This window comes from Agrobacterium tumefaciens, assembly GCF_009649785.1.
GTDB classification, from domain to species: domain Bacteria; phylum Pseudomonadota; class Alphaproteobacteria; order Rhizobiales; family Rhizobiaceae; genus Agrobacterium; species Agrobacterium tumefaciens.
Genome location: NZ_WJOK01000034.1, coordinates 1 through 49,529, shown reverse-complemented (window position 1 = coordinate 49,529; position 49,529 = coordinate 1). Strand labels below are relative to the sequence as shown.

The following is a 49,529-nucleotide window of genomic DNA, read 5'->3' as shown; positions in this document are numbered from 1 at the left end:
GAAGCGCAAGCTTCCCAGCTTCTCGAAACAACACTCATGTGAAAACATGAACTGTGTTGCGTTTTGCCGACCTGGTGGTTATCGCGGGGCGGCTGCACCCGTTCCCATTCCGAACACGGCCGTGAAACGCCCCAGCGCCAATGGTACTCCGTCTCAAGACGCGGGAGAGTAGGTCGCTGCCAGGTCTGCAAAACGCAACAAATATCTTCTCAAGCAAACTCTTCGGCCCAGCCGATACAAAGGGCCGCTCAAAGCGGCCTTTTTGCATTGCGGAACATGAAAACATAAGGAAAACGCAGCGTGCGTCCCTTAAAGGAGACAAATCGCCTTCGGCAATTTGCTCCGGAACTATACATCACAGCGTCCCTGTGATGCAGTCGCGATAAATCCCATAGGGATTTACGCTGGTCGCGATAAATCCAATAGGGATTTACGCTGGTCGCGATAAATCCAATAGGGATTTACGCTGGTCGCGATAAATCCAATAGGGATTTACGCTGGTAACGCGGGGTGGAGCAGCCCGGTAGCTCGTCAGGCTCATAACCTGAAGGCCGCAGGTTCAAATCCTGCCCCCGCAACCAATATCTTCAAGACTATCAACAACAAAGCCCTCCCATCCCGGAGGGCACCTTGCGTTTAGGGCCTTGGATACCGCAAATGACTTGCTGGCGGTATAGCCACGTGGGGCTCTGGTAGCGTGCAGCTAGGCCTGTATCCTGCTCCCGGAGCACTCTGCAACTATCTAACGATTGGTTCTGAAGATCACGTTCTGTTTTGGCGTATCCCAGTGAAAAACGAGGGCGCAAATCCAGAGTTGCTCGCGCCAATTCAAACCCCCTTAGTTTAGCTTTTCTAAACAAAAACGCATCTGTGGCGGGATTGTCTCTCTTTGTTGACGCGCAAATAATGAGATTTGTCAGAGGGATAAATTGAGGTGGGGCCTTGGGGCTGCAAATTGGTGAAGACCAAATTGCCAGCGAGTTTTTGAGGAAGTTCTGCCTCCCGCGAAACCCTTTGATCGTCTGCAGGTTGACGCAAGCCTTGAGCGATCTCACGGGGAGAGCTCTCGAGGCGATCTGCGGATTTCCGGATATTGCAATCATCAGGACAAGCAAATCATGACGACCCGCCTGGATCCACGTTTTCGCCCGTTCGAGGTAAAGCGCAAGGTGCGCGAGAGTGCCACGATCACGTCATTTTACCTCACGCCTCTCGATCCTGCGGATTGGTGTACTTTTGAGGCGGGCCAGTTTCTGACGATCCAGATACCGCATCCCGAAGGCAAAGAACCGCTTGTCCGGAATTACACGGTTTCGTCAGGACCAAATGAGATCGGGGTCTATCGTATTACCGTGAAACGGGAGGCCGCTTTAGCGCCCGATATGGCCGATGGTCTTGTTTCGTGCTGGCTCCATGACGCCGTAGAAGAGGGTGCGGTCATCCATATTGACAGGCCGCGTGGTGCCTTCAAACTCGACAAGGCCAGTCAGCGACCGGTTATTCTCTTGTCCGGTGGCGTCGGGCTGACACCTACGATATCCATGTTGAAGGTCTTGGTTGCGGAAAGCGATCGGCCCGTCTGGTTCGTCCATGCCTGCGACGGGGCTGCTACCCATGCGCTGCGTGAAGAAGTACGGGTGCTCGCTGAACAGCGCAGCAACGTCCATATTCATTACTGTTATCGTTTTCCGACCGACGAGGATGCTAAAGCCGGGCTGTTCCATTCCGCCGGTTTCATCACGCGGGAGACCTTGCAGTCGTTTCTGCCGCTGGACGATTACGAAGTCTATATGTGCGGACCACCGCCGTTCATGCAGGCGATGTATGACCTGCTCCTCTCCCTCGGCTTGGAGAAAAGCAAGATTGCCTACGAGTTTTTCGGGCCTGCCTCCCTGCTTTCGCCATCGCAGCCGAAGAAGGAAGCAAACCTCAGCCTCACTGTTGCTCCGGTGGCGTCAGAGCCTGAGTACTCAGGCATCGAGATCGTTCTTGGAAAGTCAAATGCCAGATTCGAGTGGGATTCAGCCTCGAAATCCATCCTGAGCTTTCTGGAGAGCCGGGGTATTGAGCCAGCATTCTCCTGTCGCGCGGGTGTCTGCGGCAGCTGTGTCCAGGACCTTGTGTCCGGCGACGTGGAATATGTGGAAGAGCCGCTGGATGACGTGCCATCCGGGCAGGTTCTCCTCTGTTGTTCCAAGCCCGTGAGTTCAGTCGTACTCGACCTCTGAAACCAGATTCCAGCGTTTATCCAAATCAGCGAGATCAACCCCATGGCCGATACACTCAGACTCAACCCGCACGTTGCTGAACTCCCGCCTTATAATGCTGGAATGAATATCGCCGTTGCGCGAAGCAAGACGGGTTTGACCGATATTGCGGCCCTTGCCAGCAATGAGAATCCATATGGTTGCTCGCCGAAGGTAACCGCTGCGCTGGCCAGTCTCGACCCTTCACGCTATGCGGATCCTGCCTGTGTGATCTTGCGTGATGCGCTTAGTCGAAAGATCGGCGTTGCCGGAAACCGGATTGTGATTGGAAACGGCTCGGAAGAGATGATTGCTGCCGTTTGTCGCGCGGTCCTGCGTCCGGATGCTACCGTGGTCGCGATGCTACCTGGTTTCGGCCTTCACGAAATCGAACCCAAAGCAAATGGTGCGAAAATCATCAAGATACCGATGACGAAGGATCTTCGGTTCGATCTTGAGGCGATGACGACCGCATTGCGCGAAAAGCCATCGATATTCTTCATCTCCTCGCCTTCCAATCCCGTGGGCCCGGCGTTGCGACTGGATCAGCTCTCAGCCCTCATTGCAGCTGTCCCGAAAGAGACGTTGCTTGTTTTCGACGAAGCCTATTTCGAATTCTGCGACGGGAATACGCCAGATGGGCTTAAGACACTGGCTGACAGCGCTATCTCCTGGGTCGTGCTCAGAACCTTCTCGAAGGCCTACGGGCTGGCTGGGTTGCGCGTCGGATATGCCGTGGCTTCCGATGAGCGGCTGGCACAGGCCATGTCATCTGCAAAGACACCGTTCAACGTCAATGCAGCCGCGCAATTGGCCGCAGTTGCCGCGCTCGATGACGAAAACTGGATGCGGGTTTCAGTCGAAAGCGTCATCAAGGAGCGCAGGCGCATGGCTGCGGCAATCGCCTCGCTTGATCTTTTCGTTCCGGACTCTCAGACGAATTTTCTCTTCATCGATGTTGGTTGCGACAGTTCGATCGCTTTCGATCATTTCCTGTCCCATGGCGTCATCGTCAAACCCTGGAAAGAACCGGAGTTCGCCAGCTTCATTCGTGTGACCGTCGGGCTTCCTGCGGAAAACGACCGTTTTCTCGAAGCGTTACGCTCACTCAAAGATAAGCTTCCTGAGGCAAAAGTCGCGTCATGATCGAACACAATACCGCCTCAACACGGGATTTGTCCGCCGCGTTTCTTAATGAAATCGACCAGATTATCGGCCTGTCGAACCTGAAACGCGGTGATGCCGTTGCCAATCTCGATTATGGCGTAACGCCTGCGAATTTCGGTGCGGATGCGGTTGCTTTCCCTTCATCTCCGCACGAGGTTGCGTCGATCATAAAAACTGCGGTTGCCCATGGTATATCGGTTGTACCGCAGGGTGGCCGAACCGGGCTTGTTGGCGGGGGTGTGTCCGTCCCCGGTCAAATCGTGGTGTCCACCGCCCGGCTGAACCGGATCGTGGAAATCTATCCAGATGAGCGGGTTGCCGTTGTGGAGGCGGGCGTTACGCTTCAAGCGTTGCAGGCGGCCGCATCGGAGCATCGTCTCGAGCCAGGCATCGACTTGCCATCGCGTGGTTCTGCCACGATTGGCGGAATGGTCTCGACCAATGCCGGCGGGATTTCTGCCTTTCGATATGGGGTGATGCGACATTGCGTGCTCGGGCTGGAAGTCGTATTGCCTGATGGCTCGATATATTCCGACCTGACACGCGTGGTGAAGAACGCCGCAGGATACGATCTCAAGCATCTCTTCATCGGGGCCGAGGGTACGCTTGGTATTGTGACCAGGGTTGCCATCAAGCTAGAGCCGGTTCCCGCAGCAACCGCAACCGCACTTTTTGGGCTTCCCTCCGTTGAAGCGGCTCTTGATGCAACCAGGCTGGGATTGACCGTGAGGTATGGCCACATGCGTGCGGCGGAAGCGATCTGGAATTCGTTTTTCTCCCTGACGGCGGGCGAGCACCTTTGGTCGGCGCCAGATTATGCCCCTGACTATCCTGTCAACCTCATCATGTCTCTGGGCGGCGGTGACGAGGAACAGCTTCAGATGGAGCTCGGCCGGATTTACGAGGAGCTGTATGAAACCTATCCGAACATGTCCGCTGTCGTCGCAACATCGAAGGCGCAGGAAGCAGAGTTGTGGCGTCTGAGGGAGGACACGGACCTTATCTATCGCAGATACCCGGCTGCGCCGTCCTTTGACGTCTCCGTCCCCTTGTCGCAGATCGGAGAATATGTGGCTCGCTGCGTACCGGAGCTTCGGTCAATCGATCCTCTCCTCGATCCCTACCTCTTCGGCCACATTGCCGATGGCAATCTTCACATTGTTCTCAATGCAGCCGGGGCAGCTCTGACGCCCGCCAAGATTGCTGCCATCGAATCCGTTCTCTACCGCGACCTGACGCAATCGGGTGGTTCGTTCTCGGCGGAACATGGGATAGGCTCCAAACGCATTCATGCGTTGCGGAAGACAGCGAACCCGGTAAAATTTGCCTTGATGACGCGGATCAAGGCCGCAATCGATGGCGGATGCACTCTTAACCCCGGCAAAGTCACCGGCTGACATGACAACGCCGCGCTCTTTAGGCGCGCGGCGCGGACACGACATAGGCGGCTACGGTTCAGTTCGCCAGAACGCCATTTTTTTGGCTGTCCAGGCGGCGATATAGTCCATAAATTCGCGTGACAGGCAGTCGTAAGGTTCGAGACTACTGGCCTTCAGCGCGCTTCGTGACGCATCAGATGTGCCTCAAGCATGCGGATGAGCATGACGAGGGTGAGGTTGATGACGAGGTAGATGGCACCCGCCAAGGCGAAAACCTCGAAAATCGCGAATGTCTGGCTCATCAGGCGCTTTGCATATCCCGTGATCTCGAGAACCGTGATTGTCGAGGCAAGGCTCGTACCCTTGACGACGAGGATCAGCTCATTGCCGTAAGCCGGCAGAGCCTGGCGAATGGCGAGCGGGAATTCGATCCGGCGGAAACGCATAAATGGTGACATTCCCGTGGCTTTGGCCGCTTCCTTGAGACCCGCGGGAACCGATAATAATCCGCCTCGCAGAATCTCCGATGTATAGGCGGCCGTGTTGAGCGCCATCGCCATGACCGCGCAGCGCGCACCATCACTAATCACCCACCACGTTATGGCATTGCCTTTGATAAAGCCAATTTGGCCAAGCCCGTAGTAAAACAGGAACAGCTGTACAAGCAGCGGTGTACCGCGAAAGACCATGCTGTAATATTTTGCAAACCCGGCAAGGAAACGGTTTTCGGACAGCCGCATGAGCGCAAGACCAAGGCCGAGATTGAAACCGATCGCGACAGATATCGCGGTTATGGTCGCCGTTGTGGAAAGCCCTTTCAAGAGGAAAGGCATCGATGTTTTCAGGAATTCGATATCCATCGCGTTACTTCCTCGCCCTTAGTCTCACCAGGCGTTCGACCCTGTCGAATCCAGCCTGGCTTATGATGGTGATCGCGAAATACACGACGGCTGCGATAAGAAAGAAAATCAGGGGATTGCGGGTGCTACCGGCGCCAACCGAGGCGGCGCGCATCAGTTCCTGTAGCCCGACAACCGATACCAGTGCCGTGTCCTTGATGGTTGTCTGCCAGACATTGTTCATACCGGGGATGGCAATGCGTAGCATTTGCGGGATGATGATGCGCCTGAAGATGCGGCGCCCGGGAATCCCCAGTGCGCGCGCAGCTTCTATGTGTCCCGTCGGGATGGAAGCCAATGCTCCCCTGATAACCTCGGTCGAGTAGGCGCCTGAAATCGTACCGATGGCAATGATGGCAATGATGAAGGCATATCCGCTGTCCGCAAGGGCAGCATATCCGAAAGCTGTGGCAACCTGTGTCACGAATTGCACGGAAGAAAAGAACAGCAGATAGATGATAAGCAGTTCAGGCACCCCCCGCACGAGAGAGGTATAGGCGTCTACCACAAGTGTCAGCGGGAATATCCGCGCCCACTTGGTGACCCCGCACAAGGTTCCGATCAACGCACCGACAAGCATGCTGACCGTACCGACGGCAATCGTTATTGCGGCCCCCTGCAGAATGGCTCTTATCCAACCACCCTGCCAAACTAGGATCAGACTAGACTCCATTGGATTTGCCTTGGTTTTGCTGCGCACTCCCTTGCCTTTTTGGCAGCAGGCATCGTCAGCGTCTTCGACCGTGCGCACCCTGTCAGGTTGCGATTGAGTGGTTGCCCCGCACTTTTGGGAAGAGCGGGGCAGGCGTCTTAGTTGCAGGGTCTGGAGATATCCATCTTGAACCACTTCTGGCTCGCTTTGCCGATCGAACCATCCGCGACGAGCTCGCACAGTGCCTTGTCGATCTTCGTCTTCAGCTCGGTGTTCTCCTTGGCAATACCGACGCCGATCCCTTCGCCGAGGGTGGAATCGAATTTGCTCTGAACTTTCACGTCGACAAACTGAAAGTCCTTGCCTTCGGGCTTGGCGAGAAAATCCTGAAGTGCAGAGGCGTCTGCAAATGCTGCCTCAACGCGGCCGCTTGCGAGATCGATCTGCATATTGTCGAGCGTGTCGTAGGTTTTGAGATTGGCATTCGGCACCCGCTTTTCGATGAAATGGGCGTGCGTCGTGCCGGTTTGAACGCCGATCGTCTTGCCGTCCAAGCCCTTCAACAAAGTGTCGATATCCTTGATGCCGGCGAGATCGGACGTCTTGGGAACGAGGAACATGTTTGCCAGCTCAGCATATCCGACCGAAAAATTGATTTCCTTTTTTCGATCCTGGGTAATCGACATCCCGGAGATGATGACGTCGAAGCGCTTCGCCTTGAGGGCAGGGATCAGGCCATCAAAGGCCTGCACGACGAACCGGCACTTCACGGCGAGCTTCGTGCAGAGCAGGTTGCCGACATCGGCGTCGAAGCCGGTTACATTGCCGGCAGCATCGGCCATGCTCCATGGTGGATAGGCACCTTCGGTGCCGATCGACAATTCGCCTTCGGCAGCGTGCGCCGTGCTGACGCCTGCAAGAAGCAGGGCGAGTGACAGGACTTTCAGATTCATATGCGAATTCCCCTATTTGGTTATTTGTTGGGTTTGATTTGCCGGACACAGCGCCGGCACAGCGGATCACGTCATAACGTTCGCGACAGAAACTGACGCAGGCGTTCCGATCGCGGATTGGTGAACAATTCCGCCGGGGTACTCTCTTCCTCCACCTTTCCTTTGTGTAAGAAGAGAATCTTGTGAGATACCTCGCGCGCGAACTGCATTTCATGCGTCACGAGGATCATGGTATTGCCCTCTTCTGCCAGCTGACGGATCACGCGCAGGACCTCTCCCACAAGTTCGGGGTCGAGAGCGGATGTCGGTTCGTCACAGAGGATGACTTTTGGCCGCATGGCCAGTGTTCTTGCGATGGCCGCACGTTGCTGCTGGCCGCCGGAGAGCTGCCCGGGATATTGGGCATGCTTTTCCGACAGTCCCACTTTCTTCAACAACTGATGGGCATGGTCGATTGCATCCTGGCGACGCTCGCCAAGAACATGGACGGGAGCCTCGATGATGTTCTCAAGCACGGACATGTGGGGCCAGAGATTGAAGTTCTGGAATACCATTCCCACGCGGGCGCGAATTCTTTCGACCTGGCGCATGTCTGCTGGCTGCGAACGGCCATTCGCTCCGCCCTTCATTCGTATTTCCTCGCCATCAACGACGATCGTTCCACTGCTGGGCTGTTCGAGCAGGTTTATACAGCGCAAAAACGTGCTCTTGCCGGAACCTGACGAGCCGATCATCGAAACGACTTCACCGGGATCGGCACTCAGCCCCACGCCCGACAGGACTTCGTGCGTGCCGAAGCTTTTGTGGAGATCATGAACTTCAACGGCTGGCCGTTCATGGCGTTTGGTATTGAGAGGCACGGCCGGTGGCCAGTCGCTCACCAAAGCCGGAGCGGGTGCGCCCTTTGAAGCCGGGGGAGTAACCGAGGCAAGTGCGGTCAGCGCGCGGTCGAAATATCGCAAGCTTGTCCCAAGACAGTTCTGCTGCCATTCGGGATCGTCAGGAATGAACGCCGTTCTCAGCGTCTTCTTGATTTTCTGCCCAAGCGGAGATTCGATATTCCCGAAAAGATGCAGCCAGTTATCCGCCTGCACGGCGTCCATCACCACCGGGCCTTCAAGGGTTCCGCATTCGATTACCAGCGGCAATACGCGGCTCTCCGGCAAGGATTTGCAGACCGCTGCTGAAACGTAGCCCGTGGCCGTTGCCGCAATGCCGGTATCGGTCGTTACGCCATTGCCGGTCATCACGACCGCAAGTGCGTGCCCATAGGTTTTCCTGCCCCATTCCAGACCGGCATGGTCCTCTTCCGCCACGGATAGCAGTGCGGGATATCCGTAAGGGCCTGCACCGGTGTGAAGATCGAAGACGACGACATCCGACGCGCCACTGACGAAAGTGCTCAAGATATCGTTGAGGGTGCGGTTCGACCATGTCGGGCCGTTGCCGCCATAAAACAGTCCGTCTGGAAAGTCGTATTGGCCTGCTTCGATAATCGCGGCGATCCCGGCGTGACCATTTAAAGCGGCCTTGGCATCTCTCAGCAGTTGATCGGCACGGTCACGATCGGGCCCATCCCACTCGGCGCAGACAAATGCATTATGGAGTGGGGCGTATCGTTCGTTTCGTGGAACGGCTCTCTTCCAGTCAACGAAGTTTCGGTTGAGATCGACATTGTCCTCGTTGACCCGTCGGCTCCATGCTGTTCCCCACGGGTTGATCAGATGGATCATCACCACAGCCGTATCGGGAGGAAGCGGTAAAGGGTTATTTGCGGCAAGCCATTCAGCCTGGCAAGCCGATCCGAATTGCCCCTCAACTCCGTGCGTGCCGGACAGGATGACGAGTTTTTTTGACGCGTTGCGTTCGCCCAGATATGCAACATCCGTGAAAAGGTGCTCTCCACCTGGGCCATGCAATGGATGCTTATATTCGAACAACGCAGCATTCGACCGGCGCGCGGCGGAAAGAAAACGTTGCCGCAGCACATTATAGTCCACTGAATAGAGCTCAGGCTGCCTGATGTGGCGCATCAAGGATACTCCCGATTTGTGGCGGGCGTCGGCTTTTGCCGATCACCAGCTATGTTCCCGGTTATTATTTTTTTGCCATCTCCGCCTGACCCATTTGAGCAGGCGAAGACCATATCGTTAGTCATTCTGGCGCAGGCGCTTACTCCGCGGCAGCGACGACATTCATGGTCTCGCTATCGATCATCTGTGAAAGCTTGCGTCTGAACCGCAGCGGTCCGACATCGATCTTCAGATCGAGGTTTGGAGTCTTCTTGTTCGCGATCCCGTGGTGGACCGCCTCTAGCACGACACGGTCTTCCTCGAATGCGCCGCGTACGGATGTTGCGAAGCGCGCTGAAACTTCCGGGTCGTCGGGCGCGAAATTTCGCATCTGAAACCAGTAATACTTCGTGCGGTTCTCATCGACTGGCGTCATGAAATTGTAGCTGTCCATCAAGAACGTATTGGCCGGCAATTCGCGGCCTTCGCCACCGGAGCCTGATGGTGCAAAGATGGCCTTGATGATGGCATTGCTGGGGTAGCGAACCTCGTAATGCTGTTTTCGATCGCATTTCCCCTCAAATTGCAGGAACGGTGCGTAGAAGGGGGCCGGATCTGAATCCAGCATCCAGCGCCAGACGACGACGCCATCGCTTTTCACCGTTGTTTCCAATGGCGTTTCTTCGCAGGCGGAACTGGCGAACGAGCTCTGATGTACCCATGCGACGTGGGATGGGTCCAGCAGATTGTCCGTCATGTAGAGGTAATTGCAGTTGATCGTCATCGACTCGCCGCGATTGACGCCCCAGGACGGATCACCGAAATGTTCGACATGGAAAATCTCTGCAGGATCGGCTTTCGCGGCCTCACCCATCCAGACCCAGACGAGCCCGTAACGTTCCTCCACCGGGTAGGAGCGGACGCAGGCCACATGTGGAATACGCTCTGCACCCGGCACGCGGGTGCAGGCGCCGGAACAGTCGAAGGTCAGTCCGTGATAGCCGCATTCGACGTCGTCGCCCTTGATACGCCCCATGGACAAGGGGAGCTTGCGATGGGGACAGGCATCTTCGAGCGCTGCAAGCTTGCCATTCTGAAGACGATAAAGAACGATATTTTCGCCGAGCATCGTTACGGGTGTCAGGTCTCGTCCGATTTCGTGATCCCAGGTGGCGACGTACCAAGCATTCTTGAGAAACATTTTCTTCCCCCGTTCTCGCTTTAATCGGAACAGTATTTTCCTTGTTGCGATGCGGGACAAGCGGATTTTCGTTGCGTTTTTGTTTAGAAAAACTTAACAAAAAGCAGAACTGGAGATACTCTATTGGCTATGCCCCCACTCCATGCCCTGCAAGCTTTCGAAGCCGTAGGAAGGTGCGGTACGATGAGCACGGCTGCCAAAGAACTGGGCGTAACACCCAGTGCCATCAGCCAACAGGTGCGCAAGCTTGAGAACCATCTCGGCGTTACGCTCCTCGAACGTATCGGACGCCGTGTGGAACTGACGTCGTGGGGTGTTCTTCTTCACAAGGAAGTCGCCAAAGGCTTCAGCCAGCTCAATCATTCCGTCGATGTTCTCGAACGGGCGCGGAGCCAGACCGGCATCGTGCTGACTGCGCTCAGCTCGGTGGTGAACAAGTGGATCGGCCGCAAGATCTTCGAGTGGCAGGCTCTCTATCCGGAAGCCAATGTCCGTATCATCGGCAAGGATGACGAACCCAGCCTGTCGGGCGGCCAGAGCGATTTCCGCATAACCTATGGAAAGCGGGCAGAGGTGCACGCGCATTTCGTGCCGCTTTATACGGATTGGGTGGTTCCCGCATGTTCGCCGCGTTTGCTCGGGGGACGGACATTATCGGCGCCCGCCGACCTTCTCAAATTCCCTTTGCTCAATATCGAGTGGGAAGCCCATTACAGCCGTCCGCCACAATGGAGCGAGTGGGCGCAGCTGGTTGGCGCGACCGTGAATGAAAAACTCTCGAGCCTGTTTTTCGCGCTGTCGAGCAACGCAATCGACGCTGCGGTCAACGGACACGGCTTCGTGCTGGCTCAGGTCTCGATGATCGAGGACGAGTTGCAGGCCGGTACTCTTGTTGTTCCTTTCGACATCCGCCTTCCGCTTCCCGAGAGCTACTATCTGGCATGGGATCGTTCCGTTTTCGATAAGCCCTACGGAAGAGAATTTCACATGTGGGTGATGGGGATCGCGAAAAAGCAGTCTGTCGCATCGTCTCCGAACCGCAGTGCGTGACTAAGGGCCTACCGCTCGGGATATCACCTTCTGATGTGTTGATATTCTCCGCGCCAGTACAGAAGTGGCCGGGCATCGTCATGTGTCGTTATCGACCGGACGAGGCCGACCAGGATCACATGGGATCGATGGATGATCGCGTCTTCGAGTTCGCAGTCCAGACTTGCCAGAGCGCCATCCAGCGCAAGGCCGCCTGACGCCATCGTGTGCCAGACGGCGCCATCGTAGCGGCTGGCACCCTTAAGGCCATTAAAGCCCGAGAATGAGTGGGCGACGTTTTCCTGACCTTCAGCGACGACGTTGACGCAAAACCGTCTGGCTTTCTCGACGATTTCCCAGGACGAGGATCCGCGATTGAGTGCGACCATCACAGTCGGGCCATCCGCAGAAAGTGCTGTGACGGATGTTGCGGTGAAGCCGGTTCGTGTTTCACCCGTGCCTGTCGTGATGACGCAAACGGCACCCGCCAGATTCCGCATGGAGGATTTGAAGAGGTCAGCTCCCGGAGACGGCACCTGCATTTTTATCTGGTCCACCATGATCGGCTCCTTCAGATGCGCTCTTTATCGCCTTTGGCGGCCGTGTAACGGTTGGCAGGCATCGAAAGCCCCAGGTTCTCGCGCAGCGTCGATCCTTCATATTCCTCACGAAACAGTCCGCGCCGCCGCAACTCCGGCAAGACAAGGCGGACGAAATCTTCCAGGCTTGCGGGAAGTGTCGGGAACATAAGAATAAAACCGTCGGCGGCACGGGTTTCGAACCACTCTTCCATGTAGTCTGCGATCTGTTTTGGTGTCCCGGTTATTCCGTTTCCGGTGTGGCGTTCTGCGTAGTGGCGGATCAATTGTCCCACTGTCTGTCCTTGCTTGACGAACTCGACGAGCTGGTCAAACATCTTGCGCGAGCCTTTCGGCTCGGCGGGCAGCCGGTCCATCGGAAATGGTTGATCGAGGGGGACGCCACGAAGGTCGGCTTCGAGGAACTCCGAAAGCATCAACCGACCCACGTCCGGATGAAGGCTGTCGATGAGAAAATCGACTTTTGCCTTTGCCTCCGCCTCGGTCTCCCCGACATTGACGACAATTCCCGGCATGACCTTGAGATCTTCGAGATCGCGACCGAATGCCGGCATACGTCCTTTGACGTTCTGGTAGAAAGCCCTGTTGCTCTCGATGTTGGATGCTAGGCTGAAGACGATTTCAGACGTCCGTGCAGCAAGGTTCATTCCGGCCTCGGAGCCGCCGGCCTGAGCAATAACAGGCCGCCCCTGCTCGGAAGGCGCAATGTTGAGGGGGCCGCGCACCTGAAAATGCTTGCCGACATGATTGAGGGTATGGTGCTTGGCCTTGTCATAATAAACGCCGCTTTCGCGATCAAGCAGCAAGGCATCGCGTTCAAAGCTGTCCCATAGGCCGAACACTACGTCGATGAATTCCTGCGCGCGCTCGTAACGGACGGCGTGAGGATCGAGACCCTGACGATTGAAGTTGTAGCCGGTCTCGTCATGATCGGAGGTGACGACATTCCAGCAGGCGCGTCCCCGGCTCAGCTGATCGATAGACGCGAAAATCCGGGCGACATTGAAGGGTTCATAATAGCTCGTCGATACCGTCGAGACCAGGCCCAGTCTTTCCGTCATCACCGAAAGTGCCGAGATGAGAGAAAGCGGTTCGAACCGGTTCTGCTTGGTCGGGCTGCGCGCCAGGGCGTCGGGGTCACCAACGGCAGCCGCAGCGGAATCGGCGAGGAACATGAAATCGAATTTGGCAGCTTCAGAAATTCTGGCCACATTCAACATGTGGCTGAAGTCGGTTGCTGCCGTTACCTTGCTTGCCGGGTGCCGCCATGCGGCTGCATGGAAGCCGAACGTGTAAACAAAGGTTCCGAGCTTGATCTTGTCCTGCCGTTTCAACATCGTTCCCTCTTTTGCCTGATACCAATTCTCGTCTCAGGCTATTCGAGGATCAACGCTGCAACAATCGGCCGAAATCTTCTCCGTAGGTTAGAAATACTAACAAGGATTAGTGGCGCGTCTGCGCATCAGCCCGAGAGGCTGCGGCGCCACGCAACAGGATCACATTCCCGTTGGAAGGCCTGATGATGGCGCTTCACTATAAGTATTCATAAGTCACACTTAAGTCGCTGTTAACCAACATCTGGTCAATTTATTCATATAAGAAGTTGTCTTCGCAGGCGAATTTCGCGCAGGCGCTTCATTTTTATGACCACATGACGCGGTCGTCTTTTCCCAAAAAAATGTTTCCAGATCCGTTGAATTCGCTCGGTGAAAGCCGAGGAGTTCGCGCGTCTATTCGCCCGCAATCCAATGATAGCGAGGACAAGTGCAAATCGTATTGGTCGATGACAGCAAGTCGATTCTTGTTGCCCTGAAAGCGACGGTCCGCGGGCTTCCGGATGTCGGCACCATCGTGGGCTTCACCGATCCCACGGAGGCGTTGGAATTCTGCCGCAACAATGCGGTCGATCTGCTTGTGGTGGATTATACGATGCCGAAATATAACGGCATACAGCTCCTCAAGGCACTGAATACGTATGAGCATTTTGCTCATGTGCCTGTCATCATGATCACATCGGAAAGAGGCCGGCCTGTCCTTATCGAAGCGATAGAGAGCGGTGTCACGGAATTCATCCACAAGCCCTTTGACCCGGTGGAGCTGAAGGCGCGGGTGCGCAACCTTCTCGCCTTGCGCAAGGCGCAGCGCGATCTTGCCGGACAGGCGCGCAGCCTTGTGGATGAGGTGCGCAAGGCCACCCGGCAACTCGCGGCCCGCGAAGAGGAAATCATCTGGCGCCTGGCGCGGGCCATCGAATTCCGCGACGGCCACACCGGCGACCATATTTCCCGCGTCGCGCAAATCAGCATGCTGATGGCAAAGGATATCGGCCTCGATGACGAGCATTGCCGCATGATCTATCTCGCGGCACCCTTGCACGATGTCGGCAAGATCGGAATTTCCGACAGCGTGCTGCTGAAGCCGGGTCGCCTGACGCCTGATGAGATTACCGAAATGCGAAAACATGTCGGTATCGGTGTGCAGATTCTCGAAAACGGTTCATCCGACCTGCTGCGCATAGCCGAGGCGATTGCAGGTGGCCATCACGAAAAATGGGATGGAACGGGATATCCGCACGGCTTGTCGGGCGACGGCATTCCGCTGGAAGCCCGTATCGTCGCCATTGCGGACGTCTTTGAGGCTCTCTGCTCCGAGCGTCCTTACAAGAAGGCGTGGTCGACCGAAGAGGCCTATGCGCATGTTGTCGCGCAGAGCGGCAGCCATTTCGATCCCGCCTGCGTCGCGGCGTTCCAGCGCCAATGGACGCTGATTGAGAGGCTCATGACGGGTCACGACGTTCTGGAGATCGAAGTGCCGAGCCTCGAAACACCGGAAGAACAACCGATCAGGGCGGATGGCGGCATGCACACCGAAGCCGTTCGGGAGACTCCCCATGTTTGATGAAACCACGAACGACACACTGAAGATGCCGCAAGCGCTTTCCATACGGTCGATTGCGTCGGCACACGGTCTTCTTCTCGACCGTCTCAAAGACACCGACAGGCTGGTGGTCGAGGTGCCCAAGGATGCGGATGCGGATTTGAGCTTCGTGCAGCTGATGGAAGCCTCGCGCAATTTCGCGGCGCAGAACAACAAGACGATAACATTGAAAGAGCCGGCTGACGGTCAGGTTTTGCAGACATTGCGGCGGGGCGGTTTCCTGTCGCGGATGGATGAAGCCTCCCGCCAGTTCTGGTTGCATGGAAAGGACATATCATGAGCGCACATATTTTAACGGTCGACGATTCCGCCAGCATTCGCATGACGACTAAGATCGCCCTCACAGGCGCGGGCTACCAGATTACCGAGGCCGTTGATGGGCAGGACGGTCTTGCCAAGGCGAAGGCCGCGAATTTTGACCTCATCGTCACTGATCTCAACATGCCGAACATGAATGGTCTCGAGATGATTGAGGCGCTTCGGCAATCTCCGGCTCATACCGGCATTCCGATCATCTTTTTGACGACGGAATCCGATGCGGACATGAAGGCGCGCGCCAAGGCCGCCGGTGCCACCGGCTGGCTGACCAAGCCCTTCGATGCCGAACATCTGGTCAAGATCGTCAGAAAGGTCCTCGGAAAATGACGACGCTGGACCCTATTCAGGTTTTCAGAACGGAGGCTGCGGAGCTTTTCGAGCAAATCGAGGGGGGCCTTCTCGATCTGCTTCACGATTTGACCGATCAGGATCAGATCGACGCCGTTTTCCGCGGACTGCATACATTGAAGGGGTCCGGGGCAATGTTCGGGTTCGAGGCGCTTGCCGCTTTCACCCACCATTGCGAAACCGCCTTTGACCGGGTGCGCAAGGGCGAGGTTCCGGCAACCAGCGAACTGGTCGCAGCCGTTCTTGAAGCGCAGGATCATATGCAGGCGCTGGTCGACAATCCGCACGGTGTGCAGGGTGATGTTGGAGAGCAGCTGCTCGCCAAGCTTCGTGCGGCAGTCGGCACTCGTGGCGATGGCGGTGTCCTGACACATGTTCCGGCGCAGAATCTCGCCAGGAAGCCGGCAAAGGCAAAAGCCGCCACCTGGGAAATCCGGTTCCGGTTGCCCGTCAATGCCATGGCAAACGGAACCAATCCCCTTGGTCTTCTCGATGAGCTGGCCGAACTCGGCGATTGTGAAATCGTTGCCGACACCTCGACGGTGCCGTCTCTCGACGCCCTCAATCCGAGCGATCTCCATCTAGGCTGGACAGTCCGGCTGACGACCGAGCAGCCGCAATCGGCAATCGACGACGTTTTCATCTTCGTGATGGATGACATGGAGATCGATATCCGCGCAATCGAAGCGGTTGTCGAAGAAGAGCTCCCCGTTTCCGAGATCCTGCCGGAAGCCAGAAAGGTCGCCGCCGATCCGAAGGGCGGCAAGGCGGCCGAAAACGTACGGGTGCCTGCTGAAAGACTTGACGAGTTGATGGATCGGGTCGGTGAACTCGTCATTGCCCAGTCCCGCCTTTCGCAGCTGGCGGGTAGCAGCGTCGATATTCTTTTGCGCTCTGTTTCGGAGGATGTCGAACGTCTTTCCGGAGAACTTCGCGATACGATGATGGTCCTGCGAATGGTGCCGATCGCCCAGCTTTTTGGTCGGTTCCGCCGTCTGATCCATGACCTGGCGCGGGAAACGGGCAAACAGATCGAGCTGGAGACCGAGGGCGAAGGCACAGAGGTCGACAAGGCGGTGATCGAACGCCTGGCTGATCCACTTGTGCACCTTGTCCGTAACTCCTGCGACCATGGACTCGAAAAAAGCGATGAGCGTGTGGCGGCCGGCAAACCGGCGACGGGGCGGATCACCCTCATTGCCCGCCAGTCGGGCGGTGATGTGACGATCACCATCCGTGACGATGGCCGTGGCATTGATCGCCAGCGCGTCCGGGCAAAAGCTGAGGCTTCCGGCCTTTTGGCTCCGAACGCGCAGGTCAGCGATCAGGAACTGCTGCAGATGATCTTCCAGCCGGGCTTTTCGACAGCCTCTGAAGTTACCAGTCTTTCCGGCCGTGGTGTCGGCATGGATGTGGTGAAAAAGAGTGTCGAGGCCCTTCGCGGCACGATCAGCGTTACCAGCACGCCGGGCGCGGGTTCGGAAGTTTCGCTGGCGATCCCGTTGACTCTGGCCATCATCGACGGCCTGCTGGTGCGGGTCGGCAATGGTTGCTACGTCATTCCGCTGCCGGCGGTGGAGGAATGCCTCGAACTGTCGCCTGACGACGATATTCGTTCGCGGGGCCGGTCCTTCATTTCACTGCGCGAGAGCCTCGTTCCCTTCATTCGCCTGCGCGAATTGTTCAACACCGGAACCAAGCCGGATCAGTTCCAGAAGATCGTCGTCATTTCCACCGGCTCCGAGCGGGTCGGGCTTGTGGTTGACCAGATCATCGGTGACCACCAGACGGTCATCAAGGCCATGTCGAAACTGCACCATGACGTCGCGACATTCTCAGGCGCGACCATCCTCGGTGACGGCAATGTCGCCCTTATCCTCGATGTCGCACATTTGGTGATGGCGGGGCAACAGCAGGAGGCGCGATTGCGGGCCGCGGGATGAACCAGTCTCTCTTGAAGCAGACGGACGAATTTTGGGGCGTGTCCGACGCCGTGGAAGTTCTGACCTTCAACATCGCGGGCGAGACCTTCGCCATAGAGGCGGTGAAGGTTCGGGAAATTCTGGATCTTCTGCCCGAAACCGCCGTTCCCGGTGCTAAAGCCTTCGTGGCGAGTGTTATCAACTTCCGGGGCAAGGTCATCCCTCTGGCTGATATCCGTCTTGCATTCGGCATGGAAGCCACCGAGCGAACCATTGATAGCCGTATCGTCGTCATAGAACTGCCGTTCGATGGCGAGCCAGCATTGATCGGCATCAGGACCGATAAGGTCAACGAGGTGACCACGTTCAGCCGGGCAGCCAGCGAACCGCCGCCGAGCGTCGGCATGCGGTGGCGGGCGGATTACATCCATTGCCTCATCAAACGCGGCAGCGAGTTCGTCATTCTTCCAAATCTGACAGCAATTTTCACGGGGCATCGCGAGTCCGGACCGGTTTCGTCCAGCGCGCGTGGCAACGTCATCGAACTTTCCAAGGAGCATTGAGATGCGATTTACAATCAAGATGAAGCTGGCGGTTGCCTTCGGCTTTCTGATCCTGATGCTTGCCGGAACGGCCGGCTACGGCATCTACAGCCTCGGTATCGCCAAGAATGCCATGGACGATGTGGTCGACGGTACTGTCGTGCGCCTCGACAAGGTTCACCAGATGAACGCACTGGCGCTGGCAACCGTCCGGTCGCAGAAGAATATCATCCTTGCTGCTTCGCCGGAGGAAACCCAGCTTTTCAAGGCGGCCGGTAACGAAACTCGCGACCAGTTGACGGCCATGCTGAATGATATGGCAGCCACCGCCAGCGCCGAGACGCGTGCGTTCTGGACGGATCTGCAGGCCATCACCAAGGCTTTCGAGGCCAGTGATGATCACGTCCGGGAACTGGTTGCGCAGGGCAATACGTCGCTCGCCGCGTCGTACTCGTCCGGCAAGGGCCGTGACGCTGCCAATGCCCTGACAGGGAAACTGGGCGAGGGCGTCAAGATGAACCGCGACCGTCTTGAAGAATCGAAGCAATTGGCGGCTGATGACTATGAGCAGACCCGCACCCTGCTGGTCAGTGCATCGGTCGTTGCCGTACTAATCGCCATCGCGACAGCATTCTGGATCGCGCTCGGCATCAGCAGCGGATTGCGCAAGATCATGACCGTGGCGGAGGCGGTTGCGATCGGCGATCTCGATCAGAATGTCGAGATCAAGACCAATGACGAGATCAAGGATCTCGTTGCGCGCATCAACACGATGACGGGCAATCTGCGCAATACCGCAGGCATTGCCGACCGGATTGCCGATGGCGATCTTACCGTCATGCCGAAACCCCTGTCCGACAGGGATACTCTCGGCCTTGCGCTGGAACGGATGGTTGAGCGCCTGCGTGGCATTGTCGCCGATGCGCTTTCCGCTTCCGACAATGTGTCCTCCGGCAGCCAGGAACTGTCGGCCAGCTCCGAACAGCTGAGCCAGGGCGCGACCGAGCAGGCATCGTCTGCCGAAGAGGCTTCGGCCTCGATGGAAGAGATGGCTGCCAACATCAAGCAGAATGCCGACAATGCCGCGCAGACGGAAAAGATCGCGCGTCAGTCGTCCAAGGACGCCGAAGCCAGCGGTGAAGCCGTCAACCGCGCCGTGGTCGCCATGCGCACCATCGCCGAGAAGATTTCCATCGTGCAGGAAATTGCCCGCCAGACCGATCTTTTGGCGCTGAACGCCGCCGTTGAGGCGGCGCGCGCTGGAGAACACGGCAAGGGTTTTGCTGTCGTGGCATCGGAAGTGCGCAAGCTCGCCGAACGCAGCCAGGCTGCTGCCAGCGAGATCAGCTCGCTTTCCGGCGAGACCGTGCAGGTGGCAACCGAAGCGGGCGACATGCTTAACCGTCTGGTGCCGGACATTCGCAAGACCGCCGAGCTGGTCGCCGAAATCTCCGCCGCCTGCCGTGAGCAGGATATCGGCGCCTCCCAGATCAACGAGGCAATCCAGCAGCTTGACAAGGTGACGCAGCAGAACTCCGGCGCTTCGGAGGAAATGTCTGCGACTTCGGAAGAGCTGGCCGCACAGGCCGAAGAGTTGCAGAGCAGTATCGCCTTCTTCAAGGTGGATGCCTCAAGCGTCTCGTCGCGCCCCGCACAGGCTGCACATCGGCCTGCCGCAAAGCCTGCTGCGACGCGTTCGGCGATGAAGCCGGCCCCCGTTCGCAAACCGCAGACGGGCAACACCGTCAGCGCCCAGCAAGCCCGCGTCAAAGGTTTCGCACTGGATATGTCCATGGGCGGTCCCGATGCTGACGACGCGGATTTCCGCGAAAGCGCCTGACCATGACCAGCACATCTTCAGAAGGCCAGTTCGTGACATTCAGCCTCGGTGAGGAGGTCTTTGCGGTATCCGTCGCGGTCGTCCGTGAAATCCTCGACTATGAGGACACGTTCAAGATTCCGCATAGTCCTGAATATCTGCTGGGTCTGAGAGATGTGCGCGGGCAGGGTGTGCCCATCATCGATCTGCGGCTGCGGCTCGGAATGAGCCGCAGCGTGCGGACACCCCATACCCGCGTGCTGGTGCTGGATATTCCGTTCCCATCCCGCACGCTGGCGATAGGTCTTGTGGCGGACAAGGTGTTCGAGGTGACGCCGTTCCGTCGCGACCAGATGGAAACCGCACCCGATATCGGCGTTCACTGGAACTCCGACTACATTGCAGGTGTGGTTCGCCGCGAAGGTGATTTCGTCGTCATCATCGATCTTGCAAAGCTTTTCTCGAACGAAGAAAACGCCATTGCCCGGCAGGGCGGCACACCGGTTCAGGCGGCATGAGGAGAGCCCTTTCCGTGGATGCCTCCATTGCTGCCAGCTCCGCGCATGATGGCCTGAGTCAGCGGGATTTCCGGCTGCTCGCCGAATACATCTACAATTACAGCGGCATAAAGATGCCGGACAGCAAGCGCACCATGCTGGAAGGGCGTCTGCGAAAGCGCCTTCGCGCCACGGGGCATGCCACCTTCGCTCAATATTGCAATTTCCTCTTCCGCGAAGACGGGCTGGAAGAGGAAGCGATCTACCTGATTGACGTGGTGACGACCAACAAGACGGATTTTTTCCGTGAGCCGAACCATTTCGACTACATGGAGAAATTCGCTTTGCCTGCACTTGCGGGTGAAGGCCATGGGCGCATCCGTGCCTGGAGTTCCGCCTGTTCGACGGGTGCGGAACCCTATACCATGGCGATGGTGCTGGCCGAAGCGGCCGAGAAACAGGTCATCAACAATTTCAGCATCCTTGCGACCGACCTTTCCACTGATGTGCTCAGGAAAGCCCATAGCGGTATCTATGCCCGTGAACTGCTCGAACCGGTTCCGGCCGACATGATGCGCAAATATGTCATGCGGTCGGTCGATGCCGGACGACGGGAGGTTCGTATCGTGCCGCGGCTGCGTTCCAAGATCGGTTTTGCCCGCCTCAACCTCATGGACCCGACCTACCAGATCGGCGATGCGGTGCACCTTCTCTTCTGCCGTAACGTTCTCATCTACTTTGATAAAAAAACGCAGGTGCACGTCTTGACCCAATTGTGCAAGCGCCTGGTGCCGGGCGGTTACCTTTTCATCGGTCATTCCGAAACGATAACCGGTATCGACCTGCCCCTGCGGCAGGTCGCCAATACCGTTTTCAAGAAGCAATAGCGGCAGAGAGCCATGTCGAAAAAAATCCGCGTTCTCATCGTCGACGATTCCGCCAGCGTCCGGCAGACCCTAACGGAGGTTCTCGAAAGCGATCCCGGCATTGAGGTGATCGGGGCCGCTGCCGATCCGTTTGTTGCGGCCAAGCGCATTCAGGAAGAAATTCCCGATGTCCTCACGCTTGATGTGGAAATGCCGCGCATGGACGGCATCACCTTCCTGCGCAAGATCATGTCGCAGAAACCGATCCCTGTAGTCATGTGCTCGTCGCTGACCGAGGCCGGATCGGAAACCCTGCTTCAGGCACTGGAGGCGGGGGCGGTCGACATCATCCTCAAGCCGAGGATAGGCGCTGCGGATCATCTGGCGGAGCAGGCCACGCGTATCTGCGAGGTCGTCAAAAGTGCGGCGCACGCCCGCGTCGGCAATGCGCGGGCGGTGCTGCGTTCGGCTGCCGCAAGCGGTCCGCAGGCCAAGCTGACCGCCGATGCCGTGCTGCCGCCGCCTTCGGGCAAGGCCATGGCGCGCACCACTGAAATGGTGGTCTGTGTCGGTGCATCCACCGGCGGCACGGAAGCGTTGCGCGCAATGCTGATGAAGCTGCCGGCCAATTCACCCGGCATCGTGATCGTTCAGCATATGCCGGAAAAATTTACCGCCGCATTTGCAAAACGCCTGAACAGTCTCTGCGATGTCGAGATCAAGGAGGCCGAGGACGGCGATCCGGTGCTGCGCGGCCATGTGCTGATTGCGCCGGGCGACAGGCATATGCTGCTGGAGCGGCAGGGTGCACGTTATCGCGTTTCGGTCCGCACCGGGCCACTGGTTTCGCGACACCGGCCTTCGGTGGACGTTCTGTTTCGTTCTTCCGCGCGTGCCGCCGGTGCCAACGCCATGGGCATCATCATGACAGGCATGGGTGATGATGGCGCACGCGGCATGCTGGAAATGCATCAGGCCGGCGCCTTCACGGTGGCGCAGGACGAAGCATCCTCTGTTGTCTTCGGCATGCCGAAGGAAGCGATCGCCCATGGCGGTGTCGACAAGGTTCTGCCACTCGACAGGATCGCGCTGGAAATTCAGGCAGAAGACCGCCGCCGCTGATGGCGCGACCCTTTTTTACCCGGCATTAACCAAACTCGCCAATGATGGCGGTAACACCATGCGACAGGTGCGTTCCGCGAGGCATGACCGTCTCCGCCCAGTTTTCCGGATCATGCCATGCCAGTTATCACCTTCGCGAATACCAAGGGCGGCGCCGGGAAAACCACGGCGGTTCTTCTCCTGGCGTCCGAACTGGCGCGGCGCGGATCACGGGTTTGCGTCATCGATACCGATCCACAGCGCTGGATTTCCCGCTGGCGTGAAAAGGCCGATGCGCGTGTCGATTTTTCAGTCATCACCTATGTGACGGCGGCGACGTTACAGCAGCATGTCATCGACAGCCGCCGTGCGTTCGATCAGGTGATCATCGACCTGCCCGGTGCGCAATCGCCCCTGCTCGCGACTGCGATCGGTCTCTCCAACCATGTGCTGATACCCGTTCAGGGCAGCACCATGGATGCGCAGGGCGGGGCGCAGGTGCTGGAGCTGCTGCGTTATCTCGATGAAAAGGCGAATATCCGGATCGACCATTCCGTCGTGCTGACCCGCGTCAATCCGCTGGTCACGACCCGCGCGCTTCTGGCTGCACGGGAACTGCTGGCGCAAAGGAATGTACGTGTTCTCGATACGCCGATTTTCGAACGTTCTGCGTTTCGCGATATGTTCGAATTCGATGGATGCCTGCATATGATGAAAGCCGGCCATGTCAGCAATCTCGACAAGGCTCTGCAGAATGCGGAAGCTTTTGCCGCCGAGGTTCTCCGTCTCCTTGAGGCCTCCAACAAGAAAAGCCCTGGCAAACTGATGCAGGCGGCCTGACGCCGGGAACCCGGCGCAGTAAAAGCGCCCCATCGATCCCGTTTAGATCGAATACGCTCTAGAAAAGCGCGTCGGCAAAGAGATCGTCGTCATCTTCGACGGTGGCGGGTGCTTTCTGCCCGGGCGCAAGATCGACCGGCAAGTAGCGAAGATGCACGTCGCGCTCCTGCGCCATCGTGTAGATCTTGTAGATGCGTGCCGAAAACGGCTGGATTTTCTCTGCGAAGCCGGAAATGTCTCCGGCGCCGCCGGCGGCCAGCCCGCTTGCCACGTGATGGCATTCTTTCAGGACATCGCCGAGTTCGCTTTCGAAATCGAGCTTGATCACGGCGGCACTGATGCGGCTGAAAACGGCCTGACCTTCCGTGGCGAGATCCTGAAGACCGGTTTCCATCTGACCCTTGGCGTGGCTTATGGCTTCCAGTGCTTCGTTCAATGGTTCCCGCAGATCACCGGCGCTCCGGTTCTCAGCCTTCTTCAGATTTGTAATGACGCTTTCGATCCGGTGGAGATCGGCAACGATCGAATCCGCCGGGCTTTCCAGCTTGTCGGCAAAGACCCGCAGCTCGCCGCTGACGACATTGACCGACCGGCCTTCGTCGCCCAGTTTCGAGCAGCGCAGGTTTGAGTTCAGCGCCATATAATGGATTTCAGTCTTGATCGAGCGCAGCACTTCAATGCCGTGCAACAGGTCCTGTGCGGTACCGGTAACGGAAGCGACGACCGCATTGGCATCCGCCATGCCTTCCTGAACGCGCCCGGCCAGATCGCACGCCTTTGCTATGTCCTTCTCAAGCAGCTGCAACGCGCTGCCGCCATCATTGGCAGCATCTTCCACCAGGGTGTCGCGCAGTGAAAGAATGGTTGCGGCATCGTCGGCGAAACTTGAGATGCCTGCAAAAATCTTGCGGCAATCCTGCTGGAAGGTGGTTGCCATCTCGTCGATCTGGGCGCTGACCATCTCGAAAACGGTGTCGTAAAGAGCGTCCATTTCGGCGGAATTTAACGCCAGCGCCTCTTCGGAATTCAGATAATCGCTGAACAGGGCGAGTGTCGTCTGCACATGTTCGACACGTTGGCGGGTAATGTCGCCGATCTGGAGGGAGGACAGCGTTGCCGCTATCTTGCCCTGCACGCCCTGCGCGACGGATTTCACCTTGGCCGCCATGGCCGTCATGGCGCGATGCTGTTCGCCGATGCGACCGGAATTTGTCTTCAAACCTCCGACGATGCCGGGGATCGTTGCTTCGAAATCGGCGCCGATGACGGATGAGACGTCGCGCGCTCTGGCAAGCTGCTTGTCCATGAGATCGAGATATTGCGCGAATTTGCCGACTTCAGTACCGCCGAAATGGATGCGTTCGCGGATTTCCTCGGCAAAGGAGGAAAATTCGGCGATGCCTGCGCCGGTGATCTTTACCGTGACCGCAAAGGTTTTCAGGTAACGGATCGTCTCGCGGATATCATCGACATGGCCGTTTGCAGACTTGCAAAGGGAACTCATTTCAACGAAGGCGGCCTGTCGCAACTGTTCGGTTTCCGGCAGGCGGACCATATCCTCAATGGTCTTTTGCATGTTGGCCATTGCCGCATCCGCGGTATCGCCGTCCATCGAACCCGTCATGCGGTCCAATATGGTGATGAGCTGGTTCAGGATGTCCATGACTGAAACGAGCACGGAGCCGCCTTCGAGAAAGGTCTTCTCGATACGAGACTGTGCGGTTGCAAGGCGCGCGGTCAGGTACGCTTGCGGATCACTGGCTTCAGCTTTTGGTTGATTTTTCACGACGGTACTGTTTCCCATACTCGGATGGCGTGATCCTAGAGAGCAGGAAGAAACGGACAGTGAATATTCTGAGTTGATCGGGAGTTAACAACTCAATTGGTTGACGAATTCCTCTCCCCCTGGAAGGCCTTCTCGGGGCTTATCGAATCTGGCCGTGGTCGGCGCCTACTGGAAAAGTCAGTTGTACCCTTGCGCCATCGCCCGGCATTGAGCTGATATGCGCCTCGCCGCCGCTCTGCCGGACGAAGCCGTAGACCATTGCAAGGCCGAGGCCTGCCCCGCCGTGTTCCTGCCGAGTGGTGAAATAGGGCTCGAAGGCCTTGTCCACCGCCTCGGGCGTCATGCCCATCCCCTCGTCGGTGACGGCGATCACAAGTGCATCCTTCTCGGAAGCGGCGCTGATCGAGATCAGGCCACCATCGGGCATGGCCGCTGCCGCATTCAGGCAAAGGTTGAGGATGGACTGCTCGAGGAGGGCAGGGTCTAGCGCAATCGAGGGAAGATCCTCGTCAATCTCCAGCGCAATCCGGCATTTCGGGCCGACTGCAATCTCAAGGATATCGGCCATGCCGCGCAGCAGGTTTGCGACGTTGATGCAGCTCGGATGAATGGGCTGCTGGCTGCCGATGGTCAGCATGCTGCTGGCCAGAGAACGGCCGCGATCCGCCGCCTTGCGGATACGGGCGATGTGGCGTTTCTGGCGATCGTTGAAACCAGTTTCGCGCTCCAGCAGGCCGAGGCTGCCGGTGATGATGCCGATCATGTTGCCCACTTCATGACTGACCTGATGGGTCATGCGCATGATGCCATCAAGCCTCTGGGCTTTTGCGGCCTCCGCCTCCTGACGATCGAGAGAAGTTACATCCCGGGCGAGCAGCACGATACCGCCATCCGGCTGGCGTGACATCGATACTTCGATCACTCGTTGATCTCCAGTGCGATGGCGCACGACTGCCCGGTCCATCAACTCGCCTCGGCCGCTCTCGAAAGGGAACAGTGCGGGATCGATCTCCGGTATCGGTTCGACAAAACGGCGAAGCGGCAGCTTACGCGACGAGCCAGAACGACCGACAAGTTCTATGATCCGGCGGTTCATGGTGATCGGCCGACCGGTCGGATCGAACAGCGCTATTCCCTCATTCATGTTGCGGAAGGTCGAGCGGATGGTTCGGGCCGCCGCTTCCGCCGTGCGCCGCAGGCGGGAGACACGATCGACGCTGTCATGGAAAGCCCGGAAAGCATCGAGCAGGCGGATCAGTTCCGTCTCCGATCCGGTATAGGATGGCGGGCCGACATCCTTTTCACCCTTGGCGAGCGCGTTCATGCCGTTGGAAAGCGTCGCGATCCCGCGTGAGACACGCATCACCGATCGAATCGAGAATGTTGCCATGACCAGAACCAGAAGCGAAGCGACTGCGACGATGACCAATAGGCGGCTCAGAGCGTCCGAGGTCGAGATCAGGTCCTCGTTGAGGCTGCGGGCAACCGCATCGCTCTGGGTTTCGGTGACATGGGACAGATCGCGCGACACAATGTGAAGCCGCGACACCGAGGCGCGGATCGCAAACATTTCCAAGAGGTAACGGCTCTGCGCTTCAAAGACCCGCTCATAGGGTTGCAGCTCGGCCACGGGGAGCCGCTCTCCGGGATAACCTTCCTGGCGCGCGGTGGTTTCGGCAACATAGCGGCGGCGCAGTTCACCAAGCTGGAAGAGGCTGTCGGATGCGGATGCGGCCTGCACGATGCCGTTCATCCGCCGGCGCAGTTCGGGATCGGTGATGCCGCGACCCGTGGCAATTTCGCCAAGCGCGGCTGCCGCTTCCGCCTTGTGGCCCTGCGCCGCATCGGCATCCTTTGCCAGATCCAGCGTCTGTGTTCTGATCAATTCAAGGAGTTCGACGATGCGCTCGTTGGCAAAGCCGCGGGCGACCCGATCACCGTTGCCTGGCCCTGTCATCTCCAGCAGGATATCGACCTGCTGGACCACGGACCGGCTTTCGCTGGAGACGCGATAGGGCGAGGCGGCATTCATCAGGAAAGGTGCGCTCGAGACGAGGTCGGAGACCTGCCGCGAAACCAGCGATGCCTTGGCAAGGCTGGAAAAGGCCTGCAGGCCGTAGGCGGCCATTTCATCGCGGGCGCGTTGCAGGCCGTAGATGGCGATGGCGGATAGGCTGAAGACGAGGATGCAGATGAAGACGATCGCAAAGGGCAGGCGAAAGGCGATCGAGGAAAGGAAGGAGCGGCTGATCACGGAGAAAGCTCGCCCTCGTCGGTGTGGAGCACATAACCCCTGCCGCGCCGCGTCTTGATGTGACGCGGCAGATCGGGGTTTCGCTCGATCTTGCGCCTCAGCCGCAGCACCAGCACATCGACGTTTCTATCGATATAGCGGTCGCTTTCCGAGCCCAGCCTGTCGAGGATCTGGGAGCGACTGACGGGCTGGTTGGGCGTTTCGGCCAGAATTTCCAGAAGTGCGAATTCGGCACTTGTCAGCGTTCTGCTGCGATCGGTCAGGCAGACCGCCTGTCGGGCATTGAGATCAATCGCCCAGTCGCTGAGGAGCAATGCTGCCCGGCCGTGGTCGCGCTCGCTGTCCTTTTCCTGCTTTAAGGAGGGGATCGTCCGGCGCAGAACGGCCTTGATCCGTGCCGTGAGTTCGATCGGTTCGAAGGGTTTGACGACATAATCGTCGGCCGCTGTTTCCAGGCCGAGAACCCGGTCGGCGGCGCTGCCGGCAGCCGTTACCATGACGATGCCGATATCGACCTTGCTGCGTAGTCTCTGGGCAAAGGTGCGGCCGGAGGTGCCGGGCAAGTTGTGGTCCACGAGCACCAGCTGCATCACGTCCTTCGCCAATATCTCGTCCGCTTCCTCGGCGGAGCGCGCGCAGGTGGGCAGCCAGCCCTCGGCCTCGACGAGGTCCGAGATAAGCTCTGCCATATCCGGATCGTCCTCGACGATCAGAATGCGAACCTTCTGATTAAGCACTGCGTATTCCTCCCGCCATCATCATAGGCGCGGCAGACGCGATCTTCAAAGCCTAGCTGGTTATCCGCCCTGTCATATTTGTAATATCTGTAATCTTGTTCGGAAAGATTGGTAACCATTCTTCGATTGCGGTGCGGTCAGGATGTGACATGCTAATGGCGGAGATTGGAACGGGGAGGTTCCAAGCAGGGAGGCTCAGTTGAGAGCATTGACCGCACTTGCGGCGAGCATGGCCTTCGGCGCAGGGCATGGCATGGCCGCGACGAAGTTGAACGTCCTGTGCGGCGTCGACGAGGCTTGGTGCGTGACCATGCAGCGGGCTTTCGAAGCGCGGATGGGGGTCGAGATTTCGATGGTTCGCAAGAGCACCGGCGAAATCCTCGATCAGATTCGTGCCGAACGCGCCCATCCGACTGTCGACGTCTGGTGGGGCGGTACAGGCGACACTCATTTGCAGGCGGGTTCGGAAGGCCTTCTGGAAGAGTATCAGCCCGCCCATCAGCAGGATCTGCTGCCATGGGCGCAGAATTTCAATGCGATGTCGGGATCGAAATCGGCCGGAATCTATGCCGGTGCGCTCGGTTTTGCCTATAATTCGGAACTGCTTGCCAAGAACAATCTGCCGGCCCCGACATGCTGGAAGGATCTGGCGAAGGAGATTTATCGCGGCCATATCCAGACCGGCAACCCGAACTATTCGGGCACGGCCTTCACCATGCTTGCCACGCTTGTCCAGCTCTTTGGCGAGGAGGAGGCTTTCAGTTTCATGGGCAAGCTTAACCAGAATGTGGTGAGTTACACCAAGGTCGGCTCGGCGCCCGTAAAGGCGGCGGCGCGGGGGGAGGTTCTAATCGGGATTTCCTTCATGCATGACGCCGTGACACAGAAGATCGAAGGCTTTCCGCTGGTGATCGTCGCCCCTTGCGAGGGAACCGGTTACGAGATCGGTGCGGTCAGCATAGTCAAGGGCAACCACAACGATGCGCTGGCGCAGGCCTTCGTTGAATTCGCGCTGACCCCGGAAGGACAGGCGACCGGGGCAAAGGCGGGGCAGAACCAGGTGCCATCCAACGCCCGGGCGACATTGCCGCTGACGGCGCCCGATATATCGATGATCAAGATGGTGGATTACGACTTCGCCACCTTTGGCCAACCCGAAGAGCGAAGTCGATTGTTAAGCCGCTTCGACAACGAAATTCACCCGAGCCAGTAGGGGTCAGCAATCCAAGACCGAAAATACAGACAGCGTGGCAGCACAAGATGCCGCGACCGGCAGCGCCATGTTTGTGGACTGCCGAACCATTCAGACGCAAGCTACAGGAGGATAACCATGCGACTGACGATACTTTCCACATTGCTTTTTGCCGGTACGGCACTCGGCACCACATCGGTGCAGGCGGCAGGCGAGCTTAACCTGATATGCTCTGCCGATGTCGTCATCTGCGAACAGATGAAGGGCGATTTCGAAAAGTCGCATGACATCAAGGTCAATATGGTTCGCCTGTCTTCCGGCGAAACTTATGCCAAGGTGCGTGCGGAAGCCCGCAACCCGAAGACCGATATCTGGTGGGCCGGCACCGGCGATCCGCACATGCAGGCGGCCTCCGAAAACCTGACGCTCGAATACAAGTCGCCGATGCTGGATCAGCTGCAGGACTGGGCCGTCAAACAGGCGGAAAGCACCGGTTACAGAACCGTCGGCGTTTATGCCGGCGCGCTGGGCTGGGGTTACAACACCGAAATCTTCAAATCCAAGGGTTACAAGGAGCCGAAGTGCTGGGCCGATCTGCTGGCACCGGAACTGAAGGGCGAAATCCAGATCGCCAATCCCAACTCTTCGGGCACAGCCTATACGGCGCTTGCCTCGCTCGTGCAGATCATGGGCGAAGACCAGGCGATCGATTATCTGAAGAAGCTCAACGCCAACATCTCGCAATATACCAAGTCCGGCTCCGCGCCGGTGAAGGCGGCAGCGCGTGGCGAGACGGCACTCGGCATCGTCTTCATGCATGATGCCGTGGCGCAGACAGCGGAAGGTTTCCCCGTCAAGTCCATCGCACCCTGCGAAGGTACCGGCTACGAAATTGGCTCCATGTCGATCATCAAGGGTGCCCGCAACCTCGAAAATGCCAAGACCTGGTACGACTGGGCGCTGAAGCCAGAGGTCCAGTCACGCATGAAGGACGCCAAGTCCTTCCAGCTTCCATCCAACAAGACCGCGGAAGTGCCGAAGGAAGCGCCGAAGTTCGAGGACATCAAGCTCATCGACTACGACTTCAAGACCTATGGCGACCCGGCCAAGCGCAAGGCGCTGCTGGAACGCTGGGACCGCGAGGTCGGTGCAGTCGCAAACTGATCTGAACTCCGGCGATCGGCATCCCGGCTTTTGAAAGCCGGGATGCCCGCCGTTCTTTCATCGGCATGAAATAAGCGAGGTCGGCCATGACACGTGGCAATCGCAGGCTGAACATTGTCCTGGCGCTCGGGGCTTTTGCCCTGGTTTTTCTTCCCTGGTATCGCATTGAAGGCGGCTTCTTCAGCTTCCGCTGGCTGTCTGAGTTTCTCTCTTCCCCCAGCAATGCGCCCGGTGTGCTGCAAATATTGGTTTATGGAAAACCCTGGCTTGCCGGTGCCGGCCTGTTTTTCCTCGCCGGATGCCTTGTCCGCCCGATCGGCGATCCGATGCTGCGGGGCAAGCTGCTTGCGTGGATTGGTGCTGCCGGTCTCGTGGTTCTGATTTTGCAGGGATTGGCGATCGGCTTTACCGGCTGGACATGGAGTGTCAGTGAAAACCTGTTCGGCGTGCTTTCCGATGGCCAGCCCGCCATGGGCGCCGGTGCCGTCGTCATGTCGCTGGTCTTTGTGCTTTTCTTTGCCTTCGGGCTTGCCGAACGCGGCGTGATGAAGGGCGATGCCTTTGTCGTCGGCTCGATTTCCATTCTGGCCTTCCTCGTTACCGTTTTCGTGTTCTATCCGATCGGCAGCATGCTGATCGCATCCGTTCAGGATTTCGATGGCTCTTTCAATGCCGATGGCTTCATCCGCAATATCAAGGATCCCGGAATCTGGAGCCTTGGCTGTGTCACGGGTGAAGAGCGCTGCGGCGTTGCCTGGCGAACGCTCTTCCTCGCCTTGATGACCGCCTTCGGCTCCACAGTGCTTGGGTTGGGTTTCGCGCTCGTCGCCACCCGCACCCGTTTTCCGTTCAAGAAGGGCCTGCGCCTTCTGACGGTTCTGCCGATCATAACGCCGCCTTTCGTCATCGGTCTTGCCCTGACGCTGCTCTTTGGCCGCGCCGGTGTCGTCACCGAATGGCTTTCCTATCTCTTCGGCATCGAACCCGGCCGCTGGCTTTACGGCATGACCGGCATATGGATCGCGCAGGTTCTCTCCTTCACGCCGATATCCTTCCTGGTGCTGATCGGTGTCGTCGAAGGTGTCAGCCCGTCGATGGAGGAGGCGTCGCAAACGCTTCGCGCCGACCGCTGGCGCACCTTCTGGCGGGTGTCGCTGCCGCTGATGAAGCCGGGTCTCGCCAATGCGTTTCTCATCGGCTTCATCGAAAGCATGGCGGATTTCGGCAATCCGCTGGTGCTTGGTGGCACGCATGGGGTGCTGTCGACGGAAATCTTCTTTGCCGTTGTCGGTTCGCAGAACGACCCTTCACGCGCCGCTGTTCTCGCCATTATCCTCCTGTGCTTCACGCTTTCGGCCTTCCTCGCCCAGCGTTTCTGGCTGGCCGGCAAGAACTTCGCCACGGTTACCGGCAAGGGCGACAGCGGCGCGCATATCGCGCTGCCACGCGGCCTGTCCATTGGTGTCCATGCCGTCGTCGTGCCGTGGATGGTCTTCACCATCGTCGTGTACGGCATGATCCTCGTCGGCGGTTTCGTGAAGACCTGGGGTCTGGACAATTCGCTGACGCTCGACCACTACATCCGCGCGTTCTCCGTCGGCTTCTCCAACGGCTCGATCGCCTGGACCGGTGTTGCCTGGAACTCGTTCTGGACGACCATGGAGATCGCGCTGGTGTCGGCGCCGCTGACCGCTGCCGTCGGTCTGCTGACGGCCTATATCATAGTGCGGCAGAAGTTTGCCGGTCGGAACATCTTCGAATTTGCCCTGATGATGAGCTTTGCCATTCCCGGAACAGTCATCGGCGTCAGCTACATCATGGCCTTCAACCTGCCGCCGGTGGAAATGACGGGATCGGCGCTGATCCTGATCGCCTGCTTCGTCTTCCGCAACATGCCGGTCGGCGTGCGCGGCGGCATTGCGGCAATGAGCCAACTCGACAAAAGCCTCGATGAGGCCTCGCTGACGCTGCGCGCCGACAGTTTCCGCACGATCAGGAAAGTGATCCTGCCACTGCTGCGCCCGGCGATCACGGCGGCTCTGGTCTACTCCTTCGTCCGAGCGATTACCTCGATCAGCGCCGTCATCTTCCTCGTCAGCGCCCAGTACAACATGGCGACCTCCTACATCGTCGGTCTCGTCGAAAACGGTGAATACGGTGTGGCCATTGCCTATTCCTCCATGCTGATCGTGGTGATGATCACTGTTATCACCGGCTTCCAGCTCATTGTAGGCGAGCGTCGCCTGCGCCGCGAAAACCGCGTCGCGGGACTGCCGTCCGCGTCCTCCGTTCCTCTCGCTCAGGAGAAAACCGCATGATTTCCGTAAAGCCCGGCTCCGTCACCTTTCAGAATGTCCGCAAGACATTCGGCGCCTTCACCGCCATCCCCGACCTTTCGCTCACCATCGAACCCGGCACGCTGGTGACACTTCTCGGTCCCTCCGGTTGCGGCAAGACGACGACGCTGCGCATGCTGGCGGGGCTCGAACATCCGACGGCCGGTCGCATTCTGATCGGCGACAAGGATGTGACCATGCTGCCGGCCAATGAGCGCGATGTCTCGATGGTTTTCCAGTCCTACGCGCTTTTCCCGCATATGACGGCGCTCGACAATGTCGCTTATGGCCTGCAATCCTCCGGACTGCGCAAGGCGGAAGCACGGGAGAAGGCCGAGGAAGGTCTGAAGCTCGTGGGGCTGGCCGGCATGGGGCATCGTCTGCCTGCCGAGCTTTCCGGTGGTCAGCAGCAGCGCGTGGCGGTTGCCCGCGCTCTGGTGCTGGAGCCGCAGGTGCTGCTGCTCGATGAACCCCTTTCCAACCTCGATGCGCGTCTTCGCCGCCGGGTTCGTACCGAAATCCGGGAATTGCAGCAGCGGCTTGGTTTTACCGCCGTTTATGTGACGCATGATCAGGACGAGGCGCTGGCCGTTTCCGACCGGATCATCGTGATGAAGGAAGGCGAGATCGCCCAGTCAGGCGCGCCGCGGGAACTCTACGAGGCGCCGGCTTCTTCCTTCATCGCCGACTTCATGGGCGAGGCGAATGTCGTCGGCTGCGAGGTGGTCAGCCTTGAAGGCGCCGATGCGTTGATCCGCGTTGGGGGGATCGATCATCGTGTTGCGGCACGCAACGCTAAACCCGGCCCGGCAAAGCTCGCGGTTCGTCCGGGTTCGATTTCCATCGCCCAATCGGGCGGGCAGGGACTTGCCGGGCGGGTGCTGCACAGTGCCTATCTCGGCGGTCACGTCGAATATGAAGTCGAGACCGATATCGGCACGCTCTTCATCATCGACCATGCGGTCGAGACCAGTCTGCCGCCCGAAAGCGATGTCACACTCGGGTTCAAGAACCGTGGCATTGCCTTGATCCAGGCCTGAGTTTCAAAGCGTATCGCGGCGGCCCTCTCAAATATCCTTTGCGAGACGCAGCGCATCGTAGATCGCCGCATGTGTATTGCGTGCGGCGACCGCGTCGCCGATGCGGAAGAGCCGGTAGGCACCGCCAGGGTTGCGCTCGACGGTTTGGGCGGAGCCCTCCAGCAAGGCGTCGTAGGATATTTCGCCGAGGTTCCTGGAGCCGGGCTTGAGGTCGAAATAGAGATCGTCCAGCGGCACCGTGCCGTGATTGACGACGATCTGGTCCACGGTCCTTGATTTCGTCACGCCGCCATAATCGCTGCCGACGTGGGCGACGAGCTGGTTGCCGTTTCTTTCCGCCGCTTCCAGCCGATAGGTGACGGTGAAGGTGACGTCGAGTTTTTGCAGTGAGCGCATGTAAGGAACCAGGTTCATCGCCATGACTTCGGGCGCGAAAGCGCGATCCGGGGTCATGATCTCCACTTTTGCGCCCGCCTTTGCGAGAAATTCTGCTGCCTGCAGGCCCGCATGGTCGCCGGCATCGTCGAAAACCAGCACATTCGTTCCCGGCTTGACGTCGCCGGAAATGATATCCCACGAGGAAACGACCAGATCATTGCCGTTTGAAAGCACATCGGTATGCGGCAATCCGCCGGTGGCGATGATGACGACATCTGGGCTCTCCGAGAGAACCGTGTCCGCTTCCGCCCAGCTGTTGAAGTGAAAGGTAACGCCGAGCCTTTCGCACTGGCTCATGCGCCAGTCGATAATGCTGATCATTTCGCGGCGGCGTTCGCTTTGCGCGGTCAGGCGGATCTGGCCGCCCGGATCGTTTGCGGCCTCGAAGACGACGACCTCATGGCCGCGTTCGGCACAGACACGCGCGGCCTCCAGCCCGGCCGGACCGGCGCCGACGATCACGACCTTCAGGCTTTCCTTCGCCTTGGTGATCTCGTGCGGCATCGTTTCTTCGCGGCCTGTCGCCGGATTGTGAATGCAGAATGCGAGGCCGCCCTGATAGATGCGGTCGAGACAGTAGTTGGCGCCAACGCAAGGCCTGATATCGTCCTCCCGCTTTTCCATGATCTTGCGCACGATATGCGGGTCCGTCATGTGAGCGCGGGTCATGCCGACCATATCGACCTTGCCGGAAGCGATGGCGAATCTGGCGGTGGCGACATCCTGGATCTTGGCGGCGTGGAAGGTGGGGAAACTGGTTGCCGCGCGGATTTCGCCCGCGAAGTCCAGATGCGGCGCGTTCGCCATGCCCTGAATGGGAATGACGTCGGTCAGGCCGGGATCGGTGTCGATATGGCCCCTGATAACGTTGAGATAGTCGATCAGGCCGCTATCCCGCAACCGGCGCGAGATTTCGAGGCCTTCCGCCTTTCCGGTGCCGCCTTCAAGACATTCGTCGGCGGTATAGCGAACCCCGAGGATGAAATCGTCGCCGACACGTTCGCGCATCGCCCTGAAGACGTCGAAACAGAAACGCATGCGGTTGTCCAGCGAGCCGCCATAGGGGCCATCCAGCTCGTTGGTCAGCGGCGAGACGAACTGGTCGATGAGATGGCCATAGGCTTCAAGCTCCACCCCGTCCATGCCGCCCGCCTTCATGCGTTCCGCAGCGTCGGCGAAGTCCTTGATGATGCGCTCGATATCCCAATCCTCGATCTTCTTCGGGAAAGCGCGATGCGCGGCTTCCCGCTGGTGGGATGGTGCCAGCACCGGCAGCCAGTCGCCCTTGTCCCAGCGCGTGCGGCGGCCGAGATGCGTCAGCTGGATCATGATCGCTGCACCCTCTTCATGCACGGCGTCGGTCATTTCCCTGATCCACGGAACGATTTCATCCTTGTAGGCCAAGAGGTTGTTGAAGACGGGCGGGCTGTCTTTCGAGACGGCTGCGGAGCCTGCCGTCATCGTCATGGCGACGCCGCCCTTTGCCCGCTCGAGCGTATAGGCGCGGTAGCGCCCTTTCGGCATGCCGTCCTCCGGATAGGCGGGTTCATGCGAGGTAACGATGATGCGGTTTCGCAGGGTGAGATGCTTTAGCTGGTAGGGCTGAAGAAGGGGGTCATTCGACATGGCGACCGTGCTCCGAGAACGTTTATCGGAGAAGGCTAAGCGGGAATGTACATAGGTGTCAATTAATAAAACACTTGTGTTTATGCATTCGACATGAGTGGACATTCGCCTTGTCGCGACCAGACCGATTTGCTAGGAAATCATCATGGAAGCGACATTGAACGAGACCGGTTGGCGCGGATCGCAGGAGGGCTGGCTTGAGGCCGCCTACCAGGCACTTCTCGAATCCGGCGTGGATTCCGTGAAAATCCTGCCGTTGGCGAAAAAACTCGGTCTGTCGCGCACGAGTTTCTACTGGTTCTTCCGGGATAGGGAGGAGTTGCTGGCCGCACTCGTCTCCCGCTGGCGCGAAAAGAATACCGGCAGCATCGTCAGGCAGTCGGAGGCCTATGCGGAGACCCTGGCCGAAGCGATGCTGAATGTCTTCGATTGCTGGCTGGATGCCGGCCTCTTCGACAATAGGTTCGAATTTGCGGTTCGCAGTTGGGCTCTTCAGTCCGATGATATTCTTGCCGAGGTGCGTAAGGCTGATCAGACGAGAATGGATGCACTTTCGCGCATGTTCATGCGTTTTGGCCATTCCGAAAATATGGCGGATGTGCGTGCCCGCACCACCTATCTCGTGCAGATCGGCTATATCTCCATGCAGTCGGAGGAAGATATGGCCGTGCGCATGAAAAGGATCCCGGACTATATTGCGATCTACACCGGTGAGGTGCCGCAGCAGCGCGAGCTTGACCGGTTTTATGCAAGACATGGGTACAGGCCGGGATAAGGCATCCAAGGTGTGACGGTCGATTTGCGTCTGGCAGGAGGGTGAGAGAAGGATAGTCCGGCTCCTTGCCTGCAATGTAGCTGTAACATTCACCGACCAGTGGTGAGGACGGCAAGAGTTCACCTTTGGGGAAAAGTCATTGCGAATCCTGCTTCTCGAGGATGAACCGGAAATGGCGCGGGTCCTGCTCGAAGCCCTGCGACGGCGTGATGTGCTTGCGGATCATGTCAGCACGATTGCCGATGCCGACGCGCTGGCGCGTGACGGCTCTTACGATGTGCTGGTTCTGGATCGTCGCCTTCCGGATGGTGAAGGGTTGAACCTTGTGTCTTCGCTTCGCAAAGCCAGGCATTCGGTGCCGATCCTCGTTCTGACGGCGCTCGGAAGTGTCGATCACCGCGTTGACGGTCTTGACGCCGGCGCGGATGATTACCTCGCCAAGCCTTTTGCGATCGAGGAATTGCTTGCCCGCCTTCGGGCGCTGCACAGGCGCGGCCCTTCGCTCTCCAGCCAATATGTGAGCTTCGGAAATCTGAGCATTGATCCGAAGAGCAATGAAGTCACGGTTGCCGGTGCCATCATCGAGTTTCGGCGGCGGGAATATCTGGCGCTCGAGGCTCTGATGCGACGCCCGAACCGCATCGTGACGCGTTCCAATCTGGTCGAGGCGGTTTACAACCTGGATGATGAGATCGAATCCAACGCTCTCGACGCCCATATCTCCCGCATCAGGAAGAAGCTCGCGCAGGCCGAAGCCACGGTCGAGATAAGAGCCGTGCGAAACATCGGCTATCTCATCCGGGCGAATACATGAAGCAGGAGCGCAACCGATCCCTGCGGTGGGCGCTGATGAAGCGTCTTTTCGCCTTGCAGGCGTTCTTGCTCGTTCTGTTTGTCATCCTCCTCGTCGGCTGGATCTGGATCATTGATCCACGGCTGGAGGGCGCCAATGAAGAGGCTGTCCGCATCGTTGCGGAAAGCGTGACAAAGGATGGGCAGGGCCGGGCGCAAGTTTTGCCCACGCCCGGATTGGTCGAGCTGAAACAGCGCTATCCGAATCTTTGGTTCTTGGTGCGGGACGCCGATGAAATCGTCCTGCGATATGGAGAAATCCCAGTACCGGCTTTGGCGGCAGTTTTTCCGTCAAGCATCGAAAGGGCGCGTCTGGAAGCGGGGGAAACAGTCCGGGCCACCATGGAAAACCGCGATACACCTGCCGGGCGGCTGCAATTCATTGCCGGGACGGAAAAAGGCATCCCGAATGACGGCCTCAGCCTATGGATCAGTATGCAGTTAGATCTGGAAAAGGATGCCAACGGCGAGATCCGCTGGCTTACAGTCTTGCCGGGTGTGGGCTTCGTCATTCTTATCGCCGTCGTGCCCATGCTGATCCTGACTGGTATCGCGACATTGATCGTGACCCCGTGGGCGGTCGGCCGTTCACTTGGCGGCCTGATGGAAACGGTCAGCCAGGCGCAATCCATCAATTTCGAGAACCGGTCTGCCCGTATCAATCGTTCCAAGGTGCCCAGCGAAATCATTCCCCTGGTAAATGCCTTCAACGTCGCGCTTTCCAAGCTGGATGAGGGATATAATCGCCGTAACCGCTTTCTTGCCGATGCCGCGCATGAGTTGAGAACGCCGATTGCAATCGCGCGGATCAGGGCCGATCTTTTGCCCGATGACGCGCTGAGCCTACAACTCCGGGCCGATATCGATCGCCTCACACGCGTTGCGCACCAGTTGCTGGAGATGCAGGCGGTCGGCGTGGTGGAATTACCCGCCGAGCGGCAGGACCTGAACATCCTTGTCGAGCGCATCGCGACCGATGTCGCGCCGATTGCGATGGATGCCGGTTACGAGTTCGATTTCGAGCCAAGTGAAGGAGAGGCCGTGTTCACGGTCCAGACTTCGATCATCGAGATGGCGGTCGTCAATCTCGTTCGCAACGCAATCGATCATGGCGGCGGCGAGGGTTCTATCACGATCCGGGTCGGTGCTGCGGGCTTCATTGACGTTTGCGATGAAGGGCCGGGCATCCCCGTCTCGGAGCGCGAGCAGGTATTCGAGCCGTTTCACCGCGTCAATACGAACTCGCCAGGAGCCGGCCTCGGATTGAACCTAGTCCAGAAGGCGGCAGAGATTCATGGCGGACGCGTTGTCTTCCTCGACCTCAATCCCGGTTTTTGCGTCCGGCTGGAAATTCGCTCGGTGGCTTTGAAAGGTGCTGCGGCTGACACTGTCTAGCTGACGGGATTTTAAGCGATCAGGCACGTTTCCCCGGCCTTACCGCCAAAAAGCTCAAGGATGGAAACGGCGTCACGGGTGCCGACTGCTGGAACCAGGGCTATCGGGTTGGCGCCGGCGTCGAACAGAGCTTCGGCGGCGGCCTGTCGGCCAAGTTTGGCGAGCGGCAGGTCGAAGTCCGATCCAAATGATCACGTCATCAAGGCCGGCCTGAACTACTGCTTCTGACCGGCCCATCCGATGAGAAATCCCAGGGAGAACGTTCCAACGAAAACCGCCGCTTCAAGCATCAAAGCGGCGGTCAAAAATCTGGGAGGGCGGAGTTTGAAATCCGGAAACGATCACTCGCATTCGAGCGCCGGTTGCCGGAAGCTCGTGACATACCATTCGCCGCCGGAATTGCGTGTGTAGAAAGTGTAGAAGCAGTCTATGCGCTCGACATAACCCGGCGTCTCGGACACTTCGTAACGCTCTCCGCGCCGTGTTGTCCGCACTTCGCCACTCGATGATCCGGCGACAACCTGTGTCTTGTTCTTCCGCCACTGGTAGGCCTGCTGTCCACCGCCAAGGCTATAGATATTGTCCGGCGACCCATAGTCCAGCATCACGCTGGTGATGGGCGCGCCGATATAGCTTTTCATGACTGTCGAGGCGCAGGCCGAAACCAGGATCGATGCTGTGACAAGGGCGAGCGTTGTCAGGTAGGCGGGTGACAATCTCTCGGACATGGGCAAATTTCCTCCGCTGTGGTGAGTTGCCACAGGGATAGGAACCAGCCATTACAAGTACATTGCACGCGAAGGTCGTGACGGGTCAGCGGATCCTTGGGGGATCAGAGACCCGCAATGTTGCGGCCGATGTGGCGCAGGATGCTTTTGAAAAGTTTCACTTCGGCCGGGTCGAGGCCTTCGATCGCGGTCTTTTCGAACATGGCGGCGATGGGCATCAGTTCCTCGGCAAGTTCTTCACCCTTTGGCGTCAGCGTGATGCGCACGATCCGCGCATTGTCGACCGGTCGCTCGCGGCTGACGAGGTTGCGTCTGACGAGCAGGCCAACAAGCCGGGAGAGCGTGGAAATCTCCACCGACACGAGGTCTGAAAGCTCGGTCAGTGTTTTGCTTTCCTGTTGTCTCAGCGTTGCCAGCACACGATACATCGGCAGGGTGATGTCATAGGATGCCAGCCTCAGGGAGAAGCGCTCTCCAAGCCGAACACCTACCCAGTTGAGCAGGTAGGGTACCGAGTCAGTGAACTGATAAGACACAAGCAAAACCCCGTTTTGAGAAACACGTGCGCGGATGACGTGGCGCACCCATCGGCTGTACCGGCATAATCTATCAGTTTCAATAGTTTCGCTCCAGAAGACCGGGGACGGCGAGGCCATATCGCAGCTTCCTCCGCCATAAAACATTTGCATTGACAAATGTTGCAAATGAAAATATTTAAGAATGCAGGATTTGGGAGGATCTCATGACATCAGCACTGTTTGGCCTGAACAATCTTGCGCCTGAAGGCGTCGGCCAGAATTTCCGCACGACGATGCGCCGTTTTCCGGCGACCGTGACGGTCATCACTGCCTGTGCGACGGGTGATCAGCGCGATCACGGCATGACGGTTACCGCCGTCACCTCGGTTTCGATGGAGCCGCCCTCTCTTCTGGTTTGCCTGAACAACCGCACGCTTCTGCACGAATTGCTGCTCTGCCGGCCCGATTTCATCGTGAATGTGCTGACGCAGGACCAGATTACCTTGTCTGATGCTTTCAGCGGCAAGGTTTCGCCGGAGGAGCGTTTCCGCAACGGCGAGTGGCAGCGTCATGACAACGGTGTTCTTTATCTGCCCACGGCCCATGCCGCCATCGCCTGCCGCCGTGTCGCGGCAATGCCATATGGAACGCATACGGTGTTTATCGGACAGGTGGTGTCGGCCGATGTAAGCGAGACGACACGACCGCTGCTTTACGAAAATGCCCAATATTGCGCCGCAAGCCCGGCAGGCCTGTCCGCCTGATATTTCCCGGCTAGACTATTCTCGGAGGAGACAATCATGAACGATATGAGCCATGCGCCGCAGCCGGCGCAAACGAACCCGCATGTCCGCCTCGTCGGTCGCGTTGCCGGTGTAGCGGATCTTTTCCGCTCCAGCGCCCGACAAACAGAGGAGGCGCGCCGCGTTCCCGCCAGTCATATCGCGGCGCTGCGCGGTATCGGCTATTTCGATGTCGTCAAACCGCGGGCTTTCGGTGGGCAGGGCGGTGAATTTGCCGAGCTTGTCGAAGCCAATATCGAGCTTTCGGCGGCCTGCGCGTCGACCGGCTGGGTTGCCGGCCTGCTTTCCGCCCATCAATGGCTGCTGGCGATGTTTCCAGAGGAGGCGCAGGCGGATGTCTGGGGCGAAAACCCTGACGCGCTTCTGTGTGGTTCCTATGCGCCGGTAAAGATGGCGGAGGCCGCTGACGGCGGTTACCGCCTGAGCGGCAAATGGGCCTTTGCCTCGGGCTGCGAGAATGCCCAATGGTCTCTCTGCGCCGCCATCCTGCCGCCGCAGGGCGAAGGCAGGCCGGTTCCGGCCTTCCTTCTCGTGCCTGCGAGCCAATATGCCATTGAAGACACGTGGCATGTGGTCGGACTGGCCGGCACGGGTTCCAAGACGCTGGTTCTCGATGATGTCTTTGTTCCCAAACATCGGGTTCTGACCTTTCCGGACGCGACCAGCGGCCACACGCCGGGCGGGCGGTTTTATGCGCAGGAAGGTCTCTTCAACATGCCGCTTCTTACCGGCATTCCTTCCTGTCTCGCCTCGGCTGGCGTCGGCGCAGCCAAGGGTGCCCTGGCAGCCTATGTCGATCATGTCGGTGGCCGGGTGACCCGAGGTGCGGTGGCGGGCGGCAATAACCGCATGGCGGAATTTCCAACCATCCAGCTGCGTGTCGCGGAAGCCGCTGCGAGCGTGGATGCCGCTTGTGAAATCCTGTTGCGCGACGTTGCCCGGGCTCAGGCACTCTCACAGGCAAGGCTTGAAGGACGGGCGGAATTTTCGGTGGACGACCGGCTATTGAGCCGTCGCGGCCAGTCCTTTTCGGTCTCTCTGGCGCTGCGCGCCGTGCAGGCACTCAACGATTCCACCGGCGGTGTCGGGCTCGATCTTTCCAATCCGGTCCAGCGGGCCTGGCGGGATGCGAATGCGGTGGGCCGCCATATCAGCATGAACTGGGATGCCGTGGGCACCATGATCGGCCAGAGCATGCTCGGCCTGGAACCCAAGGGCCAATATTGACCGCACGCGTGGCGGCAACTGAACAGCGATTTTCGGAGGAAATAACATGCAAGGCAAGGTCGCTCTCGAAGAGCATTTCGCAATCCCGGAAACACTTCAGGATTCGGCCGGGTTCGTGCCCGGTGATTACTGGAAGGAACTGCAGCATCGCCTGCTCGACATTCAGGATACGCGCCTGAAGCTGATGGATGCGCATGGCATCGAAACCATGATCCTGTCGTTGAATGCGCCGGCGGTGCAGGCTATTCCCGACAAGAAGAAGGCGATCGAGATTGCGCGCCGCGCCAATGACGTCCTGGCTGAAGAATGCGCCAAGCGGCCGGACCGCTTCCTCGCCTTCGCAGCCCTGCCGTTGCAGGACCCGGATGCGGCGACCGAGGAGCTTCAGCGCTGCGTCAACGATCTCGGTTTCGTCGGCGCACTCGTCAACGGCTTCAGCCAGGAGGGCGATGGCCAGACACCGCTTTATTACGACCTGCCGCAATATCGTCCATTCTGGGGCGAGGTGGAAAAGCTTGATGTGCCTTTCTATCTGCATCCGCGCAATCCGCTGCCGCAGGATTCCCGCATCTATGACGGCCACCCCTGGCTGCTTGGCCCCACCTGGGCGTTTGCGCAGGAAACGGCGGTTCACGCGCTGCGCCTCATGGCATCAGGCCTGTTCGATGAGCATCCGCGCCTCAACATCATTCTTGGCCATATGGGCGAGGGCCTGCCCTACATGATGTGGCGCATCGACCACCGCAATGCCTGGGTGAAGCTGCCGCCGCGCTATCCGGCCAAGCGCCGTTTCATGGATTATTTCAACGAGAATTTTCACATCACCACCTCTGGCAATTTCCGCACCCAGACCCTGATCGATGCCATTCTGGAAATCGGTGCCGACCGCATCCTGTTCTCCACCGACTGGCCCTTCGAGAACATCGATCATGCCTCCGACTGGTTCAATGCGACGAGCATTGCCGAGGCCGACCGGGTAAAGATCGGCCGCACCAATGCGCGCCGCCTGTTCAAGCTCGACGGAGCCTGAGCCATGCAGCCGTTCGTCTATACGACGGCCCCGGCCCGCATCGTCTTTGGCACGGGTAGCTCCGTGGGGGTAGCGGAGGAAATCCGTCGCCTCGGGCTGTCACGGGCGTTGGTGCTTTCCACACCCCACCAGAAGGGCGATGCGGAGGCTTTGGCCGCCCAGCTTGGCCAATTGGCTGCCGGTGTTTTTTACGATGCGGCCATGCACACGCCGGTCGAGGTGACGAAAAGGGCGGTCGAGGCCTATCGCGCTGCCGGTGCCGATTGCGTCGTATCGCTCGGCGGCGGCTCTACCACCGGTCTTGGCAAGGCCATTGCCTTGCGCACCGATGCGCCGCAGATCGTCATTCCAACGACCTATGCCGGCTCTGAGGTGACGCCCATTCTTGGCCAGACGGAAAATGGCGTGAAGACCACCCTGCGCGGTCCGGAAATCCTGCCGGAAGTGGTGATTTACGATGCCGAGCTGACACTTGGATTACCTGTTGGCATCAGCATGACCAGCGGGCTAAACGCCATGGCCCACGCGGCAGAGGCGCTTTATGCTCGGGATCGCAATCCCATCGCCAGTATGATGGCGGTGGAAGGGTTGCGGGCGATGATCGAGGCGCTTCCCGGTGTGAGGATGGAGCCGCAAGATACCAAGGCGCGCGAAACGGCACTTTACGGCGCGTGGCTGTGTGGCACGGTGCTTGGCGCTGTTGGCATGTCGCTGCATCACAAGCTTTGTCATACGCTGGGCGGCAGTCTGGATTTGCCGCATGCAGAAACCCATGCGGTGCTTCTGCCGCATACCATCGCTTATGTGGAACAGGCGGTGCCGGATCAGCTTGCGCCGCTGGCCGCACTTGTCGGTGGCAGGGCAGGGACGGGTCTTTACGATTTTGCCGCCCGGCTCGGCGCGCCGGCAAGCCTTGCAGCACTCGGTGTTGGCGGGGAAGATCTCGACGCTATGGCCGAGCTTGCGACCGCCAATCCTTACTGGTGCCCGCGGCCAGTTGAAAAAACCGCGATCCGCGCCCTGTTGCAACGCGCCTTCGAGGGCGCAAGGCCGGAGTGATCCGGCAAGCAGGGAGCGGCAATGATGGGAGGAGGACATTATGGACATGAAAACAACCGGTGACGACGGCTATTTCGTCGAGGAACGTTCGGCCGAAACCGTGATTGCCCGTATGCGCGATTGTGACGATCCGCGTCTCAAGGAGATCATGGCGGTCGTCACCCGCAAGCTTCACGAGGCGGTGAAAGAGATTGAGCCGACTGAAGAGGAATGGATGAAGGCGATCCATTTTCTGACCGAGGTCGGCCAGATCTGTAATGAATGGCGGCAGGAGTGGATCCTTTTTTCCGATATTCTCGGCGTTTCCATGCTGGTCGATGCGATCAACCACCGCAAGCCGAGCGGCGCGTCGGAATCCACCGTTCTCGGGCCTTTTCATGTGGCCGATGCGCCTGAGATGCCGATGGGCGCCAATATCTGCCTCGACGGCAAGGGCGAGGACATGCTGGTAACCGGCCGCATTCTCGACACCAATGGAGTGCCGGTCGCAGGCGCCCGCATCGACGTCTGGCAGGCCAATGACGAAGGTTTCTACGACGTGCAGCAGAAGGGCATTCAGCCCGATTTCAACCTGCGTGGCGTATTCGTCACCGGTGAGGACGGACGCTACTGGTTCCGGGCGACGAAGCCGAAATATTACCCGATACCGGATGATGGCCCCGTGGGGCAGCTTCTGCGGGCCATGGGGCGCCATCCCTACCGACCAGCGCATCTGCACTACATCGTTTCGGCAGAAGGCTTCACCACGCTCGTCACGCATATTTTCGACCCTGATGATCCCTATATTCGTTCGGATGCGGTTTTCGGTGTGAAGGAAAGCCTGCTGGCCGATTTTCAGCGGGTGGAGGATGCGCAGAGGGCGCAGGAGCTGGGGTTCGCCAACGGCTGGTTCTGGTCGGTGGACCACGATTTTGTGCTCGCCCGATGACCGGCGGTAGCGACCGTCCCCGGCTCTATGTGCGTTTTGCGGAAAGTGATCCCGCTGCCGCTGAGCAAAGGTTGGCGCAGATGAGTGCCCACAAGGCTCATTTACGCAACGAAGATGGCGTTCCGGAAGGATTCAGAATTCTCGCATCCGGCCCGATGCAGGCGGAAAGCGGAGGGTCTGCCGCGGCCCTCATCATTGCTGAAGCCCGCTGCATCGAGGACGTCATGGCTTTTAGCGACGCCGACCCTTTTGTCATTCACGGCGTCTATAACCGCATTCGTATTTTGAACTGGACGCCGACTTTGTCGAGGATTTCGGAGCTGGAAGGCGACTGAAATCCACGCCTGCAATGGCTGTTGACGATTGTTAATATTTCAATTGCAATTTTTGCAAACGCAACATTTAATCGAAGGCGGGTGATGCTGGCGATATGTGTCTTGACAGGAGCGAGACGCACATCAGGGTGGAGCAAGCCGGGCACCCAGGGAGCAATCGCAGGAACGGGAAGACGTCGATCCATTCCGGGTGGCGCGTTCATGCGTGAAAGGGAGGAATATGTCCACGAACTATATGAGCGCCGCCTCGGTGCGGACGAAGAACCCGGCTGGCGTCATCGCGACATGCGGCCTGATGATCATGTTCGACGGTTACGATCTTGTCGTTTACGGCGCGGTTGCACCGGCGTTGCTGAAAGAAGGTGCATGGGCGCTCAATCCGGCCATGGTCGGGCGGGCTGCCGCCTTGACGCTGGTGGGCATGCTGCTCGGCGCGCTGTTTGCCGGCACCATGGCGGACCGTATCGGCCGCCGGAAGGTCGTTCTCATCAGCCTTGCCGGATTTTCAGCGATGATGATTGCCTCGGCCATGACGCCGAACTTTCTTGCTTTCGAAATCACGCGCTTCTTCGCCGGTCTCGGCCTTGGCGCGCTCCTGCCGACGGTTACCGCGCTCGTGCTGGAATTCTCGCCGCCCAAGCGCAGGGCACAGGCAAACTCCCTGTCGTTCCTCGGTTATCTTATCGGCGGCATCATTTCCGGCCTCATGGGTATTTTGCTTCTGGAGAGCTATGGCTGGAGGCCACTGATGCTGATCGGCGGCCTGCCGCTTATTCTTCTGCCGATCTTCATGCGGTTCCTGCCGGAATCGCCGGAATGGCTGGCAAGCAAGGGCCGGCAGGCAGAGGCAGACGGGATTTGCGACACTTACGCCCTGCAACGCATTACGCCGCATGCCAAGATCCAAAAGGGCGGCGTGGGCGCCCTGTTCTCGGAAGGCCGGCTGCTTTCGACGCTGAATGCCTGGGGCATCCACTTTTGCTCGCTTCTGCTGACCTTCGGCATGGTCAACTGGCTGCCCACCATCATGAACAAGATGGGCTACGACATCAGTTCGGCGCTCAGCTTTTCCATCATGCTCAATGTCGGAGCCGCAATTGGCATTCTCATCGGCGGGCGTTTCGCCGACAAGGGTAACGTCAAGGTGGTTGTGGCCGTCCTATTTGCCATTGGTGCGGCCTCGATCTGGGCGTTGACGGTAAACAAGGGGCCGTTGCTCTATCTCTTCGTTGCCCTTGCGGGTGCGGGAACGATTGGAACCCAGATTCTTGCCAACGTTCTGGTCGGGCGGCTTTATCCTGTCCATATTCGCGGTACGGGTCTTGGCTTTTCCCTGGCCGTCGGGCGGCTGGGCGGCATCGCCGGTCCGATGATCGGCGGTCTCGTGCTGCAAAGGGGCCTGGCTCCGGAGTGGAACTTCTACATTTTCGGCTCGGTCGCGCTGGTCGGGCTGGCTTTGACCGTACTGACCCTGCTCTACCGCACTTCAGGCGACGGGCGGGTTTGACTAAGATGATGTTGGCCGCAGGGCAAAACCTGCGGCCAGCACTTATGGATGGTCTAACCTCTGCGGCGGCTGCGGAGTTGCCCCAACGTCGCGAGTGTATTGCCGCTGATGGACGTGCTGCCGCTGCCGAATAGAGCGAGACGCGGATCCGACGTTGCGTTGTTCGCTTCGAATGTCAGCAAAAAGCGATTGACCAGTTTTTCGACCTTCTTGGGGTCCTGCAGGTCCTTCATCTTCAACTTCTTCTCGATCATCTTTGCCTGCGCATCCACCTTGGAGTTTGCGGTTTCTGCGGGAATTCCAAGGGCGGTGCGGGTGAACTCCGCAAGCGCATTATCGGCGAGTATGTCGTAGGGATTGGAAATGCTGGCAGCCATGCGCTTGAAATAGAGCGCAAGGCGAACGCCGGAATTTTCTTCGCCGACCCGCTGTTCCAGCGTCTGCCGAACATATTTGTCGCGTGTTTCCATGAGGCTGCGGGTGTTCTGCACGCTCTGGCCGGCTTTCGCGACGATATTCCCCTTGGCGTCGAAATTGAAGGAGCCGGCAAGTGCGCGGAAGCGGGCATCTTTTTCGGTATTGGCGAAACTTTTGGGGTTCTTGAGGTCGGACTTGAAGATCTTCTTGAGGTAGTCGGTGGTGACCGTTTTGGGGTCGATACGCTGCGCAATCAGCATGAAATCGAGAAGGCGGCGGTCGGAGAGCAATTGATCGACGGTTTCAATCGTTTCCATTTTCTGGCGATAGTAGGTGACCTCCTTTTCGCCTTTCTCCCTGACCTTTTTGTCCTTGTCCCAACGGGTAACTTCCTTCAGATAATTTCGCGATATTCGAGTGATCTCGTTTTCCGACTGGGCGAGCCGGGGTGAGCCGATCTTGCCCTCGGCATCAAAGTTGAAAGCCTTGGCCAGCCGCACGAAACGCTCGTCTTTCAAAGTATAAACGTAACTTTTCGTGTCTGACAGATCGCTGGTAAATACCCGTTTCAGCGTGAAGGACGAGGCTTCTTCAGCGGTAATATCGAAGGCCTTCAGGGCGAAGTTTCGAATGATGACCGCGCCCTGCGCGTTCGACAGAAAATCCTCGAGATTTTTCGTCAGGCCGATGTAGCGCTGGTAGTTCTTGATTGCCTTTTCGTCCGCTGCTTCGTCCTTGTCATCGTAACGGCTGAAGTAGAGGTTCATCATGGTGTTGAGCTGTTCGGCGGTCTGCGCGACCTTGCCGGTCTTGATCTTGCCATCCGCACCGAAATTGAAGGCGCGTGCCAGATCGACAAGACCTTTGTCCTTCTCCTTGTGGATAGGGCTTTGCGGATCATTCGGATCCTGCAAGACGGCCCAGCCGATTTTCTTGTCCGTCTCATCATTGTCGGTCAGATTGAAGCTGACGATGAGCATCGTTCTCAGGCGCGCAAACTGCGTCATCTGGCTGGCCTCGGTGATGGTTTTCATCTTGTCGGCGAAATACTCGCGGTTGAGAACAGCTCCGGCCTGCGTCAGGCGGGGATTTGAAAGAACGTAGGTTTCGTTAATCAGTCGCCTCTGCGCAGTCGTCTGCGCCGGCATGCCGTCATCTACGCGGCCGTCGTCCCGGAAATTAAACGCGGCCGCCATCTCGAACAGTTTGTTGGCATCGTTGATACGCTTGTTATATTGGCTGATCAGGTAGTCGATCTTTGCGAGCGCCGGTTTGTCGGTGGACGCGACGCCTGCACGTTCTATGCGCAGATCGGCCGCCTTTGCCTTCCACTCCGGTATCAATGACTTGTAGGTCTTGTTGATGTAGCTATCGGCATTGCTGATATCGCTCGTCAGAACGTTTTTGACGTGCTTGTAGCTGAAGGTCTCGGGGTCGATGCCGAAGGATTTGAAGATATAATCCCGAAGCCGCGTGTTCTTGAAGATATCGTCGACATGCCCGACCTTCTCGATGGCAATGTTATAAAAACGGGTCTCTTCCTTTAATTCGGTGCCTTCCTGTTCGATCGTAGCGTGATAGGTGGCAATCAACCGGTCCTGCTGGGATTTTGTCTGAACCGATTTTTCCGCTTTGATCGTGCCGAAATCGAAAGAGGCAGCGAAGTCGCGGTATCGCGTATCCTTCAGTTTGTTTGCGAAGCTGTTCGGATCGTTGAGATTGCTTTCCAGCACCTTCTTCATGAAGGCGGTGGCATAGATCATTTCCTCCAGTCCATGTGCCTTCATGGCGTAGGAATAGAGCCGGAAGTCCTTCAGGAACGCGTCGAGGTTTTTAACCTTGCCGATATTATCCGTATAATATTTGGCGTCGCGCGATACGACGGGGTCGTTCGCGACGCGTTTCAGTGACAATTCCATATCACGATTGTAAAGAGCGTAAGTCGTATATGCGGGCAGCACCATGTGTCTCCGAAAAAACTATGGCAAAATCTGTGCGTGAACCAGTTATGAAGCGGATAATTGCAGTATAGTCTTGCGCGTAGCTGTATAATTA

42 protein-coding genes, 1 tRNA gene, 1 rRNA gene and 2 pseudogenes are annotated in these 49,529 nt (G+C 58.3%); 31 read left to right on the top strand and 15 right to left on the bottom strand.

Features of this window, described 5'->3' with window-relative positions; translation table 11 throughout:
• Nucleotides 1-70: 70 nt before the first annotated feature.
• The 5 genes from rrf to GH784_RS24965 all read left to right on the top strand — a co-directional run bounded on the left by rrf (nt 71) and on the right by GH784_RS24965 (nt 4,810).
• Nucleotides 71-185 (top strand): 5S ribosomal RNA (gene rrf / locus GH784_RS24985).
• A gap of 319 nt (nt 186-504) precedes the next feature.
• Nucleotides 505-581: transfer RNA gene (locus tag GH784_RS24980), tRNA-Met, on the top strand.
• Nucleotides 582-1,118: 537 nt separating this feature from the next.
• Nucleotides 1,119-2,228, top strand: coding sequence for a 2Fe-2S iron-sulfur cluster-binding protein (locus GH784_RS24975; protein ID WP_065702558.1), 1,110 nt, complete (start codon nt 1,119-1,121; stop codon nt 2,226-2,228).
• Nucleotides 2,229-2,270: 42 nt separating this feature from the next.
• On the top strand, nt 2,271-3,392 hold the full coding sequence (gene hisC, locus GH784_RS24970) for a histidinol-phosphate transaminase (protein ID WP_065702559.1): 1,122 nt from the start codon (nt 2,271-2,273) through the stop codon (nt 3,390-3,392).
• Complete coding sequence (locus GH784_RS24965) at nt 3,389-4,810, top strand: FAD-binding oxidoreductase (protein ID WP_065702560.1); 1,422 nt, start codon at nt 3,389-3,391, stop codon at nt 4,808-4,810. The genes hisC and GH784_RS24965 overlap by 4 nt, the downstream gene beginning before the upstream one ends.
• A 51-nt stretch (nt 4,811-4,861) precedes the next feature.
• On the opposite strand, the pseudogene GH784_RS27560 reads toward GH784_RS24965, so the two are convergent.
• From GH784_RS27560 to GH784_RS24940, 6 genes and pseudogenes are all read right to left on the bottom strand, one after another.
• Nucleotides 4,862-4,987 (bottom strand): annotated as a pseudogene (locus GH784_RS27560) (S-(hydroxymethyl)glutathione synthase); the annotation flags it as partial.
• On the bottom strand, nt 4,966-5,652 hold the full coding sequence (locus GH784_RS24960) for an ABC transporter permease (protein WP_013636823.1): 687 nt from the start codon (nt 5,650-5,652) through the stop codon (nt 4,966-4,968). The pseudogene GH784_RS27560 and the gene GH784_RS24960, both read right to left, overlap by 22 nt.
• Nucleotides 5,653-5,656: 4 nt before the next feature.
• Entirely contained in the window at nt 5,657-6,364 is a 708-nt protein-coding gene (locus GH784_RS24955) for an ABC transporter permease (RefSeq protein WP_065702561.1), read from the bottom strand.
• A gap of 137 nt (nt 6,365-6,501) precedes the next feature.
• A complete protein-coding gene (locus GH784_RS24950; protein WP_003514202.1) occupies nt 6,502-7,296 on the bottom strand; it encodes a transporter substrate-binding domain-containing protein in 795 nt (264 codons plus the stop codon).
• Between the two features lie 71 nt (nt 7,297-7,367).
• The gene (locus GH784_RS27650) at nt 7,368-9,329 is read right to left on the bottom strand and encodes a DUF2817 domain-containing protein (protein WP_083211516.1); all 1,962 of its coding nucleotides are present in this window, start codon (nt 9,327-9,329) and stop codon (nt 7,368-7,370) included.
• A 139-nt stretch (nt 9,330-9,468) separates the two neighbouring features.
• The gene (locus GH784_RS24940) at nt 9,469-10,509 is read right to left on the bottom strand and encodes an aromatic ring-hydroxylating dioxygenase subunit alpha (protein ID WP_065702562.1); all 1,041 of its coding nucleotides are present in this window, start codon (nt 10,507-10,509) and stop codon (nt 9,469-9,471) included.
• A 129-nt stretch (nt 10,510-10,638) separates the two neighbouring features.
• Between GH784_RS24940 and GH784_RS24935 the strand changes: the two genes are divergently transcribed.
• On the top strand, nt 10,639-11,559 hold the full coding sequence (locus GH784_RS24935; RefSeq protein ID WP_080797685.1) for a LysR family transcriptional regulator: 921 nt from the start codon (nt 10,639-10,641) through the stop codon (nt 11,557-11,559).
• Between the two features lie 23 nt (nt 11,560-11,582).
• On the opposite strand, the gene GH784_RS24930 is transcribed toward GH784_RS24935, so the two are convergent.
• Together GH784_RS24930 and GH784_RS24925 are read right to left on the bottom strand one after the other, a co-directional pair.
• On the bottom strand, nt 11,583-12,098 hold the full coding sequence (locus GH784_RS24930) for a flavin reductase family protein (protein ID WP_065702563.1): 516 nt from the start codon (nt 12,096-12,098) through the stop codon (nt 11,583-11,585).
• Nucleotides 12,099-12,109: 11 nt separating this feature from the next.
• The gene (locus tag GH784_RS24925; protein WP_173995115.1) at nt 12,110-13,474 is read right to left on the bottom strand and encodes an LLM class flavin-dependent oxidoreductase; all 1,365 of its coding nucleotides are present in this window, start codon (nt 13,472-13,474) and stop codon (nt 12,110-12,112) included.
• A gap of 427 nt (nt 13,475-13,901) precedes the next feature.
• Here GH784_RS24925 and GH784_RS24920 point away from each other — a divergent pair, with 427 nt between their 5' ends.
• The 10 genes from GH784_RS24920 to GH784_RS24875 all read left to right on the top strand — a co-directional run bounded on the left by GH784_RS24920 (nt 13,902) and on the right by GH784_RS24875 (nt 23,327).
• Entirely contained in the window at nt 13,902-15,035 is a 1,134-nt protein-coding gene (locus tag GH784_RS24920) for an HD domain-containing phosphohydrolase (RefSeq protein ID WP_244517109.1), read from the top strand.
• The gene (locus GH784_RS24915; protein WP_111798695.1) at nt 15,028-15,354 is read left to right on the top strand and encodes a hypothetical protein; all 327 of its coding nucleotides are present in this window, start codon (nt 15,028-15,030) and stop codon (nt 15,352-15,354) included. The genes GH784_RS24920 and GH784_RS24915 overlap by 8 nt, the downstream gene beginning before the upstream one ends.
• Nucleotides 15,351-15,719 (top strand): response regulator, encoded by a 369-nt coding sequence (locus GH784_RS24910; protein ID WP_013636814.1) that lies wholly within the window; start codon nt 15,351-15,353, stop codon nt 15,717-15,719. Before GH784_RS24915 ends, GH784_RS24910 begins: the two co-directional genes overlap by 4 nt.
• Nucleotides 15,716-17,683 (top strand): chemotaxis protein CheA, encoded by a 1,968-nt coding sequence (locus GH784_RS24905; protein WP_065702566.1) that lies wholly within the window; start codon nt 15,716-15,718, stop codon nt 17,681-17,683. Before GH784_RS24910 ends, GH784_RS24905 begins: the two co-directional genes overlap by 4 nt.
• Nucleotides 17,680-18,225: a chemotaxis protein CheW gene (locus GH784_RS24900; RefSeq protein WP_003514184.1), complete on the top strand. Its 546-nt coding sequence runs from the start codon at nt 17,680-17,682 to the stop codon at nt 18,223-18,225. The genes GH784_RS24905 and GH784_RS24900 overlap by 4 nt, the downstream gene beginning before the upstream one ends.
• 1 nt (nt 18,226) lies before the next feature.
• Nucleotides 18,227-20,044, top strand: coding sequence for a methyl-accepting chemotaxis protein (locus tag GH784_RS24895; RefSeq protein WP_065702567.1), 1,818 nt, complete (start codon nt 18,227-18,229; stop codon nt 20,042-20,044).
• A gap of 2 nt (nt 20,045-20,046) precedes the next feature.
• On the top strand, nt 20,047-20,541 hold the full coding sequence (locus GH784_RS24890) for a chemotaxis protein CheW (RefSeq protein ID WP_003514179.1): 495 nt from the start codon (nt 20,047-20,049) through the stop codon (nt 20,539-20,541).
• On the top strand, nt 20,538-21,407 hold the full coding sequence (locus tag GH784_RS24885; protein WP_065658622.1) for a CheR family methyltransferase: 870 nt from the start codon (nt 20,538-20,540) through the stop codon (nt 21,405-21,407). The genes GH784_RS24890 and GH784_RS24885 overlap by 4 nt, the downstream gene beginning before the upstream one ends.
• 12 nt (nt 21,408-21,419) lie before the next feature.
• Nucleotides 21,420-22,508: a protein-glutamate methylesterase/protein-glutamine glutaminase gene (locus GH784_RS24880; protein WP_065702568.1), complete on the top strand. Its 1,089-nt coding sequence runs from the start codon at nt 21,420-21,422 to the stop codon at nt 22,506-22,508.
• Between the two features lie 117 nt (nt 22,509-22,625).
• Nucleotides 22,626-23,327: a ParA family protein gene (locus GH784_RS24875; RefSeq protein WP_065702569.1), complete on the top strand. Its 702-nt coding sequence runs from the start codon at nt 22,626-22,628 to the stop codon at nt 23,325-23,327.
• Between the two features lie 58 nt (nt 23,328-23,385).
• Here GH784_RS24875 and GH784_RS24870 read toward each other — a convergent pair whose 3' ends face one another.
• From GH784_RS24870 to GH784_RS24860, 3 genes are all read right to left on the bottom strand, one after another.
• Nucleotides 23,386-25,113: a chemotaxis protein gene (locus GH784_RS24870; RefSeq protein WP_083211517.1), complete on the bottom strand. Its 1,728-nt coding sequence runs from the start codon at nt 25,111-25,113 to the stop codon at nt 23,386-23,388.
• 139 nt (nt 25,114-25,252) lie between these two features.
• Nucleotides 25,253-27,367: a sensor histidine kinase gene (locus GH784_RS24865; protein WP_065702571.1), complete on the bottom strand. Its 2,115-nt coding sequence runs from the start codon at nt 27,365-27,367 to the stop codon at nt 25,253-25,255.
• Nucleotides 27,364-28,104 (bottom strand): response regulator transcription factor, encoded by a 741-nt coding sequence (locus GH784_RS24860; RefSeq protein WP_003514167.1) that lies wholly within the window; start codon nt 28,102-28,104, stop codon nt 27,364-27,366. Before GH784_RS24860 ends, GH784_RS24865 begins: the two co-directional genes overlap by 4 nt.
• A 253-nt stretch (nt 28,105-28,357) precedes the next feature.
• Between GH784_RS24860 and GH784_RS24855 the strand changes: the two genes are divergently transcribed.
• The 4 genes from GH784_RS24855 to GH784_RS24840 all read left to right on the top strand — a co-directional run bounded on the left by GH784_RS24855 (nt 28,358) and on the right by GH784_RS24840 (nt 33,836).
• Nucleotides 28,358-29,317: an ABC transporter substrate-binding protein gene (locus GH784_RS24855; protein ID WP_111828724.1), complete on the top strand. Its 960-nt coding sequence runs from the start codon at nt 28,358-28,360 to the stop codon at nt 29,315-29,317.
• A gap of 117 nt (nt 29,318-29,434) precedes the next feature.
• Complete coding sequence (locus GH784_RS24850) at nt 29,435-30,460, top strand: ABC transporter substrate-binding protein (RefSeq protein ID WP_003514162.1); 1,026 nt, start codon at nt 29,435-29,437, stop codon at nt 30,458-30,460.
• Nucleotides 30,461-30,546: 86 nt separating this feature from the next.
• Nucleotides 30,547-32,778 (top strand): ABC transporter permease, encoded by a 2,232-nt coding sequence (locus GH784_RS24845; RefSeq protein ID WP_065702573.1) that lies wholly within the window; start codon nt 30,547-30,549, stop codon nt 32,776-32,778.
• Complete coding sequence (locus tag GH784_RS24840) at nt 32,775-33,836, top strand: ABC transporter ATP-binding protein (protein WP_003514159.1); 1,062 nt, start codon at nt 32,775-32,777, stop codon at nt 33,834-33,836. The genes GH784_RS24845 and GH784_RS24840 overlap by 4 nt, the downstream gene beginning before the upstream one ends.
• 27 nt (nt 33,837-33,863) lie before the next feature.
• Here GH784_RS24840 and GH784_RS24835 read toward each other — a convergent pair whose 3' ends face one another.
• The gene (locus tag GH784_RS24835; protein ID WP_065702574.1) at nt 33,864-35,900 is read right to left on the bottom strand and encodes an NADH:flavin oxidoreductase; all 2,037 of its coding nucleotides are present in this window, start codon (nt 35,898-35,900) and stop codon (nt 33,864-33,866) included.
• A gap of 145 nt (nt 35,901-36,045) precedes the next feature.
• Between GH784_RS24835 and GH784_RS24830 the strand changes: the two genes are divergently transcribed.
• From GH784_RS24830 to GH784_RS27700, 4 genes and pseudogenes are all read left to right on the top strand, one after another.
• Nucleotides 36,046-36,675, top strand: a complete 630-nt coding sequence (locus tag GH784_RS24830; protein WP_013636802.1) for a TetR/AcrR family transcriptional regulator — start codon at nt 36,046-36,048, stop codon at nt 36,673-36,675.
• A gap of 139 nt (nt 36,676-36,814) precedes the next feature.
• On the top strand, nt 36,815-37,489 hold the full coding sequence (locus GH784_RS24825; RefSeq protein WP_065702575.1) for a response regulator transcription factor: 675 nt from the start codon (nt 36,815-36,817) through the stop codon (nt 37,487-37,489).
• 35 nt (nt 37,490-37,524) lie between these two features.
• Nucleotides 37,525-38,922, top strand: a complete 1,398-nt coding sequence (locus GH784_RS24820) for a sensor histidine kinase (protein WP_236768943.1) — start codon at nt 37,525-37,527, stop codon at nt 38,920-38,922.
• A gap of 35 nt (nt 38,923-38,957) precedes the next feature.
• Nucleotides 38,958-39,150 (top strand): annotated as a pseudogene (locus tag GH784_RS27700) (outer membrane protein); the annotation flags it as partial.
• Between the two features lie 113 nt (nt 39,151-39,263).
• On the opposite strand, the gene GH784_RS24810 reads toward GH784_RS27700, so the two are convergent.
• Both GH784_RS24810 and GH784_RS24805 read right to left on the bottom strand, forming a co-directional pair.
• Entirely contained in the window at nt 39,264-39,650 is a 387-nt protein-coding gene (locus GH784_RS24810; RefSeq protein WP_065702577.1) for a hypothetical protein, read from the bottom strand.
• 104 nt (nt 39,651-39,754) lie between these two features.
• Nucleotides 39,755-40,186, bottom strand: coding sequence for a MarR family winged helix-turn-helix transcriptional regulator (locus GH784_RS24805; RefSeq protein ID WP_025594436.1), 432 nt, complete (start codon nt 40,184-40,186; stop codon nt 39,755-39,757).
• A gap of 206 nt (nt 40,187-40,392) precedes the next feature.
• Here GH784_RS24805 and graD point away from each other — a divergent pair, with 206 nt between their 5' ends.
• From graD to GH784_RS24770, 7 genes are all read left to right on the top strand, one after another.
• Nucleotides 40,393-40,932, top strand: a complete 540-nt coding sequence (gene graD, locus GH784_RS24800) for an FADH(2)-dependent resorcinol hydroxylase reductase component (RefSeq protein WP_065702578.1) — start codon at nt 40,393-40,395, stop codon at nt 40,930-40,932.
• A 36-nt stretch (nt 40,933-40,968) separates the two neighbouring features.
• Nucleotides 40,969-42,198, top strand: coding sequence for an FADH(2)-dependent resorcinol hydroxylase oxygenase component (graA, locus tag GH784_RS24795; protein ID WP_065702579.1), 1,230 nt, complete (start codon nt 40,969-40,971; stop codon nt 42,196-42,198).
• Between the two features lie 46 nt (nt 42,199-42,244).
• Nucleotides 42,245-43,228 carry a gamma-resorcylate decarboxylase gene (gene tsdA / locus GH784_RS24790; RefSeq protein WP_003514143.1) on the top strand — a complete coding sequence of 328 codons (984 nt, stop codon included), beginning with the start codon at nt 42,245-42,247 and terminating at the stop codon, nt 43,226-43,228.
• A 3-nt stretch (nt 43,229-43,231) separates the two neighbouring features.
• The gene (gene graC / locus GH784_RS24785) at nt 43,232-44,287 is read left to right on the top strand and encodes a maleylacetate reductase (RefSeq protein ID WP_065702580.1); all 1,056 of its coding nucleotides are present in this window, start codon (nt 43,232-43,234) and stop codon (nt 44,285-44,287) included.
• A gap of 40 nt (nt 44,288-44,327) precedes the next feature.
• Nucleotides 44,328-45,215, top strand: coding sequence for a hydroxyquinol 1,2-dioxygenase (graB, locus tag GH784_RS24780; protein WP_065702581.1), 888 nt, complete (start codon nt 44,328-44,330; stop codon nt 45,213-45,215).
• Nucleotides 45,212-45,550, top strand: coding sequence for a YciI family protein (locus tag GH784_RS24775; protein WP_065702582.1), 339 nt, complete (start codon nt 45,212-45,214; stop codon nt 45,548-45,550). Before graB ends, GH784_RS24775 begins: the two co-directional genes overlap by 4 nt.
• 220 nt (nt 45,551-45,770) lie before the next feature.
• Nucleotides 45,771-47,057, top strand: coding sequence for an MFS transporter (locus GH784_RS24770; protein WP_065702583.1), 1,287 nt, complete (start codon nt 45,771-45,773; stop codon nt 47,055-47,057).
• Between the two features lie 53 nt (nt 47,058-47,110).
• On the opposite strand, the gene GH784_RS24765 is transcribed toward GH784_RS24770, so the two are convergent.
• Nucleotides 47,111-49,438 (bottom strand): DUF1217 domain-containing protein, encoded by a 2,328-nt coding sequence (locus GH784_RS24765; RefSeq protein ID WP_065702584.1) that lies wholly within the window; start codon nt 49,436-49,438, stop codon nt 47,111-47,113.
• Nucleotides 49,439-49,529: the final 91 nt, after the last annotated feature.

Excerpts from the sequence above, each read along its gene's own strand:
- GH784_RS24975 (WP_065702558.1), top strand. The coding sequence starts at position 1,119 with ATGACGACCCGCCTGGATCCACGTTTTCGCCCGTTCGAGGTAAAGCGC.
- GH784_RS24830 (WP_013636802.1), top strand. The coding sequence starts at position 36,046 with ATGGAAGCGACATTGAACGAGACCGGTTGGCGCGGATCGCAGGAGGGC.
- GH784_RS24950 (WP_003514202.1), bottom strand. The coding sequence starts at position 7,296 with ATGAATCTGAAAGTCCTGTCACTCGCCCTGCTTCTTGCAGGCGTCAGC.
- GH784_RS24840 (WP_003514159.1), top strand. The coding sequence starts at position 32,775 with ATGATTTCCGTAAAGCCCGGCTCCGTCACCTTTCAGAATGTCCGCAAG.
- graC (WP_065702580.1), top strand. The coding sequence starts at position 43,232 with ATGCAGCCGTTCGTCTATACGACGGCCCCGGCCCGCATCGTCTTTGGC.
- GH784_RS24835 (WP_065702574.1), bottom strand. The coding sequence starts at position 35,900 with ATGTCGAATGACCCCCTTCTTCAGCCCTACCAGCTAAAGCATCTCACC.
- GH784_RS24965 (WP_065702560.1), top strand. The coding sequence starts at position 3,389 with ATGATCGAACACAATACCGCCTCAACACGGGATTTGTCCGCCGCGTTT.
- GH784_RS24900 (WP_003514184.1), top strand. The coding sequence starts at position 17,680 with ATGAACCAGTCTCTCTTGAAGCAGACGGACGAATTTTGGGGCGTGTCC.
- GH784_RS24885 (WP_065658622.1), top strand. The coding sequence starts at position 20,538 with ATGAGGAGAGCCCTTTCCGTGGATGCCTCCATTGCTGCCAGCTCCGCG.
- GH784_RS24880 (WP_065702568.1), top strand. The coding sequence starts at position 21,420 with ATGTCGAAAAAAATCCGCGTTCTCATCGTCGACGATTCCGCCAGCGTC.
- GH784_RS24775 (WP_065702582.1), top strand. The coding sequence starts at position 45,212 with ATGACCGGCGGTAGCGACCGTCCCCGGCTCTATGTGCGTTTTGCGGAA.
- GH784_RS24960 (WP_013636823.1), bottom strand. The coding sequence starts at position 5,652 with ATGGATATCGAATTCCTGAAAACATCGATGCCTTTCCTCTTGAAAGGG.
- tsdA (WP_003514143.1), top strand. The coding sequence starts at position 42,245 with ATGCAAGGCAAGGTCGCTCTCGAAGAGCATTTCGCAATCCCGGAAACA.
- graD (WP_065702578.1), top strand. The coding sequence starts at position 40,393 with ATGACATCAGCACTGTTTGGCCTGAACAATCTTGCGCCTGAAGGCGTC.
- GH784_RS24810 (WP_065702577.1), bottom strand. The coding sequence starts at position 39,650 with ATGTCCGAGAGATTGTCACCCGCCTACCTGACAACGCTCGCCCTTGTC.
- GH784_RS24940 (WP_065702562.1), bottom strand. The coding sequence starts at position 10,509 with ATGTTTCTCAAGAATGCTTGGTACGTCGCCACCTGGGATCACGAAATC.
- graA (WP_065702579.1), top strand. The coding sequence starts at position 40,969 with ATGAACGATATGAGCCATGCGCCGCAGCCGGCGCAAACGAACCCGCAT.
- GH784_RS24850 (WP_003514162.1), top strand. The coding sequence starts at position 29,435 with ATGCGACTGACGATACTTTCCACATTGCTTTTTGCCGGTACGGCACTC.
- GH784_RS24910 (WP_013636814.1), top strand. The coding sequence starts at position 15,351 with ATGAGCGCACATATTTTAACGGTCGACGATTCCGCCAGCATTCGCATG.
- GH784_RS24845 (WP_065702573.1), top strand. The coding sequence starts at position 30,547 with ATGACACGTGGCAATCGCAGGCTGAACATTGTCCTGGCGCTCGGGGCT.
- GH784_RS24770 (WP_065702583.1), top strand. The coding sequence starts at position 45,771 with ATGTCCACGAACTATATGAGCGCCGCCTCGGTGCGGACGAAGAACCCG.
- GH784_RS24935 (WP_080797685.1), top strand. The coding sequence starts at position 10,639 with ATGCCCCCACTCCATGCCCTGCAAGCTTTCGAAGCCGTAGGAAGGTGC.
- GH784_RS24955 (WP_065702561.1), bottom strand. The coding sequence starts at position 6,364 with ATGGAGTCTAGTCTGATCCTAGTTTGGCAGGGTGGTTGGATAAGAGCC.
- hisC (WP_065702559.1), top strand. The coding sequence starts at position 2,271 with ATGGCCGATACACTCAGACTCAACCCGCACGTTGCTGAACTCCCGCCT.
- graB (WP_065702581.1), top strand. The coding sequence starts at position 44,328 with ATGGACATGAAAACAACCGGTGACGACGGCTATTTCGTCGAGGAACGT.
- GH784_RS27650 (WP_083211516.1), bottom strand. The coding sequence starts at position 9,329 with ATGCGCCACATCAGGCAGCCTGAGCTCTATTCAGTGGACTATAATGTG.
- GH784_RS24820 (WP_236768943.1), top strand. The coding sequence starts at position 37,525 with ATGAAGCGTCTTTTCGCCTTGCAGGCGTTCTTGCTCGTTCTGTTTGTC.
- GH784_RS24905 (WP_065702566.1), top strand. The coding sequence starts at position 15,716 with ATGACGACGCTGGACCCTATTCAGGTTTTCAGAACGGAGGCTGCGGAG.
- GH784_RS24855 (WP_111828724.1), top strand. The coding sequence starts at position 28,358 with ATGGCCGCGACGAAGTTGAACGTCCTGTGCGGCGTCGACGAGGCTTGG.
- GH784_RS24895 (WP_065702567.1), top strand. The coding sequence starts at position 18,227 with ATGCGATTTACAATCAAGATGAAGCTGGCGGTTGCCTTCGGCTTTCTG.
- GH784_RS24930 (WP_065702563.1), bottom strand. The coding sequence starts at position 12,098 with ATGGTGGACCAGATAAAAATGCAGGTGCCGTCTCCGGGAGCTGACCTC.
- GH784_RS24875 (WP_065702569.1), top strand. The coding sequence starts at position 22,626 with ATGCCAGTTATCACCTTCGCGAATACCAAGGGCGGCGCCGGGAAAACC.
- GH784_RS24765 (WP_065702584.1), bottom strand. The coding sequence starts at position 49,438 with ATGGTGCTGCCCGCATATACGACTTACGCTCTTTACAATCGTGATATG.
- GH784_RS24925 (WP_173995115.1), bottom strand. The coding sequence starts at position 13,474 with ATGTTGAAACGGCAGGACAAGATCAAGCTCGGAACCTTTGTTTACACG.
- GH784_RS24890 (WP_003514179.1), top strand. The coding sequence starts at position 20,047 with ATGACCAGCACATCTTCAGAAGGCCAGTTCGTGACATTCAGCCTCGGT.
- GH784_RS24915 (WP_111798695.1), top strand. The coding sequence starts at position 15,028 with ATGTTTGATGAAACCACGAACGACACACTGAAGATGCCGCAAGCGCTT.